This is a genomic window from Opacimonas viscosa (assembly GCF_024199005.1).
GTDB classification, from domain to species: domain Bacteria; phylum Pseudomonadota; class Gammaproteobacteria; order Enterobacterales; family Alteromonadaceae; genus Opacimonas; species Opacimonas viscosa.
Genome location: NZ_JANATA010000016.1, coordinates 1 through 57,671 on the forward strand (window position 1 = coordinate 1; position 57,671 = coordinate 57,671).

The following is a 57,671-nucleotide window of genomic DNA, read 5'->3' on the forward strand; positions in this document are numbered from 1 at the left end:
AACCTGCGGCGATTGTAGCGGAGGAACCTGCGGCGATTGTAGCGGAGGAACCTGCGGCGATTGTAGCGGAGGAACCTGCTACGGCTGACGAAAAAACAAAGAATGAAGCCGCTCCTGGTTTTTTTGCTTCATTAGCCTCTCGCCTGTCACGTACCAAACAGAATATTGGCAGTGGGTTTGTCAATCTCTTTCGCGGGCGAAAGATTGACGACGAACTTTATGAAGAACTAGAAACACAATTGCTCGTGGCTGATGTGGGAATGAAAACAACCCAAGATATCATTACGCATCTAACCAAGACCGCTGATAAGTCTACACTTCGTGAAGCGGATGCTTTGTATGATGAACTCAAAACATATATGTCAGGTCTACTAGATGATGTCCAAGCGCCATTAGATGTGGATAAGAGTGATGGCCCATTTGTGATCTTGATGGTAGGGGTCAATGGCGTAGGGAAGACCACTACCATTGGTAAAATGGCTAAACAGTTTCAAGCTCAAGGTAAGAAAGTCATGTTAGCAGCAGGAGATACTTTTAGGGCCGCAGCAGTTGAGCAACTCCAAGTATGGGGAGAACGCAATGATATCCCAGTGGTCGCTCAACACACTGGTGCAGACAGTGCTTCGGTGTTGTTTGATGCTTTGCAGTCAGCAGCCGCAAAAGATATCGATATCTTAATTGCTGATACAGCTGGACGACTACAAAATAAAGACCATTTAATGGCTGAACTAGAAAAAGTGGTACGGGTCATGAAAAAAGTTAACCCAGATGCGCCACATGAGGTTATGTTGACTCTAGATGCCGGAACTGGCCAAAATGCAATTTCGCAGGCTAAGTTGTTCAATGACGCAGTAGGTATCACCGGTATTACTTTAAGTAAGCTTGATGGTACCGCAAAAGGCGGAGTTATTTTCCCAATTGCTGCGGAATTACAGATCCCCATTCGTTATATTGGAGTGGGAGAGGGCATTGATGATTTACGCGCCTTTGACAGTACTGAATTCATTTCTGCGTTATTTGCACAAGAAGATAACGCCTAAATACGTAACTAGTAAACTAACTTAAGTTGCTCTTATGATTAAATTTGATGATGTCAGTAAAACATATCCAGGGGGGCAATTAGCCTTACAAAAGGTCAATTTTCACGTTGCTAAAGGTGAAATGGCTTTTTTAACAGGTCACTCCGGTGCGGGTAAGTCGACCATCCTCAAATTAATTAGTTTGATGGAACGTCCTAGTGTTGGGCGCGTATTGATAAACGGGCATGACCTTGGACAACTTTCGCATAAAGATATTCCATATATCCGACGTGACATTGGTATGATTTTCCAGTCTCACCAGCTACTTATGGACCGAACCGTATTTGATAATGTCGCCCTACCTTTGGTGATAGAAGGGTATTCACGCAAACAAATTACTAAAAGAGTGCATGCAGCATTGGATTTGGTGGGGTTGTTAAGTCGTGCACAAAATGCGCCTATGGCACTTTCTGGAGGGCAACAACAGCGTGTCGGTATTGCCCGTGCGATAGTTAACCGTCCTCCCTTGTTATTGGCTGATGAGCCAACAGGTAATTTAGATCCGAAATTGTCTATGGAAATTATGCGTCTCTTTGAAGCACTTAATCAATCTGGGATGAGTGTGTTTATTGCGACTCATGATTTGGGTTTAATAGCACGTATGAAATATCGCAATTTGACGATTAAAAATGGTCGCCTCATCGAGGATGGGCTCCAAGAAGACGTCTTGTTGAATGAAACGAATACCAAATTACCTTCAGACGTACATGTAGATAATGATACGCCGAGGTATCGTTAATGAGTTTATTATTTGCAGGTCGTAAAACAGCTGTCACCGAACATAAGGTTGGGATAGTACAAAGATTTGTCATGACCGTTCTGAATCATTTTCGCCAGTTATTGGCGAGTTTAGGTGAGTTGTGGCGCCAACCTTTAGCGTCACTCATGACCATTGGCGTTTTAGGGCTTTCGATCACCTTACCCAGTACGTTGTATTTATTGGTTAAAAACACAGAACAGGTCACCGCCGGATGGGAACAAGCTGGAGAAATATCGCTATACCTAAAACCCAACACTAGTGTAGCCCAGGCCCAACAATTACGCTTAGCCGTGTCTTTGTTTAGTGAGGTCGAAGCGGCTGAATTAGTGACAGCAGACAACGCCCTTATAGAATTCGAACAAGCCTCAGGCTTAACTAATTCACTGGCATATTTAGATAAAAATCCATTACCTCACGTTATTTTGATCACGCCCAAAGCGAGTTATGTACAACCAAATGCTGCACGGACATTGGTGAAAAAGCTTGAGCGACAAACTCATGTGGATTTTGGTAAGTTGGATATAGAGTGGCTAGAGCGTTTGTATGCAACCGTCAGTGTTGCACGAGATGTCGTGTGGATTGTTGCTATTTTGTTATGCGTCTCAGTGGTGCTTATTATTGGGAATACCATCAGGTTAAATATACTTAGTCAACGTGAAGAAATTATCATCATGAAATTAGTGGGTGCGACCGATAATTTTATTCGGTTCCCATTTTTATATACCGGAATGTGGTACGGTTTACTCGGTGGTGTTTTAGCGTGGATTTTAATTGCTTTCTTGTTGTGGTGGCTACAGTCAGGTATCGCCAATTTAGCCAATTTGTACCAAACTCAGTTCACACTTACTGGCTTAGATACTACTGCGTTAGGCGTTATTTTACTGCTGTCTATCATTTTAGGCTTATTAGGTTCGATTATCTCGGTACAAAAACATATCAAAGAGATTGAGCCAAAATAAAAGACAATCTCACCGATGAGTTTTGCTCTAATATGTGAAAATTTGACACCCTTATAGGGTTGTGATTATATGCGAGGCAAACAATCATCCTATGTATGTCGAGACTTTAAATCGCACAGTAGTTGGCGGTTTAGATTCACCTGACACATTTTGTACCCCATCAGGATAAGTCCAAAGGTTATATTCATGAACGAAATTACCCAATATGTCGATCTCAAGCGCATGGCGTTTTTGTCTGCTGCGGTTTTGTGTATCCCACTGGTGGCGATGCTAGCTACTGAACAAGTCAGATGGCACATCGTTGATTTTATCGTCGCGTTTGCCCTGTTTTTCCTGGCAGGTAGCAGTATTCAGTTGACGATTAAGCATCCTAAACCCCTTTACAAATTTAGTGCTGCACTGGTATTTATGACGGTTGCTATTCTTTGGGTAATACTCGCAGCTTAATCGTTATCAGTATATTGTATAAATGTACGGTTATTTTGGATGAAATTATTTATTTCAGTACAAAAGGCTTGAATTTGGAAGTTTTAACACAATATTAACTTGAACTATTAGCATTTATGCTAGTCTATGTTATGGTGTTAGATATTGTTGCGTTGGTCTCATTTTATCCTGTCTTAGACACTTGCCAGCGACACATATTTTTAAGTAAAATATAAATACAGAATTTACTTAAAATTGAATATTTATTGAATTTTACGAGGTTTTTTAATGACACAGTCAATGCAACTAGCATTAAGTTTACCGCAAAGCGGAAGCATTGAAAGCTACGTACAATCTATTTCTTCGATTCCTATGCTTTCAGCAGAGCAGGAAAAGTCACTTGCAGATCGCCTTTATCATGAAGGTGATGTTGAAGCTGCTCGTGAGTTGGTCATGTCTCATCTGCGTTTTGTTGTGCATATTGCTAAATCTTATTCAGGCTATGGCCTACCCCAAGCGGATCTTATCCAAGAAGGTAATATCGGTTTGATGAAAGCGGTGAAACGCTTCAACCCTGATGTAGGTGTTCGCCTGGTATCTTTTGCGGTCCACTGGATAAAAGCTGAGATCCATGAATTTGTATTAAAAAATTGGCGTATCGTGAAAGTAGCTACGACCAAAGCGCAACGTAAATTATTTTTTAATTTACGAAAATCTAAAAAGCGTTTAGGTTGGTTCACGCATGACGAAGTCCAAAAGGTAGCTGAAGAATTAGGTGTCAGTGAAAAAGAAGTATTGCAGATGGAGGCCCGTATGGGTTCTCAAGATGCTGCTTTTGACCTTTCTGCGGATGACAATGATGATAATCCAAACTATGCGCCTGCGCAGTATTTAGAAGACAAATCAGAGAACGTTGAAGCTGCGGTTATTAACAAAGATTTTGATGACAATGCTGCAAAGCGTCTATATGCAGCAATTAAAACATTGGATGAAAGAAGTCAGCACATTATCGAAACGCGTTGGTTGAATGATAATAAAATGACTCTCCAAGATTTAGCCGCTAAATATGAAGTGTCTGCTGAGCGTGTGAGACAAATTGAAAAGAATGCCATGAAGAAAATACAAGCAGCTATGGCATAATTGCTAAAGTTGGTATTTTGTTCTGCAAGAATTAAAAAGGCTTTTTCTAAGATAGAAAAAGCCTTTTTTTATGATTGTTAACTCGTTTTATTTGTCTTTATTCTTGTTTGTTTTCCAGCAGATTTTAAGCTGAGGTATTTTCAGTGTGCTTACTTTCGCTGGGGCCAGGGTTCAAAATCCAATATACACCGGTGAACTCTGCAACCGCCTTAGTTCCATCCATAATTTTCACGATTAATTCTACTTGCATTTTTTTACCAGAATTCAGCGTTTTGTAAGCTGCTTTGTAGTGTGCAAGATCTGCAATCGCTCTGGGCTGAGCAGTAATGGGTTTATGGTAGTGAATATTACTATCACCCAATACGATATCACCACTGAGACCTTGTTCCCGAAGCTGCAAGTAAATCATGCCCCAGCCAGTTAATGTGGCTAAGGAAAAAATACTGCCGGCAAACATGGTGCCATGTAAGTTGATATTTTTGTTTAAGGAAGCACGTACTTCGAGTGTATCCCCTGAATACTGATAAATCTTGATCCCCATTTGATCAGAAATTGGGATCGTGGTTTGCCAAGTCTCTTGTAAAGTTTGGCACCATTCTGGATGTACCAAAACATGTTGGTTGTTACCCAGTTTTTTTACCATCTGCAGGCGTTTTAAGCGCATTAGATCTTGAGCCGCTTCATCCGCGACGACATAACCACAACTTCTAAAAAAGTGCTCAGAAGTTTCTAAGCTATTGGTAACAGCTCTAATTGCACCATTTTCTACCGCAAAGTTCTCCAGTGCGGATAAAATCACTCTACCCATACCTTTGCCATGCGCATCAAAGCTAACCGCTATATGCCTTATTTGGACTTCTTCAGCGGTATTAAAGTGACAGCGCCCAACCGCAATGATCTCATTCTTGTTATTTAACACCATACGATGCTCAGCGACGTTTTCATATTCGTCCTTTTCTGAGCCTTTGGGGTAATTAAAAGGTTCACGTAGGATTTGCCAACGAAACTGATAGTATTGGCGAAACTGCTCTTCGGTTTTAGGAGTGATTATTTTATACAAGAGAACCTCTTAAACTTGCAGTGAGAAAGTGACAGGACCGTCATTGACTAAACTCACCTGCATATCTGCACCAAACTGTCCGGTTTGGACTAAATTCGTACATGTGTGTTTTAATTCGGCAACAAAGTGATTATAAAGTTCCTCACCTAATGCCGGTGGAGCTCCTCTAGAAAAGCCTGGGCGATTCCCTTTTTGGGTGTCGGCTACGAGAGTAAACTGTGAAACTACTAAGATGTCACCTTGGGACTGCTGGATGTTGATATTCATCTTGCCCTGGTCATCGTTAAACATTCTAAATTTGAGTAATTTAGAGATCATTTTGGTGACTGTTGCTGGAGTGTCGTTGGCTTCAACACCTAGCAGGACCAACATACCTTGTTGGATATCACCTATAGTCGAGCCGGCAACAGAAACGTTTGCTGAGGTAACACGTTGAACTAAAGCAATCATAACAGACCTGTAGAAAACTAATTGATGTCGATAATTTTATACATAGTATCAGTTGCTTGCTTCAACGCAAAGGCTATCCCAGGCTCAGAGGTACTATGCCCTGCGTCGGGAACAATAGTGAGCTGACTGTTGGGCCAGATTTGTTGTAATGAATATGAAGATTCCAGTTTACAGATCATGTCATAGCGACCATGCACAATCATGCCAGGGATGTGATTGATGGCATGGATGTTATCCAAAATGTAATTGTCAGGGATAAAACAATCATTCTTCAAATAGTGACATTCTAGCATAGCTAAGCTAGCAACTTGATGTAAGTCATAATTATATAAAGGGTCACCATATGGATGTTGGATCCTAGAAATACGTTCTTCCCAACCGTACCAAGCACGTAATGCATTTGCTTTGGCAAATTTATTTTTTTGGTTAAAGAGTGTAAAAAAAGCATCACAGATTTCTTTCGTGGTATCTAGATACCCGACATCTTGCACAAAGGCCTCGTAATGCTCTGGGTACAATTGACCCGCACCGCCCTGAGGATGAATATACCAATGGATATCTTGCTCTCGACCCAAAAAAACGCCACGCAATATAAGCCCCAAAGTATGCTCAGGGGCAGCAATTGCAGCTAATAAAGCCAAGGTCGATCCCCAACTGCCACCAAACAATATCCACTTGTCGATGTGTAGATGCTCTCGCAGTGCATGAATATCGTTTAATAAATCTTGAGTCGTATTATTTTCAATGGATGCAAATGGAGTCGAACGGCCACAACCACGTTGCTCAAAACCTATAATGCGATAGATATTAGTATCAAATTGTTTTGAGTAATCAGTGCTTAAACCTGCGCCTGGCCCGCCGTGTATAAAGAGGATCGGGATGCCTTTGGGGTTCCCCGTTTCTTCGACGTAGATCTCATGCCCATGCGTTACAGGCAGCATAAAATGTCGATAAGGATTAGCAGGTGAGTAAAGTTGTGGCATCTAGTTGTTTTTCTTTAAATTATAGTCTAGTTTATCTATTAAATACTGAACAATTACAACCATAATCGAACAATAGGAAAAAATTATGCCTAGTCAAGGATCGGGTGGCAATGTCATCGCAGCAATTTGTAATATCTTCATACCTGGTTTAGGCCAGTTAGTACAAGGCAGAATAGGAAAAGCGCTAATGTTTTTTTTAGTTACTGCCATTTGTTATGGATTAACCGCCACAGTCATATTGGCTATTTTATGGCCAGTAGGTGCGATTTTTCATCTCTGGTCTATTATCGATGCTGCAAAGTTTACCCCTTATGAATAGCCAAGCATTTAAACTGCTGTGCTTGGGAGCCGTGCTTGCCTTGAGTGCTTGTCAGTCGACCTATTATTCGGCTTGGGAAAAACTCGGGGTTGAAAAGCGTGATATTCTTGTTGACCGAGTCGAAGATGCTCGAGATTCACAAACTGCCGCTCAGGAGCAGTTTTCTTCTGCTTTAGCAGAGTTTTCCGCATTAATAAATTTTGATGGTGGTGAATTAGAAGACGTTTATGACAACCTGAAAGGACAGTATGATGATTCAAAATCTGCTGCAACAGCAGTGACTAAACGCATCGATAAGGTGGAAAGTGTCGCAGAAGCACTCTTTGCTGAATGGAAAGCTGAATTGGATTTGTATACCAATGCAAATTTGCAGCGTGATAGTCAGAACAAACTTCGCAATACCAAGCGCCAATATACGAACATGCTCAAAGCTATGCGTAAGGTCGAAAACAGTATGCCGCCTGTGTTGGATGCGTTACAGAACAATGTTTTGTATTTGAAGCATAATTTAAATGCCAGCGCGGTTGGTGCATTAGAGGGTGAACTAGGTGTTATTCGCAAAGATGTGAACCGCTTAGTCAGTGAGATGAATGAAGCGATTAAGCAATCCAATGCGTTTATTCAGTCGATGCAGGGATAGATTCAGGTGTTTCTATCCAAGCCTCTTTAACGGCACAGGTAAATTCGGCGCCAAGTAATACCACTATCCAAGACAGATAAACCCAAACAAACAAGATCGGGATCACGGCTAACGCGCCATAGATTAATTCATAAGAAGGGAAGTTGGCAACATACAACGCGAACCCCTTTTTTGATAGTTCAAATAAAATGGTCGCCAGGATTGCCCCGGATAGCGCGTGTTTGAATTTAACGCGTTCATTGGGCACCAGCATATACAAAATCAAGAATGCAAAAATCGACAGCATACTAGGCACCAGTTTTAACAAAAAGGTACTAAAACCTGGTGTATAAGTATCGGCAAAAGCGGCTAGGCTGATCAAATAAGAACTCACCACAACGCTTGAACCCATCAGGATAGGACCGAGAGTAATGACCATCCAGTAAATAGCAAAGGTGAACATCGTTGGACGCTTTTCTTCAATACGCCAAATTCGATTCAATGTTTTATCAATATTGGAGATCAAGAGCAGAGCAACAACGAGTAAAGATAATATCCCGACTGCGCCCATACTCGAAGCATTACCAACAAATTCTGCAACGTATTCTTGGACGACATTGCCAGAGGTTGGTACAAAGTTATTAAAGATAAAGTCTTCGACTACGGTTCTGACATTTTCAAATGCGGGAAAGGCCGACATTATGGTGAAAAACACCATAATAAAAGGCACTAAAGAAAGCAAAGAAACATACGCTAAATGCCCAGCAGATATGGTAATTTTGTCATTCGCGCAGCGCTTAACAAAATACTGAATCAAGGTGCGTAGGTGAGGTAAAGTGACGGTGCTTAAAAAAGCGAATACCCGCTGAAGTCCATTTACGTGCATGAAGTGCCTTATACGTTTATTTAAATAAAAGCCTAAAAGAGAAGCTTATTAGGCTTTATCGGTCAATAACTACAAAGCTAAACATAGCATAAGTTTTATGTTGTCTCAGGATTAATTGCTCGGTCGAGCACCTAACATATGACAAATGGCATAACTCAATTCACTGCGATTTAACGTATAGAAGTGGAAGTGTTTGACGCCTTCACGTGCTAGCACTTTTACCTGGTCCATAGCAATATTTGCGGCTAACAAATTACGTGTTGTTTGGTCTGAATCGTCTAGTCCATCGTACATTTTATGCAACCAGTTCGGCACATGTACATTGGTAAATCCTGCAAACTTCACTAAGGTTTGGTAATTAGTGACTGGTAAAATCCCCGGTACGATATCGATATCAATCCCTGCCGCTGCCGCACGGTCGCGAAAACGCAAATAGTGAGTGGTATCAAAAAAGAACTGCGTAATTGCTTCATTTGCACCTGCTTCGGCTTTGCGTTTTAAGTTCAGTAGGTCGAATTGGTCATTGGGTGCTTCTGGATGTTTTTCTGGATATGCAGCGACCGATATATCAAAATCAGCAACATCTTTTAGCAAGGTAACTAAGTCACTTGCATACATATCTGGCTTGTCCATCCCAGGTGGTAAATCTCCACGTAAAGCTACGATACGGCGAATACCATTTGCCCAATACTCTTTCGCAATTTGTCGTAACTCATCGGGTTGTGCATCGACACAGGTCAAGTGAGGTACAGCAGGTATCCCGATGTCGTTTTGGATTCGTTTTACAACATTATGTGTTTTGTCACGCTCTCCGGAATTTGCACCATACGTGACCGACATATAATTCGGTTGTAAAGGAGCGAGTCGTTCAACAGACTTCCATAACATATTTTCCATTTTTTCATTACTTGGCGGAAAAAACTCAAACGAGACTTCGATATCTCGTAATTCAGATAAACTTTGGTTAAGGGAATCCACACCTTGAGCAAGGGAAACCATACTTGCGCTCCAGAAAAAAGTATACAATAGACGTTTAGACGTCTAAAATACGAGAATATTAAGCAAGCGTCAACATTTATTGATCCTGCTTAAGACCAAAACCCTACGCAAAATTCGCATAAGTCATAACAAAAGGTAGAACAATAATGACACAGTGGAATGGTAAATATATTCACCCTTACGCAGAGCATGGTAAAAAAAGCGAACAAGTAAAAAAGGTCACCGTTTCTATACCGATGAATGTACTGCAGATCCTCACCGATGAGCGCACACGTCGTCAAGTCAATAACCTTCGTCATGCAACGAATTCAGAATTGTTATGTGAAGCTTTTTTGCATGCGTTTACGGGACAGCCATTACCTGATGATAATGATCTGCGCAAAGATAACCCGAATCGAGTACCAGCCGAAGCCCGTGCTTTGATGGAAGCGATGGGCTTGGACGTGGAATTAGCAAATTCGCAGGTTAGTACTGAAGATTAGTCGGTAACGACTCTAGCTGAGCCACACCTGAGTCAATCGCCGCTTGACCTACTGCTTTTGCTATACGTGAGCATAAACGTGGGTCCATTGGCTTAGGAATAATATAATCTCGACCAAAACTTAATGCTTTAGATTGGCTGGCGATAAGCACTTCTTCTGGGACTTCCTCTTTTGATATTGCTCTAATCGCTTCTACTGCAGCAACCTTCATAGCATCGTTTATGGCGGTAGCTCTGACGTCTAGTGCCCCTCTAAAAATAAACGGGAAACACAAAACATTGTTGACCTGGTTAGGGTAGTCTGAGCGACCCGTTGCCATAATCAAATCATCGCGAGTCGCCATAGCTAATTCAGGTCTGATTTCTGGATCTGGATTTGAACAAGCGAATACTACTGGATTAGGGGCCATCATTTTGAGTGTTTCTGGAGGTAACACATCAGGTCCAGATACACCAACAAAGACATCTGCGCCATCCATGACATCTTCCAGCGTACGTTTGTCCGTATTGTTTGCAAATGCCAATTTGTGAACGGGCAGATTTTCGCGACGGGTATGGATCACACCATTGCGGTCGAGCATATAAATTTTTTCACGCTGTGCGCCACACTTGATGAGTAATTCCATACAAGCGATTGCAGCAGCACCAGCCCCCATACATACAATGGTGACATTACTGATTTCTTTACCTTGAATTTCTAAGGCGTTCAACATCCCGGCAGCTGTGACGATAGCTGTACCGTGTTGATCATCGTGGAAGATAGGGATGCTACAGCGTTTTTGTAATTCTTGTTCTATTTCAAAGCACTCAGGGGCTTTGATATCTTCTAGATTAATACCGCCAAATGTGTCTGCTATATTAGCAACGGTATTGATAAACTCTTCTGTGGTGCGGTGGGTGACTTCAATATCAATCGAATCTATACCAGCAAAACGTTTAAAGAGGAGGGCTTTACCTTCCATTACTGGTTTTGAAGCAAGCGGGCCCAAATTTCCTAAACCGAGGATTGCAGTACCATTTGAGATAACTGCGACAAGGTTGCCCTTGGCTGTGTATTTGTATGCGTTGTTGGCATCGTCTGCAATTTCTCTGACCGGCTCAGCGACACCTGGGCTGTAAGCTAATGCTAAATCTTTTACAGATTCAGCTGGCGTGGTCATCTCTACACTAATTTTTCCTGGCTTGGGAAAGGCGTGGTAGTCTAGCGCCTGTTGACGAAAATCAGACATGATAATGGGTGATCCTTAAAGTATGTTTAGGTGTCCTGTTTTGATGTCGATTTTTATTATTATGCAGTAAATGTATCATACAAATTTGGATTCAACACCTGTGTTTATCTCATACATAAGTGTTAGGGCAAAAAAAAAGCATCTAGAAAGATGCTTTTTTTGGGGAATCAGTAATTAAGCGGTATTATTTTTTGCTTAATGCGCTGAAACGCTTGTTAAAGCGATCTACACGACCACCAGTATCAACGTTACGTTGCTTACCAGTGTAGAAAGGGTGACAAGATGAACATACGTCCAAGTTTAAGTCTTTACCTACTGTAGAACGTACTTTCATTACGTTACCGCATGAACAAGTTGCAGTAATTTCTTCGTAAGTTGGGTGGATACCTGTTTTCATGGTTTACCTCTAAGCTAAGGCCGTATCGCTATACAACCCGAAGTTGCACACCATACGCAATAATATTTTATACAAATCGAACATTCGACTTGCCGTTAAGGGACGCGCATATTAAAGTAAAACGTCTGATTGTGCAAGTATTCCCCGTTCATAATTTTGGAAAAAACGCTAAATGCATTTCATTGAAGTCGCTGTGCCAGTACCTTTGCGCCGAACCTTCCATTATATCTCTGACCAACCTGTTGCACGAGGATGTCGGGTATTGGTGAAATTTGCTAATCGTGAATTAGTTGGTTTAGTGTGCAACGAAGTGACTGAAGCAGATATTGCCGAAGAGATCCTCCCTAAACTTGCTGCAGTGAAAGAAATATTAGACTGTGAACCTGTAGTCAATGAACATTGGTTAGCACTGTTATCATGGCTGGCACAATACTATCAAGCACCGCTAGGGGAAGTGGTCCACACGGCACTTCCAGCTGTGTTACGTAAAGGGGCACCAAGCACTTATACGAAACCAGAAGAGATCGCTTTGCATCCAGATATTGCGGACATACCTTTTAGCGATGCAGCTGCGCATGTTGCAGTGATGCAGTTACAAAAAAAGGCCAAAAAGCAATATGCAGCACTAGCAACCTTGCATAAAGCGTTATCTCATGGTCAACATCTAACGTTAAGTTCAGCACATAAATTAACAAATGCTGCAAGTGTGAAAGCATTACTCGATAAAGAATTAGTGCAAAAACAACCCGGTGTCATTCACTCCGGCGCATGGCTGACTGCTTTGTTGGCAACTGAGTCTACGCATCTATCCCCCAATGTTGAGCAATCTATCGCGATTACCGGTATCAGTAGTCAGTTGAATCAATTTTTTTGTGCCTTAATCGAAGGTGTGACTGGCAGTGGTAAAACCGAAGTTTATTTACAGATTATTGAAAAAGTATTACGCCAAGGCCAGCAAGTTTTGATATTAGTTCCCGAAATTGGACTCACTCCACAAACCGTAGCTCGTTTCGCCAAGCGTTTTGGGATCGAAGTTGGGGTATTGCATTCCGGTCTAAATGACAATGAGCGGATGCAGGTGTGGCAAAAAGCGAGACATAATGAACTTGGCCTAGTGATTGGTACCCGTTCGGCGATTTTTACCCCTTTTGCGCACTTGGGTATGATCATTATAGATGAAGAACATGACGATTCATTTAAACAACAAGATGGATTGCGCTATCATGCCCGTGATCTCGCGATAATGTTGGCTAGGAAATTGGCTATTCCGGTCTTGCTAGGCACCGCAACACCATCCTTAGAATCTTTATATAACGCTAAACAAGAACGTTACCAGCATTATGTATTAACCAACCGTGCAGGTTCGGCGGTTATGGCGCAACAAGCGCTGATAAATATCACCCAACAACAGGTTGAATATGGGTTGACGAACGAAGCGTTGACTCTGATGAAAGAACACCTACAACAGGGTAATCAAGTACTGGTATTTATGAACCGACGCGGTTTTGCACCCGCGGTAGTTTGTCAAAGCTGTGGTGATGTGCATACCTGTCAAGCTTGTGACAAAGCGTACACATATCATCAATTCAACCGCAGTGTACAGTGTCACCAGTGTCTGCACACCCAACCGATGCCTAGACAATGTAGTGCCTGTGGTGGTCGAGATATTTTGACCGAGGGTATTGGGACTGAACAGTTAACCACCGGACTCCAGCAATTATTTCCTGCATATTCGACAATAAGAATCGACTCAGATTCGATGCGTGGCAAACAAACGCTAGCGAAAACATTAGATGCGATAAACAATTTGGAACATCAAATTCTGGTTGGCACCCAAATTTTAGCCAAAGGACATCATTTTGCTCATGTGACCTGTGTCATTATTTTAGATGTCGATGGTGCGTTATTTAGTGCCGACTTTCGCGCTCCGGAAAAGTTAGCGCAGCTCGTCACACAAATCTCTGGTCGAGCAGGGCGGGCTGAAAAACCTGGTGTCACTTATTTACAAACAGCACAGCCAGGCCATCCATTGCTCCAAGATTTAATTAACAATGGCTATCAACATTTTGCTGAGTTTGCCCTACATGAACGCAAAGCGTTAAATCAACCGCCATACAGCTTCCAAGCGTTACTCAGGGCCGAAGATCAGGATATCCGTAAAATCATGACATTCTTACAAACCATGCTAGGTTTTGTTGGGCATATGCAGCATTTAAATGTTGCAGGGCCAGTGCCATGTCTGATTGAGAAAAAGCAGAACCGATACCGTTATTGTGTAGTGTTACAATCCACCAACCGTTCGTATTTACAGAAGGTATTGGGTTTGTTAATGCCTGAATGTGAAGCTAAAGCAAATGAATTGCGTATTAGATGGTCAATCGATGTGGATAACATAGATTTTAGCTAGGGAACGACATACAATAGATGCGGATCCCTTAATTAGTATTTTCCATGGCTCAAAAAGATTACGTTAAACGCAAACCTGCTCCTCGTAAGAAAGCATCAGCAAAGAAACAACCCGTACCTACTTCTTCGGTAGCCAAGTTTAAGGTGGCGCTAGCTTTGTGTGTATTAGCCGCTTTCGGTGGCGGGATCTATTGGTTAGGTACCATAGACGGTGCCCAAGTCGAACAAGAGTCAGTCACTGAAGAGACTATACAAAAACCAAAGATCGCAGAACCCACCAGCATCGATGAAAAAGATCCCTTACCAGAATTACCCAAAGAAGAGTTTAAGTTTTTTGCTGAACTACCTGGGTATGAAGTTGAGGTAGATGTAGAAGCTATCGAATCTGATAAGCGGTACTTGATGCAATGTGGCTCTTTTCGCGCCTATGACCAAGCCGATGAAATGCGAGCCAAGATGGCGTTCGTTGGGTTAGAACCACAGATACGTGGTTCACAAAATGGTTGGTATAGAGTGGTCTTAGGTCCTTATACCAGTAAACGCCGTGCTGAGAAAGACCGTCATACTTTGCAAAGAACCAATATTAACAGTTGCCAGATATGGTTGTGGAATTTGTAAGTCATACTGCACAATGTCATTTTGATCATCATGGTTCGCTTACTCGAACCTGTTGAGCATCTTTCTTTGCTAGATGCCCCTTTGTCTTTTCCTGTTGAGTGAATCATTTTCCTCTTGAAAAAATAAAACATCCCCCCACATAAATCCTATTGTGCTAATCAATATTGGCGAAGTTTATTAAGGATTTTCTATGACAACTATTGTATCGGTAAGACGTGGTGACCAAGTGGTGATCGCTGGGGATGGCCAAGTATCATTGGGTAATACCGTAATGAAAGGTAACGCCCGCAAAGTACGCCGTCTATATAACGATAAGGTATTAGCTGGTTTTGCCGGTGGTACAGCTGATGCATTTACGCTTTTTGAGAAGTTTGAAGCGAAATTAGAAATGCATCAAGGGCATTTGACCAAGGCGGCTGTTGAGTTAGCAAAAGATTGGCGAACGGATCGGATGCTGCGTAAGTTAGAGGCCCTTTTAGCGGTAGCTGATCACACCGCATCATTAGTGATTACGGGTAACGGTGATGTGATACAGCCTGAGCAAGATTTGATTGCGATTGGCTCAGGTGGTCCTTTTGCCCAAGCTGCAGCAACAGCGCTATTGGCAAATACTGAATTAAATGCAGAGGAAATCGCTACGAAGGCATTAACGATTGCTGGCGATATTTGTGTTTATACTAATCAAAATCAAACGGTTGAAACCCTAGATTACTAACTTTTTGTAGTAGGAAATTATTTATGTCGGAAATGACCCCCAGAGAAATTGTCAGTGAATTAGATGGTCATATTATTGGTCAGCAAGATGCAAAAAGAGCGGTATCTATCGCGTTACGTAACCGCTGGCGTCGTATGCAGTTACCTGCAGAATTACGCCAAGAAGTAAGTCCTAAGAATATTTTAATGATCGGTCCTACAGGGGTCGGTAAAACAGAAATAGCACGTCGTTTAGCAAAACTGGCGAATGCCCCTTTTGTAAAAGTCGAAGCCACAAAATTTACTGAAGTAGGTTATGTGGGCAAGGAAGTTGAGACGATTATTCGTGATCTTACTGATATCGCCGTGAAAATGGTCAAAGAACAGGCCATGAAAAAAGTCACATTCCGAGCAGAGGAAGCGGCTGAAGAGCGTATCTTAGATATTTTGATCCCTCCACCAGAAAATATCTTTGGCGACAAAGAAGAAGTCGATAACAAATCGACGCGTCAGGCTTTTCGCAAGAAATTACGTGAAGGCAAATTAGATGACAAAGAGATCGAGATTGACGTAGCTGCTCCGCAAGTCGGAGTTGAGATTATGGCTCCTCCAGGCATGGAAGAAATGACCAATCAATTACAAGGTATGTTCCAAAACTTATCAAGTAATGAAAAGAAAAAGAAAAAACTTCCCGTTAAAGACGCGTTAAAGTTACTTATTGACGAAGAAGCAGCCAAGATGGTCAACAAAGAAGACTTGAAACAAGATGCGATAGAAGCGGTTGAACAAAACGGGATCGTGTTTATTGATGAGATTGATAAAATCTGTAAACGCGAAGGCACAACCAGTGCGGATGTTTCGCGTGAGGGTGTACAAAGAGATTTATTGCCGATTATTGAAGGCTCTACCGTATCGACCAAGCATGGTATGGTTAAAACTGACCATATTTTGTTTATTGCATCAGGTGCATTCCAGATGAGCAAACCCTCAGATTTGATCCCAGAATTACAAGGTCGTTTGCCAATCCGTGTTGAGTTAAGTGCATTGAGCGTTGAAGACTTTACTCGTATCTTAACTGAGCCCAATGCATCATTAACGGAGCAATATATTGCTTTGTTAGGTACAGAAGGTGTGACAGTTTCATTTACCGAAGATGGTATAAATCGCATTGCAGAAGCTGCATGGCAAGTTAATGAGCGCACTGAAAACATCGGTGCTCGTCGCTTGCATACAGTAATGGAACGCTTGATGGAAAGTATCTCTTATGAGGCGAGTGAAAAGAGTGGTGAGCAACTTACTGTCGATAAAGAATATGTCAACAAACACCTTGAGCTACTTGTCGATAATGAAGATTTAAGTCGCTACATTCTATAAATGTTGTATAGGTATCTCTGACTCTGGTACCTGAAAAATAAGTCAATGTTAAAAAAGCATCCAGTTTCCTAATGGATGCTTTTTTTTGTTTACAGGGATTCAACTGGCGCATATACTTAATCGATTAAGACAATATGTATTTTTACGCAAGAGAGTGTTTATGGCCTACGCAAATAAAGTTCAACTAATTACTTACATCGACCGCTTAGGAGGTAGTGATACTCAAGCATTGCACTCTGTATTAAAGCAAAATTTCCCAAATGCTTTTGGTGGGGTACATCTCTTACCCTTTTATTATCCGATGGATGGTGAAGATGCAGGTTTTGACCCGATTGATCATACGGCATTAGATAATCGTTTAGGCTCTTGGGATGATATTCAAGCTTTAGGTCAAGACTACGACTTAATGGCAGATATGATTGTCAATCATATGTCAGCCCAATCAAACCCGTTTAAAGATGTCCTGGCCAAAGGCCAGCAATCTGAATTTTGGGACTTGTTTTTAACCAAGAATAAAGTATTCCCTGCAGGAGCTAGCGCAGAAGATATCGCCAAAATATATCGTCCGCGCCCAACATCACCATTTACGACTCTGCCGGTGGGAAATAGTGGAGCAACTGAAGATTTTTGGACGACGTTTACATCTAACCAAATCGACGTAGATGTGACGTCACAGCAAGGTAAAGATTATCTAGAACGTATTTTGCAAGCGTTTGCACAGAACAACATAAAACTGATTCGTTTAGATGCCGCAGGTTATGCAATTAAGCAAGCGGGTACTTCTTGTTTTATGATGGAAGAAACGTTTGAGTTTATTCAGAACTTATCACGCCGTGCCAATGAGTTAGGGATGACATGCTTGGTTGAAATCCATTCATATCACAAGATACAATGTGAAATAGCACGTCGTTGTGACTTGGTTTATGATTTTGCACTGCCACCATTAGTATTGCATAGCTTGATTAACCAAGATTTTGCACCATTGCATACCTGGTTAGAAATGGCCCCTAAAAACTGTATTACAGTACTGGATACGCACGATGGTATTGGTATTGTTGACGTTGGTGCAGAAGGTGAACAGCCAGGTTTATTAACCCCGGAACAGATTGATACCTTAGTTGAGAAAATCCACGAGAATAGTCATGGTGAAAGCCGAAAAGCAACAGGTGCAGCAGCGTCTAATGTCGATTTGTATCAAGTAAATTGCTCTTTTTACAGTGCACTAGGCTCTGATGATTACCAATATTTATTAGCGCGTGCGATCCAGTTTTTTGCACCGGGTACACCACAAGTCTATTATGGCGGGTTATTAGCGTTAGAAAATGATATGGATTTGTTAGCTAAAACCGCAGTAGGTCGAGATATTAATCGCCCTTACTTGACCCCTGAAAAAGTACAAGAGGCTGCTCAGAAACCTGTCGTTCAGGCCTTGTTGAAATTATGTGAGCTACGTAATACTCATGCTTGTTTTGCCGGTGAGTACAGCCAAGCACTCAATGCTGATCGATACACCATGGCGTGGACCCAAGGTACTGAGACACTGACTTTGACGATCGCGTTAACGGATTTACAAGCCACGATTGTCAGTGGTGACGATGTTTATACCTTAGCAGAGTGGCTCAACTAGCTTTTGGGCAAGACTCACCAAAAATAACATCATGGGGTAAAATGATGCTTTCAGCGCTGCCGGAAAGGAGTAGTTCAGCACTTTTTACCCCTTTTTCTTCACTGTTTTGCAATACAGTGGTCAAGTTTGGTTGATACCGCTGACCTTCTTTAGTCCCATCAAAACCGACTACTCGAATATCTTCTGGAACACGTAATCCTTGATCTCTAGCCGCTCGGATGAAGTAAAGGGCAATTAGGTCTGACATACAATAAACGATATTAGGTCTAGGACTGATAGTGAGTACTTCTTTAGCTGCACGCATAGCATGTGTCTCAATATTTTCTGGGATACTCCATAAATGGTCGTAATCAAAAATAACGTCTGCTGCTGCAAATGCCGTTTCATAACCTTGTAAACGTCGACGGGTAATTGAGATTTCTGGTTCGTACATTTTTGTGTCGTACACGCGACATGTCACCGGGGAGTCGATCAAACGCAATCCAATTACCGCTATGCGATCGCCTTTTTTTAAGGTTTGCTGGGCTACGACCTGAGTGGCTGCGCTATTATCGATGTTTAAGCTAGGGAAGTTGCCCAAGTTGAAATCAACGGTTACTACGGGCTTGGTCGAATTTTTAAGCGCATTCACTAAATTTCCATTAGTGGGTGAACCATAGCATAAATAACCATCCACAAAATCGTTTACGCTTGATAAGTCATTGGAAGAGCCTGACACTAACAGCAGTTGTTGCTGTTGTTCTTCAAATACGCGCGATGCCCCTTTGACAAACGTTGATGCAATAGCGTCAGATACGACATATTGAATCGAATCAACCAATACCACAGCGATAATGCCTGTTTTGCCACGACGCAACGAACGAGCTGCTTTATTTGGACCGGAATACCCGAGTTCTTCACACTTTGCTAAAATCTCTTCTCTTCTTTTAACGGAGAGTTGGTCTGGTTTATTAAAAGCGTTTGATATTGTTGCGGTAGAAACGCCAAGTTCCTGAGCAACCGATTTTAGTGTAAGATTCATGAATACAGACTTATTAAGTTAAACAATTAAGAAAAGACTTAATTATTAATTAAAATTTTAGAAAAGCCAATTTTTATTACACAACTTAAGTCTTAATTAAGTTTCATTTAAGATAAGCCTGTTAAGATAGGTAGCTGAATAGTTTGCTCCAGATAAAAGACAGTATGCATATTTTATTAGTTGAAGATGAGTTAGAGCTTGCTCGAGGTATACAAACCAGCCTTCGTTTAGGGCATTATGCAGTGAGCCATATTGTGCAAGGCAAAGAGGCGATTTTAGCTGCTGAAAGTGGTGATTGTGATCTCATGGTACTTGATTTGGGCTTACCTGATATGGATGGCTTGGAGGTGCTCAAAGTGATTCGCGCCAAAAAAATTGCATTACCTATTATTATTCTTACTGCACGGGACAATGTTGACGACAAAATAAAAGGTCTAGATGCTGGGGCTGACGATTATCTGGCTAAACCATTTGCAGTGGATGAATTGTTGGCGAGGGTGAGAGTCATTGAGCGTCGTTTGGGCAATGCTCAAACGGCAATTATCACCAAAGATAGCGTCACAATAAATACACAAACCCATACTGTTACAGTGGCGAACTCACCGGTTACTTTAGCTAAAAAAGAGTATATGATTTTACGTGCTCTGTTGGAGCGAATAGGGCATATTATATCAAAAAGCCAGTTGGAATCGGCGCTATATGCATGGGGCGATGAGATTGCAAGTAACACCATAGAGGTGCATATTCACAACTTGAGAAAAAAATTACCCCCGAATTTTATAACCACTATTCGTGGCGTAGGTTATAGCATTCAATGAAAAATGTTGGATTAAAGATGCATGTTATGCAGTCTTTGCGTACCTATCTCACTAAAGTTATTACTGCAATTATGGTGTTGGTTATCAGTGTTGCCGCGTACCAAGCTTATCAAACTAATTTGTCGTATACAGAACAGCGTTATGATGCCGAACTCAAGACACTTGCTCAACTATTACTGTCTGTTGAAATTTCAGCCGTGGCGGAACAAATCACAGTAGACGAGTCGATTTTATATGAGGTTTGGCAGGGGCGAACCAAAATTGCTAGTGCCTTTGCGAACAATGAAAATACAGCTGAATTTCCATTAGGGTTTAGTGAGCAAAATATCGCATTTACCCGCTGGCGTATTTTCCATGTAGCTAATGATAAAGGTAAGCGCGTATTGGTAGGTTTCAATTCAGTTGAACGATTTGCTTATGCAGATGAATTAATCAGTCGCTCTATTGTACCATTTATTGTGGCGGTTCCATTATGTGTGATTGCGTTATTGATAGCAGTGCGCTTCGCAACTCGTCCTTTACGAGAGTTAGAGGAGCAGCTACTCCAAATTGATTTTAAAGCGTTAAAACCAATTCATCTACAGCACTCTTTTCGGGAGTTAACACCCGTTATCAACACCACCAATGGATTGTTAATCAAGTTACATGACAGTTATGCTCGTGAGCAAACCTTTAGCGGAAATGTGGCACATGAGCTAAGGACGCCATTAGCTGTATTGAAAATCAATGTAGAAAATGCAATACAACAATTTCCCGAGACAAAACATGAGTTAGCCCCTTTGGGACATCACATTGATCGTTTGATCAATGTAACCAATCAATTGTTGTTACTTGCTAAGACTCATCCTCAGTGGTACCAAGGCACATTATCTTTACATTCAGTTGTCCCCCAGGTGCAAAGTGTTATTAGTAATATGTACCCCAAATTATTGACCAAGCGACAAGAAATTGAATTTCAATTTGACCCATTACAATGTAATTCTTTACATACTGCCCCTCATTTATTTGATTTGTTGTTGTCTAATTTACTGAATAATGCGCATAAATATACTCAAGAAGCCTCGAAAATAGAGGTTAAGCTCAATACTTTCGATCAGTATATAGAGTTGATTGTGGCTGATTCGGGTGTCTTACTAAACGAGCAAGATATCGCTAAATTAACCAAGAGATTCTATAGAGGTCTTCAAGTGCAGGATTCTGATGGGGCTGGCTTAGGACTTGCCCTTATTCAACAAATAGTAGAAATCCACAATGGTCGTTTGCAGCTGCAAAGAAGTAACTTGGGGGGGTTAGAGGTAAGTATTCAGTTCCCCATAGCGACCCTAAATAGTGGTGCAGAGATAGCATGATATGAAACGAAGATTAGTCCAGTGTTGTCTTATTTTGTGTTGTATACCTGTTTATTCGGTATTTTCAGCAGAAATACACATACATATTGTACTAGAAAATCATCTTTTCAAACCCAGTAAAATTCTTATACCGAAGCACACTAAGGTCATCCTAGATATTCAGAACAATGATCCAGACTATGAAAAGTTTAGTAGTTTTGGCCTCAATAGAGAAAAAGTCCTGTTACCTCAAAGAATCACTCGTATTTATCTAAGCCCACTCCCTAAGGGACGTTATGTATTTACAGGTGATTTCCACCCAGCCAGTGCTAGAGGGGTGGTAATCGTTGGTGAACCACAAATAAACTGTCTAGATAAGTTACAGGAAGGCAATGATGTTTGTTGATAGTATTGTCTTGATGATAGATACACTTTTACCACTATTTTTAGTACAAGTTTACTTTGCTAAAATTAACAAAGTGACTGTCTCCACTCTCACTTATGTACTTCCCAGTTTACTCATAAGCGTCTCGTTAGGTCTGTTCTGTTACCCTTTGTTAGCTAATGCATTTAACGGCTTCGGCATTGAGATAAGTAAAATACTGGGGTTAATTATAGGTTGGGGATTGCTTATGTACTCGGCGAAAACAACACTTGCTCAAAGATATATCAACCTATGTATTTGTCTTATCAGCATAACATGGTTTACCAGCGCTTTAGTTGAGCTCGCTTTGTATCTCAAAGGATATTGGGACTCAGCAACGTTTTTTTACACAACAATATTGGGGTGTGTGGTTGGATTGATGATTGCTTGGTCTGTACATATTTTATTGGAATTAGTCTTAGTAAACAGCGCGGATATTTGGAGCCGTTTGTTAACTGCTTTTTTCTGTGCAGGTTTATTAAGTCAATCCGTCGACTTACTCGCCCAGATAAATATCATTGTCGAATATAAGAACATACACCTGTTAGGTTCACCAGCGACGGATGACTCCATAATCGGCACATTATTCAATATATTTTGGGGCTATAAAAGTACAATAAGCGGTCAGTATGCGCTGGTCTATATCATTGTATTGATAATTTCTTTCAGGTTTTTTTCGAACCCTACCGCTCGCACTGAAACGGTAGTTCATGTCCACAGGGATAAAGAACAATGAAACAATCGATAGGGTTGGTATTCACGCTACTTTTATCATTTCTAACGTATGCAGATGATGTTGTTGATAAGGTTTATCATCCTTATGTACTTCCTTTTGAAAAAGATGTTGAGTGGCGTTTTATGTCACGTCAAAACTCTTCTGGCAATGATTTATTACAACGTGTTGCGTTTGGCCATGCGTTAAGTGAAAATCTAATCTCGGAGGTCTTTATTGTTGGCGAAAGGGATCAAAATGGGGATTTCTCGATGGCTGCTTATGAGCTGGAATTTCGCTGGATGCTAACTGAACAGGGGCAGTATTGGGTGGATTGGGGCATGCTGTTAGAGGTCGAGAAAACCCATAAAAGCAATGAGTGGGAAGCTAGCATTGGTCTATTAAATGAAAAGCAGTGGGATAGGACGAGTCTGACAACCAATTTCATCGTGAAATATTTATGGGGCACAGACCGTTCTCGAAAAAATAATACAGAAGCAGAACTGCGAATGAAATGGCGTTATCGTCTGCGTCCTTCGTTACAGCCGGCGATTGAACTATATACCGACCGAAATTTTTTGGGGCTAGGTCCTAGCTTAATGGGGGAAGCTCGTTTTTCACCACGTCGACGTTTAAAGTGGGAGGTCGCATTTATCTCAGGCTTAAATGGAGACAGCAAAGACCATACTTTACGAGCCGCTTTAGAGTATAAATTCTAAAAACGAAAATATACTTCCTTTATCACTGACTTTTTCAGTATTTCAACACATTATCTGGTTGTTTAAGTTTCTCTTAATATTGCATTGTTATCGTGTTTGTAAATTAACACGATAGATAGAAATTCATGCGCTTTATTTTACTACTTGCCCTTTTAGTTAGTACCGCAAATTTTGCAAACGCTTTCACGCGGTCAAGTGCTGATGAAGCTCCTGACTTTCCAATGACCAACATAAAAATAGACCACAAGGATATTAACGCGTTGAGCGATTTGAGAGGAAAAGTGGTTTATCTCGACTTTTGGGCTTCTTGGTGCGTCCCATGCCGTCGTTCGTTTCCATGGATGAATGCGATGCATAGCAAATATAAGAAAGAAGACTTGGTCATTATCGCTATCAATTTGGATCAAGAGCCTGAGTTAGCCAAACAGTTTTTAGCGGAGCTACCCGCAGCGTTTCATATTGAATATAACCCGAGTGGCTCGATTGCTGAAAAGTATCAATTACTCGGTATGCCTAGTAGCTATCTTATTGATAAAAATGGCGTTATTCGCGTGGCTCATGCTGGTTTTTTCCAAGCGAAGCAAGCCCGCTATGAAGCACAGATTAGTGCGTTACTCGCAGAATAATAACCTAAAATCACTGGATTGATGCAGGAGAAAAGATGAAAAACAAGATGAAATTAGCCTTAATCACGATAGTTGTTAGCCAAGTTGTAGGTTGTGCAAGTTTAGGTGTGCAACCGTGGGAACGTGATTTGTTAGCCAAAGAAGAGATGGCCTTAAATGCTGAAGGTGTTGACTTATCTTTGGATGATCATATTTACTTTAGTAAAGAAGCTACCTCTGGTGGTCGCGGTTTTGCGGGCGGAGGTTGTGGATGCAATTAACTAAAAAAACAAACATTGCAGCTCAACTTGCGACAGCTACTTGTGTACTCCTAGGCTCTGCCCAAACTCATGCAGCGCCGACGACGAGCGGGGAGTGGCAGTTTGATACTGCGATTTTATATTATGGTGAAACGGATCGCGTGAGTTTGGTTGAAGGTGTCGTAAGTGCCACGAAAGACTTTGGTGATGACCATATTTTTAATGGCAAGATTACCTATGATGGTCTGACTGGTGCATCGGCAACAGGGGCTGTCGCACAAGATGCTGTGCAAACTTTCTCACGTCCATCAGGTAAAGGTGGCTACCAGGTAGCTGCGAATACTACACCGCTTGATGATACATTTAGAGATAGCCGAGTGCAGTTAAATGCGAATTGGGCACAACCATTTAGTTCAGGTATTGCCGGCGGTGTAGGTGTGCATATATCTAAAGAATATGATTATTTTTCAGCCGGACTGAATGGCAATTTGTCCTTTGATTTTAATCAAAAAAATACTACTTTATCTGTTGGTTCATCGTTTCAGTATGATCAAATTGATCCGGTAGGAGGTAAACCCATTGGTCTAAGTAGTATGCCAATGCGTCCTTATTCTGATTATGATGACGATGACGAGCAAAGTGAGTCAGAAAACTCTGATGAATTTTACGATAGCGCTTTTACAACTCAGTACCAATCGCGTGAAAAATCTGCGGATAAAAATACATTAGACGTTTTAGTCGGCCTTACTCAAGTATTAAACCGTCGCACGATCATGCAAGTGAATTATGGTTTATCCGTAGCTGATGGTTATTTAAACGATCCATATAAACTACTTAGCGTGGTTGATACCACCGGTGTCACCCAAGACATAGTGTTTGAAGAGCGTCCTGACACACGAACTAAACATAATATATTTTGGCAAACTAAGTATGCGATGAATAATGGTGTAGTGGATGTCAGCTATCGGTATATGCAAGATGATTGGGATATCAAATCGCATACTGTTGAATCACGATTGCGCTTTAATGTTGGTGAAAGTGGTTATCTACAACCGCATTTCCGTTATTATCGCCAAGGAGCAGCAGAGTTTTATCGACCTTTTTTATTAGCAAATGAAGCGTTACCTGAATATGCGAGTGCTGATTACCGTTTGGGTGAAATGACGGCATATACCCTAGGTATCAAGTATGGTCAGAAACGCGCGAACGGGGATGCTTGGGCTGTACGTTTGGAGTATTACCAACAAAATCCCCAAAATGCAGGCTTTGCGGAACCTGAAGCATTACAACAACAAGATTTGTACCCTAGTATAAAAGCTATGGTTTTACAGTTTAATTATTCTTTCTAATGCCTGTTGAGCTTACGATCGAGCAAAAAAATGGTCACATCGCTGGCCGTTTTTTTGCTATGGCATCTGATTGTGAAATTTTGGTTGATAGTACTGACAAGAGAATCGCTGGTCAGATTATTGAAAGTTTGTATACCGAATGTTTGAGGATTGAAAAAAAGTATTCAAGATATCGTACAGATAATATTGTTTATCAAATCAATCATGCACAAAGTGCAAGAGTGGATATCGATACAGAAACATATCAATTACTGAATTTGGCAAAAACGTGTTATGAGTTGAGTGAAGGATATTTTGACATTACTTCAGGTATCTTGGGCAAGGTTTGGTCTTTTGACGGCTCAGATTGTCTCGCGGATAAAAAAGACGTCGAGGAATTATTGAGTTTAGTCGGTTTTAGTAAGCTAAATTTCGATCAAACATCGATCACGATCCCAGCAGGTATGGCACTAGATTTTGGTGGAATAGCCAAAGAATATGCGGTTGATAGGTGTGCCAATAAGGCTTTAGCGTTGGCACCTGAAATATCTGTTTTGGTCAATTATGGAGGAGATATTGCGGTCTCAAGGCCGAGGCTGCATTCTGCATATTGGCAGGTCGGCGTGGCGCACCCCGACCCACAAAAAGACACGGATGTATTAGTGCAAATAGCTCAAGGCGGTCTCGCGACAAGTGGTGATGCGAATCGTTTTTTATTAAAAGATGGTGTACGTTACTCTCATGTACTGGATCCTAAAACAGGTCAGCCAATCATCGATGCACCTGCTTCTGTTACGGTAGCAGGAGATAATTGTACTCAGGCTGGTTTACTGTCAACTATGGCTCTATTACAAGGAAAAAATGCAGAACGCTTTTTAGTTGAACAAACGGTTAAACATTGGTGCATTAGACTAAGCCATTTGTGACTTAGTCTAATGATCAATTATCCCCATGGACGTTTAATGACTCCAGTGGAAGTGCTCCGCTTTTTCATGAACGGCTTTTTCAGTTGCTTCTGGCATAAATGCCCCATTTGCTGCTTTGAAGAAGAAGGGTTCAGCAGTAAAATCACCATTGAGTTCAGTCATACTATCAGACGCAAATAAACGTCCATTGATCATGGTATGTGTGACATATTCACTGCGTTTTAGATCACTGAGTACAGCGCCGTCAATCACTGCAATATCAGCAATTTTACCTACTTCAATACTGCCAATTTGCGCATCCATTCCTAATGATATCGCACCATCGATTGTTGCACCTCGGAGTGCTTCCCAAGGCGTAAATCCTCCTTGATGCATAATCCACATTTCCCAATGGGCAGCTAAACCTTCACGTTGGCCATGTGGGCCGATATGTACACGAACACCTTTATCACGTAATGACTTGGCATATTCGGCAACAGAGAAGTGGTTGTATTGTTCATCTGGTGCGGTTGGACGACGGACTGAACGGCGGTCCAAGAGCGTATGTGGGGTATAACGTAATAAACGTTCATTTTCCCAAACATTCGTTCTGTCATACCAGTATTCCTCTCCCATTAACCCCCCATACGATACAACAAATGTTGGGGTATAACCGACATCCGTAGCCGACCACAGTTGTGATACATCATCGTAACCTCGAGCAATCGGTAAGGAGTGCTCTAACACCGTATGCCCATCAACGATCATACTCATATTTTGTTGGAATTTACCGCCGCCCTCAGGCATCACCATCATACCCAGCTCTTTAGCAGCTTTGAGTACCCATTGACGCTGGTCACGACGCGGCTGGTTATAAGATTTAACTGAAATGGCGCCCTGTTCTTTTAAGCGTTTAACATGAAAATATGCATCATCGTAATCATTGATAATCGCTTTGTAACCGATCCCCTCGGCCCCGTACAAGATAGTTCCTGTCGAGTAAACCCGAGGCCCGACACGCTCACCGGCACGTTGTAACTCCGCTGCAGCAAAGACTTCGGTAGTGTCATTTGAAGGGTCATGAATCGTAGTCACACCAAACGCTAAGTTAGAGAACTGGATCCAGTTTTGCTCAGGAATAATTTCATTTCGACCTTGTGAACCATGGGCATGTGCATCGACCAAACCAGGCACAATCGTTTTACCGCTGACATCTAAGACATAAGCACCTTCAGGAATAGTAATGGCATCTGCAGGGCCTACTGCTTCAATAATATTGTCTTTGACTAAGACGACGGCGTTGGTCAGTACTTCTTGTTTGTTGTCTGCATCGCGCATGGTCACAACTGTTCCGCCAACGAGGGCTGTGTAACCAGAGGCTTTTTTGCTGTTGACGCTAAAGCTCAAGTTCAGGCCTTGGGTAATCGGTTCGGCATTGGTAGCATCAGAGCTGCCTAAGTTAGCTACAAAAGCAAATGCCTCTGCTAAGCTTTGTTCATATACAGCAGGGCCATGTGACCAGGTTAAAGAGGCATTATCAGGTGCCCAATTGAGATATTCTCCTGCGTTCGCTGATAATTGCGTGACAGGTAAAGAAGCCATATTGGGTCCAATAGTGATGCGTTTACCATTTTCGACAAATGGAATCACATAGGTGTTGTACTGATAAACAAAAGCCAACCATTTTTTATCATGCGACAAACGGTATTCACTGACTTTGTCAGCCCCATAAGCATGAGCTCTGCGTTCTTTGCCTGCTAAGTCCACACTGACCAACTCTGTTTCGGTGTATGGCGTTCCTGAGACATAAGCAGTGAAATAAACGCGCTCATTACTGCCAGCAAAATGCGGTTGCATACCAGAAGGACTAATACGTTCGCTCGTCTTATTTTTCACATTGAGCACATAGATACCTGGTTCGGTTGAGTTTTTAGGATCCAGTAAGTACCCTCCGGTAAATTTGCGATAGGTGATTAACGAACCATCAGGTGAGAAGGCAGGTTCAATATAATGACCGGCCGTTTGTGTTAATATTTCGCTTTTTCCGGAACGTACAGACGCTTGGCGAACATGACCTAACTCTTGGTCATCCCAAGTCGTATAAACAATAGATTTCCCATCATTAGAAAAACGCGGATAATACTCGTCATGTTCATTTTGCTTCGTCAAACGCTTGGTTTTACCAGATTTTAGGTCGCGTATATATAGTTTGCCTAATGCTTGGAACAATGCTTTTTTACCGTCAGGAGATTTTTGGGCCCAACGAATCATTTTGACATCGAATTTATCAGGAGCAACATCATAAGCAGAGCGTGCTGCTTTTGCGTGTTGTACTTTCGTCGTCAACGCAATATCAAGTGTTTGCAAAGATTGGTCTGCCACATTGATTTTATGTAACTTACCACCAGTCCAAAATACGATGTGTTGGCTATCAGACGTCCAATCAAAGTAAGAAAAATATCCTTCGGTACCAAAACCTTCCTGCATGTCGCGTTCGAGGCCAGTAAAGATTGGTTTTTCTAAACCTGTCTCTAGGTCTTTAATAAATAACGCCGTTTTTTCGCGAATTCGACGTACAAACGCTAAATGCTTACCATCTGGAGATGGCGTTGGCACAACTGCACCACCTACGCCAGATACAAAACGTTCAGTTTCTCCAGTTTCGCGGTCCATACGGGTAATTGCAAACGTACCTTTTAGAGGGTCACGGTTGTATGAGAAGCGAAAACCACTGGTGACGTCTTGGGTAAAATATATGTATTTACCATCTGGTGAAAATGCAGGGTCTGAAATGTTTTTTTGGTCTTTTTTACCGTTTTTGCGTTTTTGGATTTGTAAACCATCACCACCTGAAATGTGGTACATCCATATCTCACCCGCTGGAATACTCCGGCTAGACATAATACCCTTAGTCACCATGATGTACTGACCATCAGCTGTCCATCTTGGGGCATGGATTAGGTTGTTGTTTTCATCAGTGACCTGACGAAGTTCTGTGCCGTCAGCTTTCATAACCCAGACGTTGGATAAACCATCGCGGTCAGAAATAAAAGCAATATGCTGTCCATCAGGGCTGTACTGAGGTTGAATATTCCAAGCGTAGTCTTGTGTCAGAGGGGTTGCAGTTCCACCATCGGCAGATACCGTAAATATATCGCCCAAGGCATCAAATACAATAGTCTTATCGTCAGGCGAAATATCTAAGCTCGCCCAAGTTAGTTCATTGGTTTCAATGGTAACGGTTTCACGTTCATAAGGTGGGTTCAATACATCCCACTCGGTGTAATCTGGAGTCGTTATATTTTGTTGTTCTTTTTCTGCTGCGGCATTAACTGGCTGGGTACTCAAAGCTAAGGTCGTTGCTAAGCCAATGACGTTCAGAAAATGCTTGGTGTTTTTATGCATATTGTTATTCCAAGATACGGGTGTGTTGTCGTTCTTGCATATTACTCAAAGAGATAACAAAGCACAATTGGCAGGGACAAAATTTGACGGTGGGGTCTAAGGAACTCACCAGAAATTATGTGGTATAAAAAAGCCTCTACATATATAAATGTAGAGGCTAGTCAGTATTATTTGTTTAATACGGGCTGTCTGGCATCAGGTTAAGGTGACAAATTCCTCACCTGATGTTGGGTGGATAGCGACGCACGCATCAAAATCAGCCTTAGTTGCGCCCATTTTTATTGCGACACCAAAGCCTTGCAGAATTTCATCCATGCCATGACCAATACCGTGTATACCCACTACTTTTTGGTCCGTTCCCACACAGATGAGTTTCATTTTAGTCAGCTGACGATGACTAGTTAAAGCTGTATACATAGCGCCAAAGCTAGAATTGTAAACTGTTACGTTTTCTGCACCATACTCCGCTTCTGCTTCTGGCTGACTTAAGCCCATTGTACCGATAGGCGGGTGCGAGAAGACGACCGTTGGGATTAATGAGTAATCCATTTTGGCATCATGTTGACCATTGAATAAACGTTCACTGAGCAAGCGACCTGCTTTCACTGCAACAGGAGTCAGATCAACTTTACCAATATTATCACCCACGGCGTAAATACCAGAAGCAGTCGTGTTTTGTTGTTCATCGACTGAGATGAAGCCACGCTCAGTTAAGTTGACATCCGTATTATCTAAACCAATCGTATGCGTTGCAGGAGCACGACCAATGGCCCAAACTAAAGCGTCTGCAGCAAGAGTAGTACCGGTGTCTAAAGTGATATGTAAGGTACCTGCATGGTCTTTTTCAACGTGAGTGACATTACTATGTGTAATTAATTCAGGGCCATGTTGTGCCATCATTTCAACGAGACTCTCTGATAGCATGGGGTCAAAGTTACGCAATGGTTTGTCTGTACGTATAATCAGTTTTGTTTCGCTACCTAATGCGCTCATTACACCAGCCAATTCAACACCAATATAACCCGCACCCACAACGACGACACGTTTTGGCTGCTCTGCTAGGTCAAAGAAACCGTCAGACGTGATCCCGTGCTCAGCACCAGGAATGTCAGGAATGATAGGATAACCACCAGTGGCTATGGTGATGTGTGGCGCAGTAATTTGTTCACCATTAACTTCGATGATATGGTTACTGATAAAGCGTCCAAAACCGTTAATAACAGTGATTCCATTACCACCTAAAACGCGGTCATACGACTGGTGGATGCGGTCGATGTATGCATTACGCGACTCGACTAATTTGGCCCAAGAAAATGCATTAACCGAAACGTCAAACCCATAATCCGGAGCGTATAGATGAATGGCTTCGGCAACTTGAGCGCCAAACCACATTGCTTTTTTGGGGACACAGCCCACGTTGACGCAGGTGCCGCCAATCGCTTTAGCTTCAATTAAAGCCACTTTTTTGCCGTGCTTGGCCGCTCTATTCGCTGAAGCTATACCGCCACTACCACCGCCGAGACAAATGTAATCAAATTCTTGCATCACTATTCCTGTAGACTAAAAGATAGGATTAGTTTGACTCAAACAAACTAAAAATGAAATACAATTTAGCTATGTATCTCACATTTTAATGAGAGACTAGATTTGCTAGCGCATTGACTAAATCCGTTTTTTTCATAGGTTTACTCAAAACGGGGATGTCACTCAGATCTATGTCTAACAAAGTATCTAAATTTTTATAGCCAGTAATAAAAATAATAGGGATACCTTTGGTTTGGCACTTTTTCGCAATCTCTATGCTAGTACTGCCACCTAAATTAATATCCAATACCGCAAAAGAAACTGATTTTTGGTCTAGTATGTCACTGGCGCTGATTGAATTTGAGCAAATATTGATATTCTTTGCTGATAAATCTTGCATGGTTTCCTCGATATCTAGGGCAATAATCATATTGTCTTCTAAGATTAACACTTCCTTTAATAACGATATTGGTATGCTATTTTTTGGGGTTTTGATAAGTTGTACTTTGGGATTGGTTGTTTCAGTTCGCTTGTAGATATATTTTTGTGGCACTTTCAATAATACATGCAAACCGTCGATGCCAAATTCAACAGTCGATTCACCATTAAGATCAAAAGGGATCGAGCGACCGATAATCACAGAACCAAACCCTTTTTTGGTTGGCGTTTTACATGCAAAACCAGATTCTTTCCAAGAAATGACCAAGTCTTGGCTGTCTGAAATTGTCCAGCTAATATTCACTTTTCCCCCAGGTGCATTTAACCCCCCATACTTGACCGCATTTGTCACTAATTCATGGATAACTAATGTCAGGGTCGTGTATGCTTTAGGCAGTAGGTCAATATTCTCACCATCCATTGTTACCCTTGACGAATTCTCGTCTGTGTAAGCTTGAATCTCAGTAGTTATTAACTTTTGTAAAGGTGCATGAGACCAATTTTTTTCAGTTAGATGATTTTGTGCAACAGATATTGAATCAATCCGACCACCAAGGATAGTTTTGAATTCAGCAACAGACTTCGAACCTTTTGCGGTCTTACTCACGACAGAATTAATCAAACCCAAGATGTTTCTCACCCGATGATTGAGTTCATGGATTAACATGTCTTGTTGTTGCTGTGATTCCAGTGCCAAGCGCTGTCGTTCATCGATGTTGCGAATAATTATCTCGAGTAACATCTGTTTAATTAATCTCGCTAAACCAATTTCTTTTTCTAACCAAGGTTTTGAGTATCCTTTGCGAACTTCTTGCCAGGCTGCAAAACTTTTTCGTGGTGTGAGTCGACTACCATTGGGTCCATAAGTAACTGGTTTCTCCGGGTTACCAGCCCATTTGACCGAAATATGCTCTTCTTTGCGCAGGAAAATGAGGAAGTCTCTTGGGCTTCTCGATATTGGTATTGCGAGCATGCCACCAAAACGTTCACCAACAGTGACCTCTTCTTTTAAAAATTTACGTAGGTTATCGGTACAGATAATGTCATTTGGCGAGATGGAGTTAATACAAGCGATCAGTAAATGAATATCTTCTTGGGCAATACTAGCACCATGTGTGGTCATTTTACCGTCGACCCAAAGCAATACAGTCTCGCAGGGAATGAGTTTGTAAAAGTCTTTGATATACGGTGATAAATTAGAAAAGACGCTTTGTTCACTATCCAAAGCGGCCATCATCTTGAGATGTAAGTTTTGCGCTACATCTGTATCGACGTAGGAACTATTGCGAAGCTTCGACGTAAGTTCTAACGAGAAAACCTCGCCAAATACTTCAATGATGGAGCGCATTTCTAAGGAGACATAATTACTTTTGTTATCATGGCATGCAAACAGTCCCCATAATTCTCCATTGACAATGACACTTAATGAAAAACTGGCATTTACCCCCATATTAGTGAGGTATTCTATGTGTATTGGTGAAACTGCACGTAACGAACTCATAGATAAATCGAGTTGATTTTCTGACATAGTGGGATTTGACAAAATAGGGACTACATCGGAATTAACATTTTCAATTTGCCTGGTGAGATTTCTTAAATATAGTTTACGAGCTTGTTTCGGTATATCAGACGCTGGGTAGCGTAAACCATAAAAAGAATCCATAGATGATTTAATGGTTTCAGCAATAACTTCACCTGAACCATCATTGTGGAATCGATAGAGCATGATTCTGCCAAAGCCAGTCAGCTTAGCAACTGTCTCTGTAGCCTCAACGAAAAAAGATTCAAGTGAATAAGTTCGTGAAAGATTTCGTAATGCGGTACGCATGTTAGAAAGTGAATTATGATGTACGAGAGCTTGATGATATTCGAATTCAATGACGATTATCATATTGGATAAATGCATACTTACATCGTATAGTACTTCATCACCAAAAAGCTCAATACCAAAAATACGCTCAGTTTGATCAGGTTTATCTAGCCGTGTCAGTGTTTCCTTAATCTCATTAAAACTCTCATGACTGAACAAACTAGCAGCTTGCGAACCTAGGATTTTGCTGACTGGTTGACTCAGGAACTTATCTAAATTTGCCGATGCATGCTGGCATTGCCAATCATAACCAAAGGCTAAGAGAGCACCATAATTCTGGATGTTACCTAAAAGATGAATGGGTTCTCTGTCGCAATTGGTGAGGTCAACTTGTGCATTATCCATGTCTATGATCCCTTATAGGTAAAGTGGGTTTATGTTGATATACCATTGTGTTTTCTTCCTTTAATCGCAACAATATTTTCTGTATGTCGAGGGCCGTGAAATTTAGTGGTAAGCAATGCACTTTTTCATTAGATTTATCTAAGTAAATTTTTTGACCTGCATTTACCAATATTATGGGCGTTTTTTGGCGTTTGACTGAGTACTCATGCATGAATGCTGAAATAGGGAGTTGACTGTCGTTGATATCAACCAAAAGCAGATCAAAGGCTTCAACTTGACAATGATAAATAATGCTTTGTGGAGCATAAAAATATGATATTAAGACATTTTTTTGTTGAGAAAAATATCTATTTAGTTTGTATATCGTCTTGTTATCAATACTATGTATGAGTATCTTGATAGTCTTTTGTTGATTGAAAAACTGTGCTAAATCCATATTCTGGACATGGTCAGATGGGTATTTTGCATCTTCGAAATACGCCAACAAAAGGCTGTGTAAGTCTGCTTTGTTCAATGGTTTTGCAAATAAAGTCTGCATACCGACTTGTTTACATTTTTCTAAATGCTCTATTTCTGTTGTAGCACTTAGTCCGTAAATGACTGTGTTAGGTTGTTGCTCCAAGATTTTTTGAGTGGCTTCCAAACCATCCATGATAGGCATCATTAAATCCATCCAGATGACGTCATAATCATTTTGCTGCGCAAAATCGACAGCCTCTTGACCGTTATTAGCCACATCAATCTTTGTTATACCGACTTCATGCAACATTTCTGAAAGCACGAGTTGGTTAATTTCATTGTCATCGACAACCAGCATTGCGCTGTCATGCTCTGCGGTGCATTCTTTTAATAACGTTAAATAATCAATTTGGGGATGAGAGTTGCTTAAGTGTTGCACCACAACATCAGCATCGTTCAGGATGTTGTGTAAAACGCTAGCAGAGAAATAACCATAGTGATAATGCAAATGAATATCTGAAAATTGCTGCTCAATCGCTTTAGTATCTATATCCAGTAGGATATGGATAGATGAAATAGCCATACTACGCACTCTAGGTATAAGTTTGGTCAACTGGTTTTCTGTAAAACCTTGGATAATGAGCAAATCTACTGGTAGTGTTAAATCATCGATGGCTTCACTTTCTAAATATTCAGAATCAATACTCCAAAATGCTAAGAAATTGATGATATTTTCAGTAGTAACCGACTTTGGTGATAATAAGACGATTTTTTTATGGTCTTTCATTTCGACTGTAGGGATATGTAATTTTGAGGTTGTGTCGGCGGTTAATGAAAAACTAAACTGACTCCCAACACCTACTTTTGAAGTGATTGAGAGAGAAGAGCGCATTGATTTGAGCAATGTTAAACAAATATTCAAACCCAGCCCTGCACCTTTAATTCGGTTCTCCTGTATCTCACTTACCTGATAATAAGGTTGTGTAAGGAAAGGGAGGTTTTCTTCAGGAATACCGGTGCCGGTATCCGTAATCATGAACGTTATTTTGCAGGCAGTGTCATCTAGGGGGCTTTCTTTGAGCCACAGTGTCACTTCTCCAGAGTCAGTAAATTTGATTGCATTAGACAGTAAATTTGTGAGGATTTGGTTTATTTTGTTTCTATCGAGAAAATAAATCTTATTATAAATGGACGGTTCAATAAAAAGTGATAATTGAATATTTTTGAGATAGCAATTGGTAGAGTAGAGTTGAACCAGTTCTTCAGACAATTGAGAAAGATCGAGCGGTTCTTTTTCTACGGTAATATCGCTATCGTCCGGTCGGTTTAATTCAATAACGCCAGAGATAACCTCCAGTAAAGCCTTTGAACCAATTTTTAGCTTGTCTAAGTATACCTGCCCAGATTCACTGAGTTTCTCTTTTCCCAATAATTCGATTAAGCCATTGATACCATGTAAAGGGGTGCGTAAATCATGGCTAATTTTACTGATAAAGAATTGTTTTCTTTTGCTTATTTGATTGATATTTTCAACTTGGAGCGCGTGAGTAGCTAAATCTGTAAGGTACTTTTTGTGCCTAGTCAGAGAGAAATAAATGCATAACGCAATGATGCAAAGTAAACCGCTCAAATACCCCCAGTGCATTAGTTGCATCGGGGTATTGGAAAATAATAACACCGAGATAATAACTAGACAGGTATATAAAAATATAATTTTTTTCACGTTATGCCGCGCAGTTTGGAAATTTGGTATTAAGTATAAAGTTAAGCATATCAAATCCTTTTTGAGCACTTTTGATACACATAGATTGTTCTTTAGGTGAGCAAACCAAGGTATTTATCAGTTGCATGTTGTGCATAAAGTTTTCTCTGGTTGCAGAGCCATAAATGGAGTAGTAGTGAGTAATATCATCACGTTTTAGGGTTTTGGCTACTTTAGGTCCAAGTATCTGTCCGCCCAGCGTGGCACCTTCAATCACATAAATGAAGCCTAGTTTTTCCGCGAGATTCACTTCTCTCATGGCGACTTTAGCAGGTGCGTCACCGGTAAATGGGCAGATGTTTTGTAAATCACGTAATAAATTCGGATGTTTTGGTTGCATCCGCAGACCAAGTGCTAATACATCGTTGGTATAAACGATGTGTTCTATCGCTCTGTGCCAATCATATAAACACACCAAGGCATCTCGGTATTCGCTGAGTGTTAGGGTATTAGACATTAACTTGCTGAGTAATGCGTGCTGATCTATAGCTCGATGCATGTGTTGTGTTTCATCTTTGAGTCTGTGGCTTAACATTGGACCTCGCTAATTTTAAAGGGGCAATTTAAGATTAGAACAAGCAATTGTTTTTTCCATATTAATGTCGATTTTGTGTTGATAATTTTGCCACAATTGTAAAATCATCAAGCAATGTACTGATAAGTATACAGCGGTGTAATTTTTACAACGGCTAACTTGTAATTTTAGTAAATGGCACAACTTATTAAAAATAGGATAAATTTTGAGGTACGTATGAATAAATGGAACACAAGCGACGGTTTACCCATGTTTTCGGAGATACAGCCAGAAGACATCAAACCCACTATCGCAGCGGCAATTGCAGAATGTAAAACTGTGATTGACAAAGTTGTTGCAGCCAAAGCATCTTCTTTTGCTGATTTGGTGCAGGCGATTGATGAAGTGGATACTGAACTCAGTAATTTGTGGTCACCAGTATCACATATGAATTCTGTGGTCAGTAATGATGAATTACGCGAAGCGCATGATGCTTGTTTGCCTTTATTATCCGAATACGGCACGTGGGTTGGTCAAAACCAGGGTTTGTACAAATGTTATCAGGCACTGGCGGATAGCGCTGAATTTACGAGCTTAACCACAGCACAACAAAAAGTCGTGACCAATGCATTACGTGATTTTACATTGTCAGGCGTAGCCTTACCTGCTGAACAAAAAGCACAATATGCCAAAATTCAAGCTCGTATGTCAGAGTTATCGAGTACCTTTTCGAATCAAGTGCTCGATGCAACGATGGCGTTTCAAAAGCACATCACGGATGAAAAGCTGTTAGCGGGATTGCCTGAGTCAGCCAAAGCAGCTGCAGCACAAACAGCACAACAAAAAGAACTTGCTGGTTGGGTATTTACACTTGATATACCGAGTTATTTACCTGTTATGATGTATGCCGATAATGCTGAGTTAAGAGAAGAGTTATACACCGCGTATGTGACGCGCGCCTCTGAGGTCGGTCCTAATGCTGGTGAGTTTGATAACACTGCGATCATCCAAGAAACCTTACAATTGCGTAAAGAAATCTCTAGTCTGCTTGGTTTTGCGCATTATGCCGAGCGTTCATTAGCCACGAAAATGGCGCAAACACCAGAGCAAGTGATTGGTTTCTTAACTGATTTAGCTCAGAAGTCCACCCCCCAAGCTAAAGCTGATTTTGCTGAAGTAGCAGCCTTTGCCCAAGAGCATTATGGTAAAGAGAGTCTCAATGCATGGGATGTTGCATATTACTCAGAAAAATTAAAGCAAGATAAGTATGCGATCAGCGATGAAGAATTGCGTCCTTATTTCCCTGAGACTCAAGTTGTACCTGGACTGTTTAAGGTAGTCGAAAAGTTATATGGTTTGACGATTACGCAACGTACCGATGTTGATGTATGGCATGAAGATGTGAAGTTTTATGACATCCATGATGCTGCAGGTGAACTGCGCGGTAGTTTTTATCTAGATTTGTATGCGCGCGAGAAAAAGCGTGGCGGGGCATGGATGGATGAGTGTCGGGTACGTCGCACGAGAGTAGATGGCACATTACAGTATCCAGTTGCGTATTTGACATGTAACTTTTCGGGTCCAGTCGATGGCAAGCCCGCGTGTTTTACGCATGATGAGGTCGTGACCTTATTTCATGAGTTTGGTCATGGGATTCATCATATGTTGACCAAGATCGATGTGGCAGGGGTGTCGGGTATCAATGGCGTGGCATGGGATGCGGTAGAACTACCCAGTCAGTTCTTGGAAAACTGGTGCTGGCAACCAGAAGCATTGGCGTTTATCTCCGGTCATGTCACAACGGGTGAGTCGTTACCCAAAGATTTACTCGATAAAATGTTGGCAGCGAAAAATTTCCAGTCAGCTATGCAAATGTTACGTCAGCTAGAATTCAGTCTATTTGATTTTAAATTACATATGGCTGCACCAGATGTAGATGTGCAAAGTTTTATTGATGAGATTCGAGAAACGACAGCCGTCGTTAAACCACCAGAGTTTAATCGTTTCCAAAATAGTTTTGGTCATATTTTTGCCGGTGGTTATGCCGCAGGATATTATAGTTATAAATGGGCGGAAGTATTATCAGCAGATGCGTTTGGCGCTTTTGAACAAAATGGCATTTTTGATCGTACTACTGGAGAGAAATTTTTAACGAACATCTTAGAAATGGGCGGTAGTCGAGAGCCAATGGAATTATTTGTTGCGTTCCAAGGAAGAGAACCGACAGTGGATGCACTGTTACGACACTCGGGGATTGCTGCTTAACCGATAGGTAAGCCATGACCATAGAAACCTATGCGCACTTAGAACAGCGTGCGATCAAAAGAAAAGGCTCAAGAGCAATGCTCGAGAGCCTTTTAAGTAAGCCTCTTACGGCGGCAGAAATCAAAGCCATTCCAGATGACCGCTGGTTAGCGGAGTTTACCAAAAAAGTCTTCCAATCAGGTTTCGTGTGGCGTGTTGTACGCAACAAATGGCCTGATTTTGAGGACGTTTTTTTTGGTTTTGCAATCGAAAAAATACTAATGATGCCGGATGAAATGCTTGAGCAAAAAGCCACAAATCCAGCGATTATTCGAAACTTAAATAAAGTCAGAACCATTCGAGATAATGCCTACATGATTTCTGACATCCAAGACTCACATGGCTCTTTTGGTAACTTTGTAGCTAGCTGGGATCCACTTGATATCACTGGATTGTGGGAGTTTTTAAAGAAAAACGGTAAGCGTTTGGGCGGGAATACCGGGCCATATGCATTGCGTTATTTAGGTGTGGATACATTTTTGTTGTCCAAAGACGTCGAAGACTATTTTACCCAACACGGGATTATTACTGGCTCTGCACGTTCCAAACGCAGTCTCAAAGCCATTCAGGATGCCTTTATTGAATGGCAGAGACAATCTGGACGCTCTTTTACCGAGTTGAGCCAAATAGTAGCATTGAGCTGCGGTGATAATTACATGGGTTTACAGCGGTAAAACTATAAAATCACCATGAATTTGGTTACAATTGCCTTAAGCATCTATTTGAGTAAATAAACATGGAAAAGCAAACGCAAACACTTAATGCCCCGGATATTGAAAACGGTAAAACGCACTTCGGTTTTAAACAAGTGGATGCGCAGGACAAAGAATCCATGGTCGCTGACGTTTTTCACAATGTTGCCGCCAAATACGATATTATGAATGACGTGATGTCTTTGGGTATTCATCGAATTTGGAAGCGTTTTACAATCGATAGTGCAGGTGCCCGTAAAGGTCAGCAAGTACTAGATTTGGCTGGTGGAACAGGCGATCTTACGGCAAAGTTTTCGCGTATTGTTGGTCCAACAGGTCGTGTCACCTTATCCGATATCAACCCATCCATGCTCGAGGTAGGCAAAGACAAGCTGCGCGATATGGGGTTGGTACAAAATATCGATTATGTTGAGGCGAATGCCGAAGAACTTCCTTTCCCTGATAATCAGTTCGATATTGTGACGATGGCATTTGGTTTACGCAATGTCACTAACAAATCTAAAGCCTTAGCATCTATTTATCGTGTCTTAAAGCCAGGTGGTCGTTTGTTAGTGCTGGAGTTTTCTAAACCAACTAGTGAAGGCCTTAGTAAAATTTATGACGCGTATTCTTTTCATTTATTACCAAAGATGGGCAAGTTAGTGGCTAACGATGAAGAAAGTTATCGTTATCTCGCAGAATCGATTCGCATGCACCCTGATCAAGAAACATTAAAAAGCATGATGGAAGACGTAGGATTTGAAAATACAACATACACCAACATGACCGGTGGCATTGTAGCACTTCACAAAGGGTATAAGTTTTAAATGCCACTGCGTCAGTTAGCGGCGGCACTCCTTGAACAAGGGTCGAATACTTTACTCAAGCTCGACCCGGAGCACCTACATCTGCTTAAACCTTTGACTGGTCAATCACTGCAGTTGGTTATCACACCTATCCAATGGCCTCTAGTATTGTATTTCTCGGCAACGCAAATTGATATTTCTTTGCCTGAGCAACAGTTGGCAGAAGACGCAGTAGATTGTACAGTAGTCGTGGCTTTATCTGCACTAGACCAAATTCGTGACACCAACAATCTGACCAAACTCATCAAAGCTGATAAATTAGATTTGCAAGGGGATTTGAAAGTCCTGCAAAACCTATCCGCCTTATTATCCGAGCTTGATTTAGATCTTGAGAAAATCCTGACAACATATTTGGGACATACTCCTGCTCAGTACACTTTAGCGTTTGCTGAGAAAGCTAAAACGATGGGAGAGTATTGGTTTGATCAGGCACAAGTAACAGTAGCAGAAGCCTTGGTCGAAGAAAAAAAACTCGTCGCTTCTGCTATGCGGATTGCTTTGTATTGTGAGGATGTCACTCAAGTAAGATATCAACTCGACCGAGTTGAAGCTCGTATTGCGCTTTTAGAAAGGCAGGCGGCACAGCAGGTAGAAAAGTAGTCACAAAGTGAGTAAATTCGTAGAATATTGGGTTCGTTGTTTATCACTAATTATGATTGATTAAAGGTATATAGCGGGACAACAAAATAGGAAACAACAGCCCTTATGGCAACCAAACGTTTTTATCAAATAGCAAAAGTCGTTCTTGAGTATGGATTGGATGATTTGTTGCCTAAATCTTTTGTGCCTTGGTATGCCAGATTAGGTCGCTTGGGGATTTTTTGGATCCGCAACAAACACAAGGATAAAAGTCGTGGGGTGCGGGCACGTTTAGCGCTTGAATCTCTTGGCCCTGTATTTATTAAATTCGGTCAGATGCTTTCCACTCGACGCGATTTGATCCCATTGGACATCGCAGACGAATTAGCCGTATTACAAGACAATGTACCACCGTTTTCAGGCGCTGATGCAGAAGCTTCGATTTTACGCTCATTAAACATTACTTGTTTAGACGAATTATTCTGTGACTTTGATCCGGAGCCACTCGCTTCAGCCTCAATCGCTCAAGTCCACACTGCAAAACTAAAACAAGATAATGCGGATGTAGTGATAAAAGTCATTCGTCCTGATATTGAGCCGATAATTGAGTCCGATGTAGAATTGCTCCAGTCGATAGCTGTCGTGGTTCAGAAATGGCTACCTGATGGCAAGCGAATGCGCCCGGTAGAAGTCGTTGAAGAGTACCAAAAAACCATTTTTGATGAATTAGATTTGGTGCGCGAGTCCACCAATGGTATGGCAATCAAACATAACTTCGAAGATTCCAATGCATTATATGTCCCTCATTTTTACGGTGATTATTGCACTAAAGATGTGATTGTGATGGAGCGTATTTACGGTATACCTGTGTCCGATATTGCTGCGCTAGAAGCCCAAGATACTAATATGAAAAAACTGGCCGAACGTGGGGTCGAGGTTTTTTTCACGCAAGTGTTCCGCGATAGTTTCTTCCATGCCGATATGCACCCAGGCAATATTTTTGTCAGTACGGAACACCCCGATGATCCATATTATATTGGGATAGATTATGGGATTGTCGGTACTTTGAACGCTGAGGATAAGCATTATCTAGCAGCTAATTTCATCGCATTTTTTAATCGTGATTATCGCAAAGTGGCAGAGTTGCATCGCGATTCAGGTTGGGTTCCTGCGGATACTAACATTGACGAACTAGAAACCGCTATTCGAGCCGTTTGTGACCCGATCTTCCAAAAACCATTAAACGAGATCTCTTTTGGGCATGTCTTATTACAGCTTTTCAACACTGCTCGACGGTTTAATATGGTGGTTCAACCGCAACTAGTATTGTTACAAAAAACCTTACTTTATGTAGAGGGTTTAGGACGCATGCTTTATCCACAACTAGACCTATGGGCAACTGCAAAACCGTTTTTGGAAAATTGGATGAACGAACAAATCGGTCTCAAAGCTATGTTGACCAAAATCAAAAATAATGCGCCTTTCTGGACAGAAAAGTTGCCTGATATGCCTGACCTGTTTTTTTCTACCTTGCAACAATTAAAAGCATTACCTGAACTTCAAGAACAACAGTTCAAAGAGCAACAGGCTCTACAGCGTAAACATCAAAAATCTACTTTGTATGGTATGCTCGGTTCTACCGGTTTTATTTTAGCGTTACTGATGTTTGCCAACCAAATGCCTATCGAATACGAAGTCGGTTTAGCGATTTTTGGTGCATATTTTTGGATAAAAGCGATCGCAAAATCGCGCAGTTAAATAATTTAAAAAAGGAAAAGTATGAGTATTGTTTGTATAGGTGAGATGTTAATAGATTTTGTTTGCACGGATAAAGATGTAGGTCTTGTCGCAGGTGCTAATTATATTAAAAAATCTGGTGGAGCACCGGCGAACGTGGCCGCGACTATTGCTAAGTTAGGAGGAGCGACGCAACTCTTAGGTGCAGTTGGTAAAGATCCATTTGGACAGTTTCTGATTGATAAAGTGGCCCAGTTTGGCGTCGATACCTCTGGGGTTGCACAGCTCAGTACACCGACGACATTAGCGTTTGTTTCTTTAGCGGAAAACGGTGAGCGCGAATTCGTTTTTAATCGCGGAGCTGATGAGCTATATGCTATTTCTCGTCCCCTAGCCGACGTGTTAAAGCCCAATGATATTCTACATTTAGGTTCAGCCACCGCGTTATTAGGTGGTGAATTAGGTAAAGCATATCAAGAGATCACTGATTTTGCGCAGACCCAGGGCAATACGATTTGCTTCGATCCAAATTACCGGATTGATTTGTGGCAAGGCCGAGATGCGGAGTTCAAATCGCTTTGTGAAGCTTATTTTGCTAAAGCTGACATCGTGAAAGTAAGTGATGAAGAGTTAACCTTCTTAAGTGGTTCACAGGACTATGCTGAGGGGTGTGCGTATATACACCAGTATGGTGTAAAAATGGTGTTAGTTACTTTGGGCGCAGCTGGTTGCTTTATCTCACAAAATGGCGAAAACAGAATTATTCCTGCTTACAAAATTTCTGCGGTTGATACTACTGGAGCCGGGGATTCGTTTATCGGGGCATTGTTATATAAAATAGCGGAGTTGCCAAAAACGGAAGCTTTTTATGCCGATAGTATTGATGAGTGTATCGCGTTTGCTGGCAAAGTAAGTGGTTTGGTTTGTTCTAAAATCGGTGCCATGTCTGCATTACCGAGTCTACAAGAAGTCGAAGCGATGCATTTTGAAGTGCACAGCTCAAAGTAGATAACCTTCAGCCCCCCATAAGAACACATTAGGAACTAACTCGAGATAAAGGGAGCTTTAAAAATTAAAGGCATTACCTTTGCCATAAAAAGCCTCAAATCTTAAGGCAATCCCATAGGTTGCCTTAAAATCTTCTTTTTTGAGCCATAGTACATATGGCTCGACCTCAAAAAATAGCCATTTTCGTAACGGGTTGCTGCGTAATTTAGTGCTGACTAATACCTGTTCAGTATGCATATTAGGGCGCGAATAGCCACTGAGGTAAAGCGTATTTATCCAGGTCGATTGTGGACCTAAACGGGTGTAGCGTTGGGCTTCTAAACGCCATTTAAATTCATTATCCTTATCCGAAAAATACCAGCGATGATTTAATCTGTCTAACACTTTTCCGCTTCTTTCATACAGGATGGATGCACCAGCCTCTGTGCCCCAGCGGTCTCGATTGTAGTAATAAGCTTGGCTGTCATACAACAGAGTGATTTTTTCATTTATTTTGTAATAGTCTCGGTAAGTAGCGCGGGCAAAAACTTGATCTCTTCGGCCAAAACCGATCCGGTAACTCACATGTGCAAAGTTCGGACTGAAAAAACGCAAGGCGAGAGTGGTATTTTGTCGTTGTGAATCAATCTCTCTGCTGGTGCGGATATTGTCCTCGAGATTTTCATCTTCGTCATCACTGAGCAAGAGATCCACGCGGTTTTTCAATGAAGGCAGGGAAAATTTAATGCGGAAACGTGTGTCAAAGCCAGCTAAGTCTGTTGAGCGAGGTTCCCAGCCGAAACGAACTTTACCACTTGCCCCAGCCGTTTGCTTTGGGATGTCTGTATCTGAAAACCACCCGTCGATAGCTTGTGCTTGCTCATTGAATGTGGCGGATAAGGAACGATGCCATTCATCCATCCAGATGGATTGAGCGCCATCTGAATGCGCATTTTGTGTTTCAGCCTGCGTGGTCGCAGAGATACTGAAGAATACACAACTCAGCCAGAATATATTCACTAAACATTTGCGTGGCACTTAAATAAAACTCAAACAGATACGATATACTTACTATATCAAGTTCATCGCAACTCGTATAATGATTATTGGTAGGTATTTGTCTTAGATCGTGCTAATATTTTGCGAGTTTTACGTTTATAAATAAGGATATTCCATGGGTGGAATTAGTATTTGGCAGTTATTGATTATCGCATTAATTGTTATCTTATTATTTGGTACAAAAAAATTACGTGGAATGGGTGGTGACATCGGTTCAGCAGTGAAGAGTTTCAAAAAAGCGGTGAACGAAGATACCAGCGCAGAACAAAAAGATGCTGATTTTGTAGATGAATCACTCGCCGAAAAGAAAGCCGTTACAACAGAAGAATTAAAAGAAAAGAAAACTGATTAATTATGTTTGATATTGGTTTTTGGGAACTCTTAGTGATTGGTGTAATGGCCCTGATAGTCTTAGGGCCAGAAAAAATGCCGAGTGCTATTCGTTCAACAGCACGCACAATTCGCAGCATGAAAAGCATGGCAAATGGTTTCAAAAACGAAATGGAAGAACAACTACGTGTGCATGAGTTGCATGAAAACTTGAAAAAAGCAGAACAGCAAGGTTTAAAAGACCTAGATCCAACACTGCAAGCGAGTATGGATGAATTGAAAGCTGCTGCTAAATCAGTGCAAGAGCCGTATAAAAAACAATGAGCACCTCATCCAATCTCGTTTCCCACCTCTTAGAACTGCGCACTCGCATATTAAAAATGTTATTAAGTGTGTTACTTGTGTTTGTCGCTTTGGCAATGTTCGCTCAAGACATTTATCATTTACTTGCACAACCCTTACTGGCGGTCATGCCTGAGGGGGCAACAATGATTGCGACAGATGTTGCTTCCCCTTTCTTCGCGCCATTTAAACTAACCATGGTCGTGTCATTCTTTATTGCGATTCCTTATGTACTTTATCAAGTGTGGGGTTTTATCGCTCCGGCGTTATATCGCAATGAGAAAAAACTCGTCGCTCCGTTATTGTTATCGAGTACATTACTCTTTTATGCCGGTATGGCATTTGCTTATTTCGTTGTGTTTCCATTGGCGTTTAGTTTCTTCAACAGCGTCGCCCCAGAAGGGGTGGTTGTTAGTACAGATATCAGTAGCTATTTAAACTTTGTACTGAAAATTTTCTTTGCTTTTGGGATCGCGTTTGAAATCCCTATTGCGATTATTTTATTGTGTTGGACGGGAGTCACTACACCGAACAATTTACGCGCCAAGCGTCCATATATCATTGTGGGTACATTTGTAGTTGGTATGCTGTTGACTCCACCAGATGTGATTTCGCAGACGTTGTTAGCGATCCCAATGTGGCTGCTATTCGAAGTTGGCGTAATTATAGGTAGCGTGTATAGTCGTAAAGAGATCGTTGAACCAGATGCCTCTGCTGAGCAGGATGCTGCAGAAACAAAACCAGGAAGTCATTCATAATTGAGAAAAATGTAAGGAACTTTTCTATTTTTCTCTCACCAAAACTGATAATAAAAACATTAGAGAATTTTATGAAAGCAATGTTCAAAGGTACCCGCTTAGTTTTATCTTCTTTTGCCCTTAGTAGCTTACTTATGAGTACTGCTGGGCACGCCACTGAATCGGTTGCTGATGCAATGACTGCATGTAGTGCCAAATCGAATAGTCTGCAACGTTTGGTTTGTTATGACAAAATTGCAGCGCGCTTAAACGACTTATCCGATAGTACATTGCCAGCAACGGTAGTGAATACGCCAGCTTTGTCATCTGCAACAGCACCCAATGTTCCCACAGTAGCTGCTCCTAGTCAGCCTACAACCACTGCCCCAGTCCAAAGTAAAAGCATGTTTGGTTTTGCCGAAAAAGAGTCTGATGAATCAGTAGTGGCGACGATCACTAAACTCAGTACTGACAGTCGAAATTATATGACCTTTACGCTAGATAATGGTCAAGTGTGGAAACAAACTGAAGTGAATCGGATCCGTTTTAAAGAAGGGGACACCGTAGAGATTGAAGAAGGGCGCTTTAGTGGTTTTTATCTGAGTAGCACAAACAATAATCGCAGTACTAATGTAAAAAGGTTGAAGTAAACTAATGGCTTTTTTTCTCCCACAACGTCCTCGTCGCTTACGTTTAAATGAAAACATCCGCGGGTTGGTCCGTGAAAATGCATTATCTGTGGCAGATTTGATTTACCCTATGTTTATCAAAGAAGGTGACAACGAAATAGAAAGCGTCGATTCGATGCCTGATGTATATCGTTACTCCATAGATACGTTGTTAGTTAAGTTAGAGGAAGTAGTCAGTCTTGGCATTCCCGCAATCGCCATATTCCCAGTCACACCTATGTCGGCGAAATCTTTAGACGCTGAAGCTGCCTATGATTCAGAGGGTTTAGCACAACGCGCGGTCCGAGCGGTAAAAGCACGGTTTCCGGAATTGTTGGTAATTACTGATGTGGCATTGGACCCATTCACGACACATGGACAGGACGGAATCATTGATGAACACGGTTACGTGTTGAACGACACCACTAATGAAGTGTTGATAAAGCAGGCGCTTTCTCATGCCCAAGCGGGTGCTGATATTGTCGCGCCTTCTGATATGATGGATGGACGGATTGGTTTAATTCGTGATGCTCTAGAAGACGCGGGTTTTTGTAATACCGCTATTATGGCTTATTCTGCAAAATACGCATCGAGTTATTATGGACCATTCCGCGATGCAGTCGGTTCAGCTGCTAATATTAAAGGCGGAGACAAAAAAACATACCAAATGGATCCTGCGAATTCTGATGAGGCCATTAAAGAGGTGGCACTGGATTTAGATGAAGGCGCGGATATGGTGATGGTGAAGCCAGGTATGCCATATTTAGATATAGTGCGTCGGGTTAAGGATGAACTCAAAGCGCCGACGTTTGCCTATCAAGTAAGTGGAGAGTATGCGATGCACCAAGCTGCATTTACTAATGGCTGGCTCAGCAAAGAAGCAGTGATTATGGAGTCATTATTAAGTTTTAAACGAGCGGGCGCTGATGGTATTTTGACATACTTTGCAGTAGAGGCTGCAAAAATACTCCAAGAACAATAAAGACGGTTGATCCGATATTAAACCTCTTGCTTCGCCCTGAAGAAGGACAAGGCAAGAGGCGTGATACGTCCTTCCTAGTCAGACTCGATTTCTGCTTCTAATGCTTCTATCGTAAGCTTCTCAGCATTCACAAACTGTTGCCACTGTTGTGCCATTTTCTGAGTCTCTCTGTACTCCTCTGCTTTCGCTAACTGGTCAATAGCAGCTACAAAGTTTTGCTGATTATAATATGACATTCCCAATACTAAATGCATGGTTCCTTGATTTCGCAAGTTACCTTTGTCTAGTGCCAGTTCTGCATTTTTTATCGCTTCGTCAAATTTATCAATGTTTAGGAACAACTGCGCTAGCTGTGCATATAACTCGCCATTAGGTGACAATTTTGCAGCTGTACGCAGTACAGGGACCGCCTTTTCGTTTTCTTTGGCGAGTTGTAGACATTGAGCTAAGAACTTCAGGTTACGCAAGTTTTCTTCTAATAGACGATCATTGATAGCTTCCTGCATGACATTCGCGCATTTTATGGGGGACTTGTGCAAGTAGTACAGCTGCGCAAGGTTAAATAGGTCAGCACCCTTCACTAAAAAATTTTGTTGGTAGGCTGCTTCCATGACGGCAAGTTGGTGCTTCTCCATACCTAGCTGACCGTACATACCGCCTAGCTGGACCCAATACTTAGGAGCGTTGAACAACTTCACCATTTTCACAATGATATCTTTGACTTTTTCATTGTCTTTGAGCTCGTAGTGAACAGCGCGTTGTAAAATCAACCATCCCTCATCGGGGATCATGCCCGCAGATTCTTTTACCGTCACTGCTTCGTCAATGAAGCTAGCGGCTTTTTCATATTGTTTATCCGAATAATACGCTTGCGCTTTAATAAACAAATTCTTTGGTGGGGTAGGGCCGACGTTCAAATCTTCCCAACGCTCTAGATTAGCAATTGCAGTTTTGTAATCACCTTGCATTAATGCAAGCTGTGCAATTGTAAATACCGTTGATTGTTCAAATGATTCTGGGATCGGTTGTTGTGCAACAACTTTATTGAAATATTCGAGTGCTTTATCTGACTGTTCATTGTTGTAATAAATCAAACCGTAGAAGTTGTATAGCATGGCAACTTCATAGCTATTCATAGATGATTTTTTGTCTTCGACGTCCGCTAATACTTCAAAAGCCTCATCGAGCTGGTTATTATCAGCAAAAGTTTGTGCTCGAGATAATTGCTCATAGACTTTACCTCGCAAGGTAGGTACCTTGCGTGTTTGCTTGTCACTTGCTTTGGTTTGGGCATGTGCAGTGGTAATCACTGTGGCTTGACCGATAAACAAAATAGCACTTAAGCATATTCCCGATAACAAACAATGTAGTGTACGTGATTTCATTGCGAATCCTTATCCATCAATCTTAAAAGTAATACGGTTTTGCACCCCAGACACCGCGATGGGCTCACCGTTAACTACTCGAGGTTTATATTTAAATTTTTTGGCAGCATCGAGAGCCGCTTGGTCAAAAATACTTTCTGGTTGAGCTTCAAGAACTATTGGATTAGATACAGAACCTTGCTTATTTACAGTAAATTCAACAATCACAAAGCCCTCAATACCACGCTGCAAGGCTCGACGTGGATATACCGGAGCAACTTTCACTATAGGTAAATACTCTCCATCGCCAGAATCTAAACCAGTACCGCCATCTAATGACAAATCTGTAGTGACCTCAGCAGCAAAATCCAGTCCGGTACCTTCACCATCTGGTGCAGGGGAATCCATCTGAGGGGTTTCCATCTGCGGTGGGGGCTCTTCTGGCTTTGGTGGCTTTTTGGGTTTGCGGTCTTTTTTCTCGACCGCTTCTTCTTTTTTAACGCGGACAAAGTCCAATACGCTACCTCTAGGTGGCTCAGTAAAGGCACTACCGCCACTCTTAATAAGTGACTGCATGAGGAGGAATAACCCCAGGGTAATCGCTGCCGAGACAATAAAGGCAATTAAAAAACGTGACATAATAATAGTGCCTGTTTACTGTTCTTGAGCCGCAATCGAAATATCATAGGCACCGGCTGCTCGCGATGCATCCATGACTTTGATAAGCGTTTCGGTGGTTGACTTGCGATCAGCTTGGATCACGACAGAACCTTGAGGGTTTTCTGCTTTTAAACGTTCAACATTAGCTTGTACTGCTCGAACATCAACACGACGTTTATTGATCCAAATCTCACCTTTATCACTGATGGCAATTAAAATGTTAGCGCGGTCTTTTTTGACAGCGGTCGCTGCCTCTGGACGATTGACGTCAATCCCAGCCTCTTTAACAAATGAAGCCGTAACGATAAAGAAAATCAGCATGATAAAGACGACGTCAAGCATGGGCGTCATATCAATTGCCGCTTCTTCTTCGTCCATTAAGTTTTGAAAATGTTGTTTCATGTTGTAACCCTCGACGCCACTTAAATGTGGCGAACTAGTTGAATTTGATCTTCTAAATGTGCACGTTCGGTTTTCACTTTACGTGTTAACCATGTTGAGGCGAATACGCCTGAAAGTGCACCTACCATGCCTGCCATTGTTGGAATGGTTGCTTTTGAGACACCGGATGCCATTGAACGTGCGTTACCTGAACCAGAAATTGCCATGACGTCAAAAACTTCAATCATTCCGGTGACGGTTCCCATTAAACCTAATAATGGACACAAAGCGACAAGCGCCTGAATAATTGGAATACTGCCGTTCAATGCCATCACCATTCGAGAAATAGCGGCTTGACGAATTTGCTCTGCATTCCAGGATGTTTTGTCTTGGCGTTCCTGCCACTGTGACAACACATCGTTTTTAATTTCTTTGTGCCAGATTAGGATGTATAAAACACGTTCTAAAATCAGCAACCACATGACAAAGATCAAGAACCCGATGACCAAGAGTACTTGGCCACCTGTTTCTGCAAAATCTCGGATCGCTTCTAAGAACTCAACCATGTGAATTAGCTCCGCTCTGCGCGCTCAGCAATCACACCAGCTGCTTGTTCTTGAAGAATGAACACGATGTTCTTGCTACGCGTGTTTAATACTGCGTAGAGCAAGGTCATCGGGATCGCGACAACTAGACCTAATACCGTTGTGACAAGTGCTTGTGAAATACCACCAGCCATCAGTTTTGGGTCACCTGTACCAAACAACGTAATTGCTTGGAAGGTGTTAATCATACCCGTTACTGTACCTAATAGACCCATAAGAGGTGCGACGACTGAGATGATTTTGATGATCGTTAAGTTGCGGCCTAATTTAGGTACTTCAGTTAAAATGGCTTCAGTCAGATGCAGTTCCATTGCTTCAGTGTCGGCATCTGGATATTTGTCCTTCACCTGCATAACGCGACCCAATGGGTTATTGTCAGTGAAGGTCTCAGACTTAAGCTGTTTGTTAACTTTGCTGCGGATCAGCGTCAATGACACTAAACGCTCAAGTGCGAGTAACAAGCCCAAGGCACCGACTGCAAGGATGATGTAACCAACCAAACCACCTTGCTCAACACGCTCTTTAAGCGTTGGTGCTTGGACGAGTAAACCTAGGATCGAACCACCTGTCGGGTCGATACCAAACTTTACTAGTTCACCGCTGGAGGCCTGCAACTCAGCTGCGCTTGAACCAAAACGGTCAGCAGGCTGGCGAATTAATTCAGCAACATTTCCCGTCACACCGTTGTACTCAAGGAATTTGCCATCAGCTACTAAAGCGAAGGGTCCAACGCGAACCACTTCTTTGACCACTTTGTTACCACCAGCTTCAATCACTGCTGTCTCAAACTTAGTGACTTTACCGCTTTCGGTCATTTCTCGCTGCATTTCAAACCATACGCGCTCAATTTCTGCAATTGAGGCCAATTTTGATGAAGCTCCCATTGATTGGGCCATCTGATCCAAAAACTCTGCACGGCCAGAGATTTGTGCCGAAATCATCGAGTTGGTGAATTTGTTCTTGGTATCGCCAGATACTTGCTGCAGCACACCGAACAATTCTTTTAGTGAACCTAAGCGGTTGTTCAATGCATCGTTCAAGTCAGCGAGTTTAAATTCGTTTTCTTCGAACTGAGTTTCCAGTGTTTCAGAAAGCGTTAAAGCATTGTCACGGGTGTAACGCGTTTGACGTAAAATGCGGTCCTGCTCGCTACGTTTGGTAACGAACTCAGCTTCACGTGCTTGGTTTTCTTGAGACTGAGCAAATTGCCCTTGTTCAAGCTGTTTTAATAGTGCATCTAAATCTAATGCACGATCATTTGCAGTTGCAGTAAAGCTTAATGCTGATACAGCAACGACGGCTAGAATGGTTTTTAGTGAAAATTTCATGTCAAACATGCCTTAGTCGGTAATCGCAACGGGTAACATTAAAAGGTCAGGAGCAAGCTGTTTCTTGGCCATACGCAAACCTTTAGTGATTTGGGTACGGTAGCTAGAATCCAATGCTTCCCATTGACGGGTTTGTTTGTTCCACGCACCTTGACGTGACGCGTCACGTGTTTGGTAAATCAATGCGGTACGACCAAGGCGCAAGAATTCAACTTCGCGCTCAGTACCATCGATCGTATGCAGACCAGGGTATGCTTCAAGTGTACGGCCATAATCCATTTCAACTTGGTAGGCCTCCATCACCCGGCGAAACTTTTCCGACGGAGCGACGTCAGCACGGTCCATCATGCTACGTAAACCAGCAACCCGCTCTGCACGTTCTTGCGGAAGGAAAGGCACATCCAGTGCCACGAATTGCTCTAATCCATTAATCATATTAATCATTAAAGGCGTAATTTGACGTTCAATGACGCTGACTTCGTCAATCGCCTCGTTCAAAGCTTGCATTTCGTTTGTTTGGTTATCGATTTGTTTTTGTAATTGACTGTTATAGACATTTAAGCCTTCAATTTCTTTGTTCAGTGTTTTGAACTGTTGTAATTTAGTGTCAATTTGTTCGACAATATTATCGATTTTCATTTGTGACTGGGCTGCAGAGGCATTGATTTTTCCTGCTTCAGTCACGACTTTCTCAACAGTCTGGTCTGCTTGTGCAAATGCAGTACAGCTCATGCAACCTGCAACAATCAAAGCCATTAGAGAGACTAAGCGATTCATAGTATGGACCTTTTTTTTGAGCCGGATCTTGATGATTTGGCAATTTGAAAACTCGGGGAATCATACTGGTGTTCTTTGACAGTTTTATTACAATCCTGTCATGTTGGGTTGGTTTAATATAAGCTTCATATTACTGTCACATAACATTCATAAATTGCTCACGCCAGTAAGTAGGATAGTGGCTGTTTTTTTTTAAGAACATAGAAGGTTTTATCTAAAAATACCGTTATTAGCTTCATAAACCTTGTTAGCCAAGGTACTACAACTAAGGTATATGAAAGCTAATTCATTGATATTATTAAGTTTACGCGCTATATAAATAGAATTTATAATAGTTATTCAGCTTAGGCATGGGCATTGTGTGCTTTTTTTCATATAATCCCCAGGTTAATCACTAATGGATTTTATTAAGGCGTAACACACGATGAGTCAATACAACGAATATCTCAAAGAAATCGAAGTCCGTAAAACCGACCTCGGTTTGAACCCTAAACCGATCGACAGCGCAGAACTAACTGCCGAAATCATTGAGCAAATCAAAGATACTAGTCACCCAGAACGCGAGTCATCGCTGAAATTTTTCATTTACAATACTTTACCTGGTACTACGCCAGCGGCAGTTGTGAAAGCGGCATTTTTAAAAGACATCGTGCTTGGCAACGAAGTAGTTGCTGAAATTTCTCCTGAGTTTGCATTAGAACAGCTTTCGCACATGAAAGGTGGTCCTTCTGTGGAAGCATTATTAGATGTTGCTCTTTCTGATGATGCGCAAGCAGCAGCTGCTGGTGAAGTTTTAAAATCACAAGTATTCTTATACGATGCGGATACAAGTCGTTTAGCTGAAGCATATAAAGCGGGTAACGCGATTGCGACAGATATCTTAAAGAGCTACGCGAACGCAGAATTTTTTACTAAGCTTGATGACATCCCTGAAAAAATCAAAGTGATTACTTATATCGCTGCAGAAGGTGATATTTCAACTGATCTTCTGTCTCCTGGTAACCAGTCGCATTCACGTGCTGACCGTGAACTACACGGTTTATGCATGATTTCTCCTGAAGCTCAGCAAGAAATCAAAGCGATGAAAGAAGCAAACCCTGATTGTAAAGTTATGCTTATCGCTGAAAAAGGCACCATGGGTGTCGGTTCTTCACGTATGTCAGGTGTGAATAACGTTGCACTTTGGGCCGGTGAAGAAACATCTCCATTTATTCCTTTTGTTAATAATAAGCCAGTGGTTGCGGGTACTAATGGTATTGCACCGATCTTCTTAACCACAGTAGGTGTAACTGGTGGTATTGGTCTTGACCTTAAAAATTGGGTCAAAAAGACTGACGAAAATGGTGAAGTGGTTCGCGATGAAAATGGCGATCCAGTTTTAGAACAAGCTTACTCTGTTGCAACCGGTACTATTTTAACGATCGATACCAAAGCGAAAAAATTATACAACGGTGACGAAGAGCTGGTTGATGTATCTGATGCGTTTACACCGCAAAAAGTTGAGTTCATGAAAGCCGGTGGCTCTTATGCTGTAGTATTTGGTAAAAAGCTACAAACATTTGCTGCTGAAACTCTTGGTGTTGAAGCGCCTGTTGTTTACGCACCAGCAAAAGAAATCTCAATCGAAGGTCAAGGCCTGACTGCAGTTGAAAAGATCTTCAACCGCAATGCAATTGGTGTCGCATCAGAAACACCACTCCACACAGGTTCTGATGTACGTGTTAAAGTGAATATTGTTGGTTCACAAGATACGACGGGTCCTATGACTTGTCAGGAATTAGAGGCGATGGCTGCTTCTAAGATATCGCCAAGTGTTGACGGTGCATTCCAATCTGGCTGTCACACAGCATCAGTTTGGGATAACAAAGCTAAAGCGAACACGCCTAAGTTAATGGCATTCATGAACGCATTTGGCGTTATTACCGCGCGTGATCCGAAGCACGTTTATCACTCGATGACAGACGTTATTCACAAAGTATTGAATGATATTACTGTTGATGACCGCGCTATCATTATCGGTGGTGATTCACATACGCGTATGTCAAAAGGCGTCGCATTTGGTGCTGACTCTGGTACTGTTGCTTTAGCACTGGCGACAGGTGAAGCTGCAATGCCGATCCCTGAGTCGGTCAAAGTGACATTTAAAGGCAGTATGCAACCGCACATGGATTTCCGTGATATCGTGCACGCGACTCAAGCCCAAATGTTGAAGCAATTTGGTGGGGAAAACGTTTTCCAAGGACGAGTTATCGAAGTACAAATTGGTACATTATTGGCTGACCAAGCGTTCACGTTTACGGACTGGACAGCTGAAATGAAAGCCAAAGCGTCTATCTGTATCTCTACTAACGAGACATTGATTGCGTCATTAGAATTGGCTAAATCACGTATCCAAATCATGATCGATAAAGGCATGGACAACGAAGCGAATATGCTTCAAGGTCTTATTGATTTGGCGGATCAGCGTATTGCAGAAGTCAAATCTGGCGAAGCTCCAGCGCTTGCACCAGATGACAATGCTAAGTACTACGCAGAAGTGGTTGTTGATCTTGATTCAATCGTTGAGCCAATGATTGCTGACCCAGATGTCAACAACGAAGACATCTCTAAGCGTTACACGCACGATGTAATTCGCCCAGCCTCTTACTATGATGGCCGTAAAGTTGACCTTGGTTTCGTTGGTTCTTGTATGGTTCACAAAGGCGATATGAAGATCATTGCTGCGATGTTACGCAACCTTGAACAAAAAGGTCCTATTTCATTCAAGGCGCCACTAGTTGTTGCTCCACCAACATATAACATCGTTGATGAGTTAAAAGTAGAAGGCGATTGGGATATCCTACAAAAATATGCTGGTTTTGAGTTCTCTGATGAGAATCCAAAAGAAGCTGCGCGTACTAAGTATGACAACATCCTTTACTTAGAGCGTCCAGGATGTAACTTATGTATGGGTAACCAAGAAAAAGCAGAAGCGGGTGATACCGTACTTGCGACTTCTACGCGTCTTTTCCAAGGCCGTGTAGTTGAAGATAGTGCTGAGAAGAAAGGTGAGTCACTACTTGGCTCCACGCCAATGGTTGTACTTTCTTGTATCTTAGGTCGTTTCCCGACGTTACCAGAGTATCAAGAAGCGGTTTCTGGTATCGATTTGACTACGTTCCAACCACCTAAAGAAGACTTGGCAGTGGCTGGCTCGGACATCATCCCGGCGGTACGCGTATAGTTAAATTATATCGCTAATCTGTAGCGATTGTATAAATGCAAAAGCCAACGCAGGATATACTGCGTTGGCTTTTTTGTATCCTCTTAGCAAACCGGTGTTAAATATCTAGTGACATACGGTTAAACAGCTCAACCACATCTTTAAAACTGTATGGTTTAGATAATATAAAATCAAAACCATGCTCAGTATAACGGTCATTATCTTCTTCTAGCGCGTTGCCAGAGGTGATTACAAAGGGCACTTGTTGATAATCAGTAAGACTCTTTGCAAAAGAGTAAACCTCTGTGCCTGTTTTAAACGGCATATTATCATCTAATAAAACCACGTCATATTGCCCCTCATTAAGGCATTTACATGCAGCAAAGCCATCAATGGCAATGGTTACCGATGCACCTAATTTTTCAATAAAACTAATGAGGATATGTTGAGATATTTGGTTGTCCTCTGCAACTAGGACACGGATACCAGTTAAATCAGGTTGCGCTTGGCTTATCACAGCTTCAATACCATATCCTTCTGGTGGCAGTGTCAGCGGTAATGTAACAATGAACGTAGACCCCAAGCCTTCCTGACTGTGCACTCTGATTTTTCCATCCAATAAGGTGACGATAGATTTGACAATAGACAGGCCCAAACCAAAACCTTCATTGCCCATTTCAAGGCCTTGTTTAGCCTGCTTGAAAGAGTCAAATATACTGACTTGTTCAGCTAAAGAAACCCCTGAACCACTATCTTTTACCACGATAGTTAACTGATCATTATCGGCATTAATCCGCAGTTTAACAAATCCTTTGGAGGTGAATTTGATAGCATTGCTCACTAGGTTTTCAACGATTTGGTACAGGCGGGATTTGTCGATATAAATAGTTTGCTCATAATCAAAATCCAGCTCATAGACAAAGCGTAGACCTTTGGCTTTTGCACCTACCTGACTGACATCAATGACATTATGAAAAAACTCTTTCAAAGAAAACACTTCAGGAGCAAAGCGTAACTGATTGGAACTGACTCGGGTTAGGTCGACAAAATCCTTAATCAGTGTTAACAAGAAATCCCCCGAATCTTTAATACCATGGACTAATTTTGTTTGTGCATCGTTGAGTGGTTC

At 41.7% G+C, this 57,671-nt stretch carries 55 protein-coding genes (1 of these 55 running past the window's edge); 34 read left to right on the plus strand and 21 right to left on the minus strand.

Going from position 1 to position 57,671, the window contains the following annotated elements; all coding sequences use genetic code 11:
- From ftsY to rpoH, 5 genes are all read left to right on the plus strand, one after another.
- Window positions 1–1,040, plus strand: a 1,040-nt coding sequence (ftsY, locus tag NLF92_RS09255; RefSeq protein WP_254101115.1) for a signal recognition particle-docking protein FtsY, incomplete at its 5' end; no start/stop codon positions are given.
- A gap of 34 nt (window positions 1,041–1,074) precedes the next feature.
- Window positions 1,075–1,818 carry a cell division ATP-binding protein FtsE gene (gene ftsE, locus NLF92_RS09260; RefSeq protein WP_254101117.1) on the plus strand — a complete coding sequence of 248 codons (744 nt, stop codon included), beginning with the start codon at window positions 1,075–1,077 and terminating at the stop codon, window positions 1,816–1,818.
- Entirely contained in the window at window positions 1,818–2,798 is a 981-nt protein-coding gene (ftsX, locus tag NLF92_RS09265) for a permease-like cell division protein FtsX (protein WP_254101119.1), read from the plus strand. The genes ftsE and ftsX overlap by 1 nt, the downstream gene beginning before the upstream one ends.
- Before the next feature lie 186 nt (window positions 2,799–2,984).
- Window positions 2,985–3,245, plus strand: a complete 261-nt coding sequence (locus tag NLF92_RS09270; RefSeq protein ID WP_254101121.1) for a hypothetical protein — start codon at window positions 2,985–2,987, stop codon at window positions 3,243–3,245.
- Window positions 3,246–3,512: 267 nt separating this feature from the next.
- On the plus strand, window positions 3,513–4,364 hold the full coding sequence (gene rpoH, locus NLF92_RS09275; protein ID WP_254101123.1) for an RNA polymerase sigma factor RpoH: 852 nt from the start codon (window positions 3,513–3,515) through the stop codon (window positions 4,362–4,364).
- Window positions 4,365–4,488: 124 nt separating this feature from the next.
- Here the strand turns inward: rpoH and NLF92_RS09280 are convergent, their stop codons facing one another.
- Genes NLF92_RS09280 through pip form a run of 3 tightly spaced genes read right to left on the minus strand, consistent with a single transcriptional unit; the run spans window position 4,489 to window position 6,857 of the window.
- Complete coding sequence (locus NLF92_RS09280; RefSeq protein ID WP_254101125.1) at window positions 4,489–5,424, minus strand: bifunctional GNAT family N-acetyltransferase/hotdog fold thioesterase; 936 nt, start codon at window positions 5,422–5,424, stop codon at window positions 4,489–4,491.
- A gap of 9 nt (window positions 5,425–5,433) precedes the next feature.
- Complete coding sequence (gene dtd, locus NLF92_RS09285) at window positions 5,434–5,874, minus strand: D-aminoacyl-tRNA deacylase (RefSeq protein WP_254101127.1); 441 nt, start codon at window positions 5,872–5,874, stop codon at window positions 5,434–5,436.
- Between the two features lie 17 nt (window positions 5,875–5,891).
- On the minus strand, window positions 5,892–6,857 hold the full coding sequence (pip, locus tag NLF92_RS09290) for a prolyl aminopeptidase (RefSeq protein WP_254101129.1): 966 nt from the start codon (window positions 6,855–6,857) through the stop codon (window positions 5,892–5,894).
- Between the two features lie 85 nt (window positions 6,858–6,942).
- Between pip and NLF92_RS09295 the strand changes: the two genes are divergently transcribed.
- Together NLF92_RS09295 and NLF92_RS09300 are read left to right on the plus strand one after the other, a co-directional pair.
- Window positions 6,943–7,176, plus strand: a complete 234-nt coding sequence (locus NLF92_RS09295) for a hypothetical protein (protein WP_254101131.1) — start codon at window positions 6,943–6,945, stop codon at window positions 7,174–7,176.
- Entirely contained in the window at window positions 7,169–7,816 is a 648-nt protein-coding gene (locus NLF92_RS09300) for a DUF2959 domain-containing protein (protein ID WP_254101133.1), read from the plus strand. Before NLF92_RS09295 ends, NLF92_RS09300 begins: the two co-directional genes overlap by 8 nt.
- On the opposite strand, the gene NLF92_RS09305 is transcribed toward NLF92_RS09300, so the two are convergent.
- Together NLF92_RS09305 and metF are read right to left on the minus strand one after the other, a co-directional pair.
- On the minus strand, window positions 7,794–8,681 hold the full coding sequence (locus NLF92_RS09305; protein WP_254101135.1) for a virulence factor BrkB family protein: 888 nt from the start codon (window positions 8,679–8,681) through the stop codon (window positions 7,794–7,796). The genes NLF92_RS09300 and NLF92_RS09305 overlap by 23 nt on opposite strands.
- 111 nt (window positions 8,682–8,792) lie before the next feature.
- Window positions 8,793–9,680: a methylenetetrahydrofolate reductase gene (metF, locus tag NLF92_RS09310; RefSeq protein ID WP_254101137.1), complete on the minus strand. Its 888-nt coding sequence runs from the start codon at window positions 9,678–9,680 to the stop codon at window positions 8,793–8,795.
- Window positions 9,681–9,826: 146 nt separating this feature from the next.
- Between metF and metJ the strand changes: the two genes are divergently transcribed.
- On the plus strand, window positions 9,827–10,162 hold the full coding sequence (gene metJ / locus NLF92_RS09315) for a met regulon transcriptional regulator MetJ (RefSeq protein ID WP_254101139.1): 336 nt from the start codon (window positions 9,827–9,829) through the stop codon (window positions 10,160–10,162).
- On the opposite strand, the gene NLF92_RS09320 is transcribed toward metJ, so the two are convergent.
- Both NLF92_RS09320 and rpmE read right to left on the minus strand, forming a co-directional pair.
- Entirely contained in the window at window positions 10,146–11,390 is a 1,245-nt protein-coding gene (locus NLF92_RS09320) for a malic enzyme-like NAD(P)-binding protein (RefSeq protein ID WP_254101141.1), read from the minus strand. The genes metJ and NLF92_RS09320 overlap by 17 nt on opposite strands.
- Before the next feature lie 184 nt (window positions 11,391–11,574).
- A complete protein-coding gene (gene rpmE, locus NLF92_RS09325; protein ID WP_254101143.1) occupies window positions 11,575–11,787 on the minus strand; it encodes a 50S ribosomal protein L31 in 213 nt (70 codons plus the stop codon).
- A 172-nt stretch (window positions 11,788–11,959) separates the two neighbouring features.
- Here rpmE and priA point away from each other — a divergent pair, with 172 nt between their 5' ends.
- The 5 genes from priA (at window position 11,960) to gtfA (ending at window position 18,505) form a co-directional block, all read left to right on the plus strand.
- Window positions 11,960–14,194: a primosomal protein N' gene (gene priA, locus NLF92_RS09330; RefSeq protein ID WP_254101145.1), complete on the plus strand. Its 2,235-nt coding sequence runs from the start codon at window positions 11,960–11,962 to the stop codon at window positions 14,192–14,194.
- 44 nt (window positions 14,195–14,238) lie between these two features.
- Window positions 14,239–14,811: an SPOR domain-containing protein gene (locus tag NLF92_RS09335; RefSeq protein ID WP_254101147.1), complete on the plus strand. Its 573-nt coding sequence runs from the start codon at window positions 14,239–14,241 to the stop codon at window positions 14,809–14,811.
- 190 nt (window positions 14,812–15,001) lie between these two features.
- On the plus strand, window positions 15,002–15,526 hold the full coding sequence (hslV, locus tag NLF92_RS09340) for an ATP-dependent protease subunit HslV (RefSeq protein WP_254101149.1): 525 nt from the start codon (window positions 15,002–15,004) through the stop codon (window positions 15,524–15,526).
- A 23-nt stretch (window positions 15,527–15,549) separates the two neighbouring features.
- On the plus strand, window positions 15,550–16,878 hold the full coding sequence (gene hslU / locus NLF92_RS09345; protein ID WP_254101151.1) for an ATP-dependent protease ATPase subunit HslU: 1,329 nt from the start codon (window positions 15,550–15,552) through the stop codon (window positions 16,876–16,878).
- A 160-nt stretch (window positions 16,879–17,038) separates the two neighbouring features.
- Entirely contained in the window at window positions 17,039–18,505 is a 1,467-nt protein-coding gene (gene gtfA / locus NLF92_RS09350) for a sucrose phosphorylase (protein ID WP_254101153.1), read from the plus strand.
- Here the strand turns inward: gtfA and NLF92_RS09355 are convergent.
- The gene (locus NLF92_RS09355; protein ID WP_254101155.1) at window positions 18,498–19,526 is read right to left on the minus strand and encodes a LacI family DNA-binding transcriptional regulator; all 1,029 of its coding nucleotides are present in this window, start codon (window positions 19,524–19,526) and stop codon (window positions 18,498–18,500) included. The genes gtfA and NLF92_RS09355 overlap by 8 nt on opposite strands.
- Before the next feature lie 164 nt (window positions 19,527–19,690).
- Between NLF92_RS09355 and NLF92_RS09360 the strand changes: the two genes are divergently transcribed.
- The 9 genes from NLF92_RS09360 (at window position 19,691) to NLF92_RS09400 (ending at window position 26,646) form a co-directional block, all read left to right on the plus strand.
- Window positions 19,691–20,344, plus strand: a complete 654-nt coding sequence (locus NLF92_RS09360) for a response regulator (RefSeq protein WP_254101157.1) — start codon at window positions 19,691–19,693, stop codon at window positions 20,342–20,344.
- A complete protein-coding gene (locus tag NLF92_RS09365; RefSeq protein WP_254101159.1) occupies window positions 20,341–21,693 on the plus strand; it encodes an ATP-binding protein in 1,353 nt (450 codons plus the stop codon). The genes NLF92_RS09360 and NLF92_RS09365 overlap by 4 nt, the downstream gene beginning before the upstream one ends.
- Before the next feature lies 1 nt (window position 21,694).
- Window positions 21,695–22,078, plus strand: coding sequence for a cupredoxin domain-containing protein (locus NLF92_RS09370; RefSeq protein WP_254101161.1), 384 nt, complete (start codon window positions 21,695–21,697; stop codon window positions 22,076–22,078).
- Window positions 22,065–22,832, plus strand: a complete 768-nt coding sequence (locus tag NLF92_RS09375; RefSeq protein WP_254101163.1) for a hypothetical protein — start codon at window positions 22,065–22,067, stop codon at window positions 22,830–22,832. Before NLF92_RS09370 ends, NLF92_RS09375 begins: the two co-directional genes overlap by 14 nt.
- The gene (locus NLF92_RS09380) at window positions 22,829–23,527 is read left to right on the plus strand and encodes a hypothetical protein (RefSeq protein ID WP_254101165.1); all 699 of its coding nucleotides are present in this window, start codon (window positions 22,829–22,831) and stop codon (window positions 23,525–23,527) included. The genes NLF92_RS09375 and NLF92_RS09380 overlap by 4 nt, the downstream gene beginning before the upstream one ends.
- A 125-nt stretch (window positions 23,528–23,652) precedes the next feature.
- Complete coding sequence (locus NLF92_RS09385) at window positions 23,653–24,153, plus strand: TlpA family protein disulfide reductase (protein WP_254101167.1); 501 nt, start codon at window positions 23,653–23,655, stop codon at window positions 24,151–24,153.
- A 35-nt stretch (window positions 24,154–24,188) separates the two neighbouring features.
- Entirely contained in the window at window positions 24,189–24,413 is a 225-nt protein-coding gene (locus NLF92_RS09390) for a DUF4266 domain-containing protein (protein ID WP_254101169.1), read from the plus strand.
- On the plus strand, window positions 24,404–25,741 hold the full coding sequence (locus NLF92_RS09395; RefSeq protein WP_254101171.1) for a DUF3570 domain-containing protein: 1,338 nt from the start codon (window positions 24,404–24,406) through the stop codon (window positions 25,739–25,741). Before NLF92_RS09390 ends, NLF92_RS09395 begins: the two co-directional genes overlap by 10 nt.
- Entirely contained in the window at window positions 25,741–26,646 is a 906-nt protein-coding gene (locus tag NLF92_RS09400; RefSeq protein ID WP_254101173.1) for an FAD:protein FMN transferase, read from the plus strand. Before NLF92_RS09395 ends, NLF92_RS09400 begins: the two co-directional genes overlap by 1 nt.
- Window positions 26,647–26,679: 33 nt before the next feature.
- Here the strand turns inward: NLF92_RS09400 and NLF92_RS09405 are convergent, their stop codons facing one another.
- From NLF92_RS09405 to NLF92_RS09425, 5 genes are all read right to left on the minus strand, one after another.
- Window positions 26,680–30,030 (minus strand): amidohydrolase family protein, encoded by a 3,351-nt coding sequence (locus NLF92_RS09405; RefSeq protein WP_254101175.1) that lies wholly within the window; start codon window positions 30,028–30,030, stop codon window positions 26,680–26,682.
- Window positions 30,031–30,225: 195 nt separating this feature from the next.
- Complete coding sequence (gorA, locus tag NLF92_RS09410; protein WP_254101177.1) at window positions 30,226–31,575, minus strand: glutathione-disulfide reductase; 1,350 nt, start codon at window positions 31,573–31,575, stop codon at window positions 30,226–30,228.
- A gap of 85 nt (window positions 31,576–31,660) precedes the next feature.
- A complete protein-coding gene (locus NLF92_RS09415; RefSeq protein ID WP_254101179.1) occupies window positions 31,661–34,207 on the minus strand; it encodes an HWE histidine kinase domain-containing protein in 2,547 nt (848 codons plus the stop codon).
- Complete coding sequence (locus NLF92_RS09420; protein WP_254101181.1) at window positions 34,200–36,389, minus strand: response regulator; 2,190 nt, start codon at window positions 36,387–36,389, stop codon at window positions 34,200–34,202. The genes NLF92_RS09415 and NLF92_RS09420 overlap by 8 nt, the downstream gene beginning before the upstream one ends.
- 1 nt (window position 36,390) lies before the next feature.
- Window positions 36,391–36,963, minus strand: coding sequence for a biliverdin-producing heme oxygenase (locus NLF92_RS09425; protein WP_254101183.1), 573 nt, complete (start codon window positions 36,961–36,963; stop codon window positions 36,391–36,393).
- A gap of 216 nt (window positions 36,964–37,179) precedes the next feature.
- Between NLF92_RS09425 and prlC the strand changes: the two genes are divergently transcribed.
- The 6 genes from prlC (at window position 37,180) to NLF92_RS09455 (ending at window position 44,128) form a co-directional block, all read left to right on the plus strand.
- Window positions 37,180–39,207 carry an oligopeptidase A gene (gene prlC, locus NLF92_RS09430; protein WP_254101185.1) on the plus strand — a complete coding sequence of 676 codons (2,028 nt, stop codon included), beginning with the start codon at window positions 37,180–37,182 and terminating at the stop codon, window positions 39,205–39,207.
- Between the two features lie 14 nt (window positions 39,208–39,221).
- Complete coding sequence (locus tag NLF92_RS09435) at window positions 39,222–39,920, plus strand: DNA-3-methyladenine glycosylase I (protein ID WP_254101187.1); 699 nt, start codon at window positions 39,222–39,224, stop codon at window positions 39,918–39,920.
- 62 nt (window positions 39,921–39,982) lie between these two features.
- The gene (gene ubiE, locus NLF92_RS09440) at window positions 39,983–40,765 is read left to right on the plus strand and encodes a bifunctional demethylmenaquinone methyltransferase/2-methoxy-6-polyprenyl-1,4-benzoquinol methylase UbiE (protein WP_254101189.1); all 783 of its coding nucleotides are present in this window, start codon (window positions 39,983–39,985) and stop codon (window positions 40,763–40,765) included.
- Complete coding sequence (locus NLF92_RS09445; protein ID WP_254101191.1) at window positions 40,766–41,404, plus strand: ubiquinone biosynthesis accessory factor UbiJ; 639 nt, start codon at window positions 40,766–40,768, stop codon at window positions 41,402–41,404.
- A gap of 105 nt (window positions 41,405–41,509) precedes the next feature.
- The gene (ubiB, locus tag NLF92_RS09450; protein WP_254101193.1) at window positions 41,510–43,141 is read left to right on the plus strand and encodes a ubiquinone biosynthesis regulatory protein kinase UbiB; all 1,632 of its coding nucleotides are present in this window, start codon (window positions 41,510–41,512) and stop codon (window positions 43,139–43,141) included.
- 21 nt (window positions 43,142–43,162) lie between these two features.
- Window positions 43,163–44,128 (plus strand): carbohydrate kinase family protein, encoded by a 966-nt coding sequence (locus tag NLF92_RS09455; protein WP_254101196.1) that lies wholly within the window; start codon window positions 43,163–43,165, stop codon window positions 44,126–44,128.
- Window positions 44,129–44,185: 57 nt separating this feature from the next.
- On the opposite strand, the gene NLF92_RS09460 is transcribed toward NLF92_RS09455, so the two are convergent.
- Window positions 44,186–45,127 carry a hypothetical protein gene (locus NLF92_RS09460; RefSeq protein ID WP_254101198.1) on the minus strand — a complete coding sequence of 314 codons (942 nt, stop codon included), beginning with the start codon at window positions 45,125–45,127 and terminating at the stop codon, window positions 44,186–44,188.
- Between the two features lie 154 nt (window positions 45,128–45,281).
- On the opposite strand from NLF92_RS09460, the gene tatA reads away from it, so the two are divergent.
- The 5 genes from tatA to hemB all read left to right on the plus strand — a co-directional run bounded on the left by tatA (window position 45,282) and on the right by hemB (window position 48,225).
- Window positions 45,282–45,518, plus strand: coding sequence for a twin-arginine translocase TatA/TatE family subunit (gene tatA, locus NLF92_RS09465; RefSeq protein ID WP_254101200.1), 237 nt, complete (start codon window positions 45,282–45,284; stop codon window positions 45,516–45,518).
- Window positions 45,519–45,520: 2 nt separating this feature from the next.
- Window positions 45,521–45,820: a Sec-independent protein translocase protein TatB gene (tatB, locus tag NLF92_RS09470; RefSeq protein WP_254101203.1), complete on the plus strand. Its 300-nt coding sequence runs from the start codon at window positions 45,521–45,523 to the stop codon at window positions 45,818–45,820.
- On the plus strand, window positions 45,817–46,596 hold the full coding sequence (gene tatC / locus NLF92_RS09475; protein ID WP_254101205.1) for a twin-arginine translocase subunit TatC: 780 nt from the start codon (window positions 45,817–45,819) through the stop codon (window positions 46,594–46,596). The genes tatB and tatC overlap by 4 nt, the downstream gene beginning before the upstream one ends.
- Window positions 46,597–46,667: 71 nt before the next feature.
- Window positions 46,668–47,225 (plus strand): hypothetical protein, encoded by a 558-nt coding sequence (locus NLF92_RS09480; protein ID WP_254101207.1) that lies wholly within the window; start codon window positions 46,668–46,670, stop codon window positions 47,223–47,225.
- A 4-nt stretch (window positions 47,226–47,229) separates the two neighbouring features.
- Entirely contained in the window at window positions 47,230–48,225 is a 996-nt protein-coding gene (hemB, locus tag NLF92_RS09485) for a porphobilinogen synthase (protein ID WP_254101209.1), read from the plus strand.
- A 74-nt stretch (window positions 48,226–48,299) separates the two neighbouring features.
- Here hemB and NLF92_RS09490 read toward each other — a convergent pair whose 3' ends face one another.
- Genes NLF92_RS09490 through NLF92_RS09515 form a run of 6 tightly spaced genes read right to left on the minus strand, consistent with a single transcriptional unit; the run spans window position 48,300 to window position 53,340 of the window.
- Window positions 48,300–49,610: a tetratricopeptide repeat protein gene (locus NLF92_RS09490; protein ID WP_254101211.1), complete on the minus strand. Its 1,311-nt coding sequence runs from the start codon at window positions 49,608–49,610 to the stop codon at window positions 48,300–48,302.
- Between the two features lie 9 nt (window positions 49,611–49,619).
- Complete coding sequence (locus NLF92_RS09495) at window positions 49,620–50,228, minus strand: energy transducer TonB (RefSeq protein ID WP_254101213.1); 609 nt, start codon at window positions 50,226–50,228, stop codon at window positions 49,620–49,622.
- 15 nt (window positions 50,229–50,243) lie between these two features.
- Window positions 50,244–50,651, minus strand: coding sequence for an ExbD/TolR family protein (locus NLF92_RS09500; protein ID WP_254101215.1), 408 nt, complete (start codon window positions 50,649–50,651; stop codon window positions 50,244–50,246).
- A gap of 20 nt (window positions 50,652–50,671) precedes the next feature.
- Window positions 50,672–51,196, minus strand: a complete 525-nt coding sequence (locus tag NLF92_RS09505) for a MotA/TolQ/ExbB proton channel family protein (protein WP_254101217.1) — start codon at window positions 51,194–51,196, stop codon at window positions 50,672–50,674.
- Window positions 51,197–51,201: 5 nt separating this feature from the next.
- Window positions 51,202–52,563 (minus strand): MotA/TolQ/ExbB proton channel family protein, encoded by a 1,362-nt coding sequence (locus tag NLF92_RS09510; RefSeq protein WP_254101219.1) that lies wholly within the window; start codon window positions 52,561–52,563, stop codon window positions 51,202–51,204.
- Window positions 52,564–52,575: 12 nt separating this feature from the next.
- Entirely contained in the window at window positions 52,576–53,340 is a 765-nt protein-coding gene (locus tag NLF92_RS09515) for a DUF3450 domain-containing protein (RefSeq protein WP_254101221.1), read from the minus strand.
- 424 nt (window positions 53,341–53,764) lie between these two features.
- Here NLF92_RS09515 and NLF92_RS09520 point away from each other — a divergent pair, with 424 nt between their 5' ends.
- Window positions 53,765–56,563, plus strand: coding sequence for a bifunctional aconitate hydratase 2/2-methylisocitrate dehydratase (locus tag NLF92_RS09520; protein ID WP_254101223.1), 2,799 nt, complete (start codon window positions 53,765–53,767; stop codon window positions 56,561–56,563).
- 97 nt (window positions 56,564–56,660) lie between these two features.
- Here the strand turns inward: NLF92_RS09520 and NLF92_RS09525 are convergent, their stop codons facing one another.
- Window positions 56,661–57,671, minus strand: the 3' portion of a protein-coding gene (locus tag NLF92_RS09525) for a PAS domain-containing hybrid sensor histidine kinase/response regulator (RefSeq protein ID WP_254101225.1). 516 nt of this gene lie beyond the right edge of the window; 1,011 of the gene's 1,527 nt are visible here — the last part of the coding sequence; the start codon falls outside the window, past its right edge; the stop codon is at window positions 56,661–56,663.

Bases quoted from the DNA above. Each gene is read 5' to 3' on its own strand.
- NLF92_RS09520 (WP_254101223.1), top strand. From the start codon at position 53,765: ATGAGTCAATACAACGAATATCTCAAAGAAATCGAAGTCCGTAAAACC.
- NLF92_RS09510 (WP_254101219.1), bottom strand. From the start codon at position 52,563: ATGAAATTTTCACTAAAAACCATTCTAGCCGTCGTTGCTGTATCAGCA.
- ftsX (WP_254101119.1), top strand. From the start codon at position 1,818: ATGAGTTTATTATTTGCAGGTCGTAAAACAGCTGTCACCGAACATAAG.
- pip (WP_254101129.1), bottom strand. From the start codon at position 6,857: ATGCCACAACTTTACTCACCTGCTAATCCTTATCGACATTTTATGCTG.
- NLF92_RS09495 (WP_254101213.1), bottom strand. From the start codon at position 50,228: ATGTCACGTTTTTTAATTGCCTTTATTGTCTCGGCAGCGATTACCCTG.
- NLF92_RS09375 (WP_254101163.1), top strand. From the start codon at position 22,065: ATGATGTTTGTTGATAGTATTGTCTTGATGATAGATACACTTTTACCA.
- NLF92_RS09390 (WP_254101169.1), top strand. From the start codon at position 24,189: ATGAAAAACAAGATGAAATTAGCCTTAATCACGATAGTTGTTAGCCAA.
- NLF92_RS09270 (WP_254101121.1), top strand. From the start codon at position 2,985: ATGAACGAAATTACCCAATATGTCGATCTCAAGCGCATGGCGTTTTTG.
- ubiB (WP_254101193.1), top strand. From the start codon at position 41,510: ATGGCAACCAAACGTTTTTATCAAATAGCAAAAGTCGTTCTTGAGTAT.
- rpmE (WP_254101143.1), bottom strand. From the start codon at position 11,787: ATGAAAACAGGTATCCACCCAACTTACGAAGAAATTACTGCAACTTGT.
- gorA (WP_254101177.1), bottom strand. From the start codon at position 31,575: ATGCAAGAATTTGATTACATTTGTCTCGGCGGTGGTAGTGGCGGTATA.
- NLF92_RS09380 (WP_254101165.1), top strand. From the start codon at position 22,829: ATGAAACAATCGATAGGGTTGGTATTCACGCTACTTTTATCATTTCTA.
- NLF92_RS09385 (WP_254101167.1), top strand. From the start codon at position 23,653: ATGCGCTTTATTTTACTACTTGCCCTTTTAGTTAGTACCGCAAATTTT.
- hslU (WP_254101151.1), top strand. From the start codon at position 15,550: ATGTCGGAAATGACCCCCAGAGAAATTGTCAGTGAATTAGATGGTCAT.
- NLF92_RS09355 (WP_254101155.1), bottom strand. From the start codon at position 19,526: ATGAATCTTACACTAAAATCGGTTGCTCAGGAACTTGGCGTTTCTACC.
- NLF92_RS09370 (WP_254101161.1), top strand. From the start codon at position 21,695: ATGAAACGAAGATTAGTCCAGTGTTGTCTTATTTTGTGTTGTATACCT.
- NLF92_RS09415 (WP_254101179.1), bottom strand. From the start codon at position 34,207: ATGGATAATGCACAAGTTGACCTCACCAATTGCGACAGAGAACCCATT.
- NLF92_RS09455 (WP_254101196.1), top strand. From the start codon at position 43,163: ATGAGTATTGTTTGTATAGGTGAGATGTTAATAGATTTTGTTTGCACG.
- NLF92_RS09405 (WP_254101175.1), bottom strand. From the start codon at position 30,030: ATGCATAAAAACACCAAGCATTTTCTGAACGTCATTGGCTTAGCAACG.
- NLF92_RS09435 (WP_254101187.1), top strand. From the start codon at position 39,222: ATGACCATAGAAACCTATGCGCACTTAGAACAGCGTGCGATCAAAAGA.
- metJ (WP_254101139.1), top strand. From the start codon at position 9,827: ATGACACAGTGGAATGGTAAATATATTCACCCTTACGCAGAGCATGGT.
- NLF92_RS09505 (WP_254101217.1), bottom strand. From the start codon at position 51,196: ATGGTTGAGTTCTTAGAAGCGATCCGAGATTTTGCAGAAACAGGTGGC.
- NLF92_RS09515 (WP_254101221.1), bottom strand. From the start codon at position 53,340: ATGAATCGCTTAGTCTCTCTAATGGCTTTGATTGTTGCAGGTTGCATG.
- NLF92_RS09500 (WP_254101215.1), bottom strand. From the start codon at position 50,651: ATGAAACAACATTTTCAAAACTTAATGGACGAAGAAGAAGCGGCAATT.
- hslV (WP_254101149.1), top strand. From the start codon at position 15,002: ATGACAACTATTGTATCGGTAAGACGTGGTGACCAAGTGGTGATCGCT.
- NLF92_RS09395 (WP_254101171.1), top strand. From the start codon at position 24,404: ATGCAATTAACTAAAAAAACAAACATTGCAGCTCAACTTGCGACAGCT.
- ftsE (WP_254101117.1), top strand. From the start codon at position 1,075: ATGATTAAATTTGATGATGTCAGTAAAACATATCCAGGGGGGCAATTA.
- NLF92_RS09445 (WP_254101191.1), top strand. From the start codon at position 40,766: ATGCCACTGCGTCAGTTAGCGGCGGCACTCCTTGAACAAGGGTCGAAT.
- prlC (WP_254101185.1), top strand. From the start codon at position 37,180: ATGAATAAATGGAACACAAGCGACGGTTTACCCATGTTTTCGGAGATA.
- rpoH (WP_254101123.1), top strand. From the start codon at position 3,513: ATGACACAGTCAATGCAACTAGCATTAAGTTTACCGCAAAGCGGAAGC.
- NLF92_RS09335 (WP_254101147.1), top strand. From the start codon at position 14,239: ATGGCTCAAAAAGATTACGTTAAACGCAAACCTGCTCCTCGTAAGAAA.
- NLF92_RS09305 (WP_254101135.1), bottom strand. From the start codon at position 8,681: ATGCACGTAAATGGACTTCAGCGGGTATTCGCTTTTTTAAGCACCGTC.
- NLF92_RS09480 (WP_254101207.1), top strand. From the start codon at position 46,668: ATGAAAGCAATGTTCAAAGGTACCCGCTTAGTTTTATCTTCTTTTGCC.
- tatB (WP_254101203.1), top strand. From the start codon at position 45,521: ATGTTTGATATTGGTTTTTGGGAACTCTTAGTGATTGGTGTAATGGCC.
- NLF92_RS09365 (WP_254101159.1), top strand. From the start codon at position 20,341: ATGAAAAATGTTGGATTAAAGATGCATGTTATGCAGTCTTTGCGTACC.
- metF (WP_254101137.1), bottom strand. From the start codon at position 9,680: ATGGTTTCCCTTGCTCAAGGTGTGGATTCCCTTAACCAAAGTTTATCT.
- NLF92_RS09490 (WP_254101211.1), bottom strand. From the start codon at position 49,610: ATGAAATCACGTACACTACATTGTTTGTTATCGGGAATATGCTTAAGT.
- hemB (WP_254101209.1), top strand. From the start codon at position 47,230: ATGGCTTTTTTTCTCCCACAACGTCCTCGTCGCTTACGTTTAAATGAA.
- NLF92_RS09320 (WP_254101141.1), bottom strand. From the start codon at position 11,390: ATGTCTGATTTTCGTCAACAGGCGCTAGACTACCACGCCTTTCCCAAG.
- priA (WP_254101145.1), top strand. From the start codon at position 11,960: ATGCATTTCATTGAAGTCGCTGTGCCAGTACCTTTGCGCCGAACCTTC.
- NLF92_RS09400 (WP_254101173.1), top strand. From the start codon at position 25,741: ATGCCTGTTGAGCTTACGATCGAGCAAAAAAATGGTCACATCGCTGGC.
- NLF92_RS09425 (WP_254101183.1), bottom strand. From the start codon at position 36,963: ATGTTAAGCCACAGACTCAAAGATGAAACACAACACATGCATCGAGCT.
- dtd (WP_254101127.1), bottom strand. From the start codon at position 5,874: ATGATTGCTTTAGTTCAACGTGTTACCTCAGCAAACGTTTCTGTTGCC.
- NLF92_RS09295 (WP_254101131.1), top strand. From the start codon at position 6,943: ATGCCTAGTCAAGGATCGGGTGGCAATGTCATCGCAGCAATTTGTAAT.
- ubiE (WP_254101189.1), top strand. From the start codon at position 39,983: ATGGAAAAGCAAACGCAAACACTTAATGCCCCGGATATTGAAAACGGT.
- NLF92_RS09360 (WP_254101157.1), top strand. From the start codon at position 19,691: ATGCATATTTTATTAGTTGAAGATGAGTTAGAGCTTGCTCGAGGTATA.
- tatA (WP_254101200.1), top strand. From the start codon at position 45,282: ATGGGTGGAATTAGTATTTGGCAGTTATTGATTATCGCATTAATTGTT.
- NLF92_RS09300 (WP_254101133.1), top strand. From the start codon at position 7,169: ATGAATAGCCAAGCATTTAAACTGCTGTGCTTGGGAGCCGTGCTTGCC.
- tatC (WP_254101205.1), top strand. From the start codon at position 45,817: ATGAGCACCTCATCCAATCTCGTTTCCCACCTCTTAGAACTGCGCACT.
- gtfA (WP_254101153.1), top strand. From the start codon at position 17,039: ATGGCCTACGCAAATAAAGTTCAACTAATTACTTACATCGACCGCTTA.